This is a genomic window from Bacillus sp. AFS077874 (assembly GCF_002566505.1).
Classification (GTDB): domain Bacteria; phylum Bacillota; class Bacilli; order Bacillales; family Bacillaceae_G; genus Gottfriedia.
In genome coordinates, this window is record NZ_NUYF01000007.1 from 213,058 (window position 1) to 270,728 (window position 57,671).

A 57,671-nucleotide genomic window follows, 5' to 3' on the forward strand; every position below is an offset into this window, starting at 1 on the left:
TCATGTTTTTAATGGAAAATGGTAAGGAAGAAGAAGATGCTATAAACAAAGCAATTGTAGAATTTGGGGACATTGAGGAATTAAAGAGAGAACTTGGTGTTAAAAAAACAGATAGCAAGAAAGCAAACTTTGCAAAACTAAATTTATCTTATTCAATTTGGGGCAGTGGCTTACTAATCGCTTTCTTCTTATTTATTAATTTTTACTACACTCCACAGACTATATGGTTTGTGTATCCAACTTTTGGTCTATTATGGTGGCCTCTTTCAATGTATTTCTACTGGCAACGTAAAAAGTGAGGTGAAGATCAGTGAAAAATTATATCGGTTTTGCAACTGCAGGCTGTATTATGACGATGGTCTTTTTTATGCTCGTTAATTTTATTACATCTCCTAGCACGATTTGGTTTATTTACCCATGTTTTTTCATTTTATTTTGGCCAATAAGTTTATATTTCATTGGAAAAAGGTCGATGAAGCAATTCTCACTCTTTAGTAGTATCGTACTCCTAGCTTTCTTGTTAACGGAGAACTTAATTCACTCACCTGATTATCTTTGGTTTTTCTATGCAGCCTTTCCAATTATTAGTTGGCCAATTCTCATGCATTTAGGTAAGAATGCTAGAACATTACCGATTGCTCTTCTTGGCAGTATCATTACGATCGCATACTATGGTTTTTTGAATTTTATCGCTTCTCCAGATTATCCTTGGGTCATTTATCCGGCATTTGCAATTATTTGGTGGCCATTATCCATTTATCATGCGAATAGAAAATCGTTTGTAGCATTTTCGTTTACAGCTAGCATACTAATTAGTCTTTTCTTTATCATTGTAAATATCATTTCATCCCCAGATACAATTTGGGCTGTATATCCAATTTTTGCAGTTATATGGTGGCCTCTAAGTATGTATTTTTATGGTTATAAAAAGAAACAAATATAGGCAATAATTTGTGGACTTCAAACTATGGGGTCCATTTTATTTTTATAAATAAAGGCTCTGTTAAAGTAGATTGTTGATTTCTTATTCAACAAAATGGCAGTTTAGTTGAATAAGAATAACTGATAAAATAGTATTAAATTAGATTGGAGATGATAATTTGATAACGATTAAGCCAAATTCCAATAAATTTAATAAAAAGCGTACTGATCAGTTAGAAAGTGATTTATGTCTTTCATTTCCGAACGAATTTATAGAGTTTTTAGAAAAATATAACGGGGGAACTCCATCACTTAATAAAGTTATCTCCGAAGAAGCACCTGATTTTATTTTATCTTCTTTTTTCGGAACAGATTTAGAGTCTTATGAAGACATATTGATGTGCTATAAAACATTCAAAGGAAGAATTCCAGAAGGGTGCGTACCAATTGCTGGTGATATAGGTGGTAATATTATTTGCTTAAATTTAAACAAAGAAAAGTATGGTTACGTTTATTTCTGGGATCATGAAGAAGAATTAATGGTTGAAGAAGGTGAAATGCAATTAAATCACCTTTATTTAATTACAACATCTTTTAATAAATTTCTAAATATGATACAAGAAGATAATACAGATGCAGATGATTTAGATGAATATGAAGTAGAAGAAGTTTGGATAGATCCTGAATTTTTAAAGGAATTGAATAATGAAAAATAAAACTTATACAACTAACGCAGTGCGTTAGCCAACCATGAACCCTCAGATTCACCACAGTGAATGGAAGGTTATATCTTACTTCCATAGTAGACCTTCATGCCACAATAATGTAGCACCATCAAATGAATGAAAAAAGTAATTTTCAGGATAGTTGAATAAGATTAGCTGCTTAATTGCAGCATTTTTTTTATTGTGTTACTTGCAGGTTATTTGTATCAGAAGGATAGAAGAGACAAGTATAACCTATGCATAATTAAAAATGGTTAATAACACAGTTTGTCTATCAAGTGATTACTGTAACAGCCTTTCCTCTATTGAATAAGATGAAACGAGGCTATTTACTTCTCTTATAAATTTAAAATCTAGCTTATATCATTAAATAAGTTTTTAGATAAGTATGGTATTCGTAAATAAATTTTTAATAAAGGATAGTGGAGATATGAATGAAGAAATTTTCGAAATAGGTGCCAATTGTCTTCTTAGAATCGGAAACCGCTTTTTTGCAGTCGTAGAAGTTGAATCAGAGGTCCCTGGAGTAGATTTAGAAGTATTCGTTATTATTCGTATTAACATGGAAACAGCAAAAAGACTTAAAAATGCTGGACTAGATTTTTGTGAGATAAGAGACAATTTTCCTAAAAATGGTAATGGTGTAACAGCAGAATTCAAGTGTATTTTTATTACAAACCGTCAAGCTTTTGCACTATTTGATGTGGAAAATGATTTTGATAGAGCTGTTTTTGTACGAATTACGTTAGAGGAAGCAGAACGAGCTATAAGAAATGGCGCAATGCGTTGTACTGTTATTGACGCAAGACATTAGAATAAAAGTTAAGTTTCTGGTTCAACAACAAAAAACCTTCTGTTCTTAAACTTTTTATAATCCAATTTTTTTGATAAGTGTCATTTGAGAATTAAGTAATATATTCATAGTCAGTAAATAATAATCATTTTTTATTAAAATAACGGGTTGCTTCGGCGGCTCGTTTTTTATTGAACTTTTAGCTAGAGTTAGATTCTTCTCTTGCCGGTTTAAGAATTTTTTGAATAAATTCTAAAAGCTTATACAACTAATGCATGCATTAGTTTGATAAGAGTTAAAGGTTGTCTAATTTGACAGCCTCTTTTTTTATTTCAAAAATCAACATTTTAATTTAACAGAGCCTAAATAAAAAAAGCGATTCTCATAAAGAATCGCTTTTTTGTATAGACACAAATTCCCGAAAACTTGATTTTCAGTCTGAAACTTATTCTGCTTCAGAAACCAATGTAAATCGTTCATTAATATGCTGTGGATTTTCAATCTCGTCTAATAATGCAATTGCATAGTCAGCATAACTTACGTAGCTATTACCTTTTTTATTAACAATAAAATTGTCTTTTCCTTTTTGATAAGCCCCAGTACGTTTACCATTTGGATCAAAAAATGCCGCTGGGCTAATAAATGTCCACTTAATATCAGTCGTTTTTTGTAAGTCGTGAAGACCTTTTGTCATATGGGATGCAGTAGCATAGTATTCTTTTGGAAATTCAGGTGTATCAACTAATTGAATCGTTTTTTCTTCATCAACATACAAGCTTCCAGCTCCACCAACTACGATTAATCTAGTATCGTTAACACCTTTTAAAGCATTTATTAAAACATTCCCAGCTTCAATATAAAGATGCTCATGGCCTTCAGCTGCTTTAAATGCATTTACAACAACAGCAAATTGCTTTAAGTCAGTTGAATTTAAATCTAATAAGTCCTTTTCCAATACTGATACTTCTTTATTTGTTAATTTAGAAGCATTTCTTACGATTGCTGTTACCTCATGTCCTCTTTCTACTGCTTCTTTTAAAATAAGGTTTCCTGCTTTTCCTGTTGCTCCAATAATACCAATTTTCATCTTTTTTCTTCCTCCTTAAATTTTATAAAGTTGTTTTGAATTCATAGTCGTAACTAAAATAGTTACATCTAGTTTAAAAAAATATAAAAATATACAGATGTAACAACAATAGTTACATCATTTCCAAAAAAAATTGAATGATATTATCCAATTTTTTTACTTAATACTGTAACTAATTCTTCCATAGTAACTTCATCCAGTATTTTTTCCATTGCTTCTTGTGCTCGATTTAAGATCAGTTCTAGCACTACTTGAATATTTGCACCGACTGGACAATTCGGATTCGGTTTCTCATGAAATTGAAAAAGTTCTCCTTCTTCTACAACTTCAACTGCTCTATAAACATCTAAAAGAGTAATTTCATTTAAAGACTTATGAAGTGTAGCTCCACCGGTTCCTCGACGGACTTGAATTAAGCCAGCATTCTTAAGTTTTCCCATTACTCTTCTAATTACAACCGGATTTGTATTTACACTTCCTGCAATCCATTCGGAAGTACAAAGCGCACTATTCTCAATCGTGACCAAAGATAAAATATGAACAGCAACGGTAAAACGACTACTGATTTTCATAGGATTCAACCTCCGATGTAACCATTATAGTTACAACCATTATTAATTGTCAATACTATTTATTTTACACAAACTTAAAGGAAAGAAGCTACTAATACATAGCTTCCTTTACTTAATAAATGACATAATTCCTAAAACAACGATCATTAAACCAGCCATTTTATTTACTAAACCTAAGTGATTTGTAATTTTATTTCGAAACAAACTTACTACACTACTTAAAATAAGCCACCAAGAAACCGCACCTAAAAAAACACCTATAATTAGTGAAAGTGTCGATCCTATAGATGTAGAACTATGGTCAAAACCTAGTCCTGCAAACATTGCTACAAAGTTTAAAATAGTTACAGGATTTGTGATCATAAATAAAAATGTAGAGAGAAACATGCTAACCATGCCTTCACCCTCCAAATTTGAAGCAGATTTAGCAGGTCTTTTTAGAAAGGTTTTAATTCCTAAATAAAATAAAAATATTGCACCTACGATTCGAAGAACAAATTCCTGCTCAATTAAAAATGATGAAACAATAGAAAAACCAAATGCGGCAATACTAGCGTAAAATAAGTTAGCCGAAGATGCGCCTAATCCTGTCATAAAACCAGCTGCTTTTCCCCTAGATATAATTCTTTGTATGCACAATAAACCAATCGGGCCTACGGGTGCAGAAACTGATAAACCTAAAATAAAACTTTTTATTAATAACATCTAAATACCCTCTTACGCTTGCTTTACATTAATCCATATAAAGCTATACCACCAAAAATAATAATAATAATACCTGATAAACGGTTAATTAATGTTAAAGACCGATCATTTATTCGAGATCTAAATAGTCCCACACCACTGCTTAATATTACCCACCACAAACTTGAACCACAAAAAACACCTAATACTAAAATGACGGAAGAAACAATATTGCTATTTGAATTCGAGATTCCTAATCCTGCAAAAATGGCGATAAATGATAGAATCGTCATTGGGTTTGTTAGCGTTAAAAATAAAACGGATAAAAACGCATTAATTATATTTTTCTTTTGCGTATCAGATTGAGTATAACTGGCTTTTGAAATAAGTGTTTTTACACCTAAATAGCAGAGGAAGAAACCACCGATTAACTGAATCCAAAAATGCTGACCAATTAAAAAATTCATAATAACAGTTAATCCAAAGCCTGCAACTAAACCATAAATACCATCAGCAGTAGCAGCCCCAAGACCAGAAACTAAACCAAACATTCTTCCATATGCTAGAGTTCTACGGATACACAGTACTCCAATTGGACCAACAGGTGCAGCAATTGATAAGCCAATTATTAATCCTTTAAAATAAAATTCAAGATTCATGTTACCCTCCCTACTCTATAGAAAATTTATGTTTTTGTAGTGGCAGTCGAAATGTTTCTTTCGTTGTATCCATTACAATTGTTGTTTTTGTTCTTATTACTCCCTTTAACCCTTTTATTTCATGGCTAATTACTCGATCTAAGTCTTTTGTATTTCTACTTCTAATTTTTAGTAAATAATCATCTTCACCCGCAATATGGTGACATTCCTGCACTTCCTCTAATTGATTAACAAGCTCTAAAAAAGGAGCTCGATTTTCTGGGCGCTCAAGCGAGACAGCTACAAACGCAGTTAATTCACTTCCAACTTTTTCTGAATCAACTAGCACACCAAACCCTTTAATCACACCTTGTTCAACTAATCGGTTAACACGTTCAGCAGTAGCCGGAGCTGACAATCCAACCTCACTAGCTAAATCCGCCCACTTTATTCTAGAATTATCCATTAAACGATTAATAATTTTCAAATCGAAAGTATCCATCCGTTCTAACCTTCTTTTTATAAGTATTTATTTCATTTTACTTACTTTATGAAAGTATTTCAATATTTCTAAATTAAAAAATATCTAAATATTAACGTTTTATATACATATTTATTTACCTTTCCTAATAAGATGAAAAAAGAAGACAATCTTTATTGAAGGGGGCGTCATTTTGTGAAAAGAGACCCGTTTGAATATCGAAAAAGACTAAGGGAAAGAGAAAGAGAAAGAGAGTCTAATGAAGAAGTAGAAAAAGTATCAAACGAAGAGGCAGAAGAAAACCAGAAAGAAGAAAAACCTCAAACACATGTACATGAATTTGTAGCTAGTACTAAATTAGCAGAAGAAGATGACGATCGACATAATCATCGATTTGCTGGAGTAACAAGTGAAGTCATTCCCAAAGGAAGACACAGTCATATACACCGAATTGTAGTAAATACAGATTTTCTAGATCACCATCACGAAGTTATTATTGAAACTGGCCCCCCAATACCTGTAGGAAATGGTAAGCATGTTCACTTTGTCAAAGGGATGACAACGATCAATGATGGTCATGAACACGATCTTGAATTCGCAACATTAATTGATAGACCATTAGTATAGAGCGAATTTAATTTTCTTTTTATGTATATTTTATTAGATATAATATACATAAATTTCATTTCTCAATAAATTAGGGTCCTTAAATATAGGGTCCTTTTATCAACAAATTTTAACGATATATCAACTAAAACCTCTACTTTATAAGCAAAAAATACCACCATATCAACCAAGATCACAATTTTAGTGTTCGCATTTTTAATATTGAACACGTTATATAATCAACACGTTGAGAGGACCTTGCATAGAAGGTCCTCTCAACGTGTCCTTTTTATTTACAGCTAGAATGAAATCCTAAGTATCCCGCAATCCTTCAGTATTCATTAACACAATTCTCCATCCATCCGGGTCTTCAAATGTAATACTTTTTCCGAGCCAATAAGGATTCTCAGGTTCAACTTCAATATAACCCATATGATTTAATCGATTTTTGACAAGATCTATTTCCGCTTGATGAGGTATAAAAAATACTAAAAGATTATCCTTTGTTGGGGCAGGACATGGGCTTCCATCAATATGTTGAGTAAATTCTAAATGGTATTCAACATTAGGTAATCCAAACATGATTCCATCGTAACCATCGTGATTTTGAAAACCACCCACACGTTTTAAGCCTAGCCCTTCTCCATAGAACTTACTTATTTCAGCTAATTGGTTTGTAGGTCTTGCAATTCTAAACTGAACCCAGTTTTTCATTGTCATCACCTTATCCTTAATAGTTTGTTGTTGCCCATTCTTCATTTAGCTTTTTTGATATTTGAGCATAGAGCTTCAATTCTTGAAATAAGCTATCTACTGAATAAGATGAATTTTCTTCTAACGCAGTACCTTCTGATATAAAGTCTGATGGATCAATCACAACTTGTTTCGATAAAATATTTGCATATAATGCTCTTAAAACAATTCTCATATTGTTAAGTGCATTGATGCCACCCTTTCCTCCACCGGCTACAGCCAATATTGCAACAGGCTTATCTTTAAAATGCTTACTACCTAAAAAGTCAAAAGCGTTTTTTAATGCTCCGCTCATTCCACCATGATATTCCGGTGTTGCAATGATCATAGCATCAGCATTTTCTAGCTGTGATCTTAGTTTTTGGATATTAGCATTTTCATTTTGCTCCTCTTGACCATTATAAATTGGTAATACTAGTTCACTTAAATCAATTGTTTTTACATTGTATTTTTTCGAGATGATTTTAGTTAATTTACCTGTACGACCTTCTTTTCTTGGACTACCATTAATCATTATAATATTCAAATTTTCCACTCCTTTAATTCGTACCTTTAGTATAGTCAATTAATAAAGTCCGAACTTCAGTCGTTTGATAGAACTTTTCTACACGTTTAGGAGTATATAAAAATGAAAAAAATCTACAACTAAAGTTGTAGATTTCAAACTGATAAATGTTCGGTTTCTTTATTACGACGATCTTGATTCATTTTTTGATAAACTTTAATGTTTTGATAAACTAATTCAAGTAATTTAGCAGTTATATCCTTTTTCTTTGCAAGTTCTAGTAAATACCCTTGCAAATGATCCCCCTCTACTAATGACCATTTTTCCATATCCCTCTGCAAAGAGGACTTCATATCATATCCAAGAGCATCGATAGATTTCATATGCTCATCTACAATATTTTCAGAAATCGGTGCATCATGGGATCTCATAATATTAGCGCACTCTACAAATAATTCACGGATAGTAGCTCTTCCACCATCACTTTCTCTAATTGGACCAATTGGCGCACGCATAAGAGACGTAACACCAGACATTACAGTAATAAATAAATATTTATGCCACATATCTCGTTCAATCTGCTTACTAAGGACAAAGTCAGCTTTTGATCCGCTAAATGCATGAGCAATTTTTTTAATACGGTCAGTTTCTTTGCTTAAGAATTCACCAAATACAAGTCTAGCAGCTTTACTTGTTTGAGCAACTTCCCCAGCTTCATTCAAAGTAGTTTCGATAAAACATAAACCGCCTATAACCTTTTCGTCACCAAATGCCTGCTTTAAAGGATTTAGATGAGCAATACCATTCAAAAGAGGTAAAATAACAGTTTGATCACCTACGAACGGTTTTACATCCAAAATAGCGTCGCTTAAATGATATGACTTAGTCGAGAAAAGCACAATGTCAAAAATCTCGGCAGGACTCTTTGCAGTAATTAGATTCGGTTGAAATGAAAAATCACCATTCACACTACGAATAACTAAACCATTTTCCTCTAGCTGTTTTTTCCGATTAGCTCGTACTAAAAATGTAACATCTTCTCCTTTTTCTACTAAGCGTCCTCCAAAATAGCCGCCAATTCCTCCAGCTCCTAATACAAGAATTCGCATAACACTCTTCCTTTCTATTAATATCTAATTCATAATCCCATTTCGTACTGCATATAGTGCCAATTGAGTTCGATCTTGAAGCTGAGTCTTGGCTAATATATTCGAAACATGGGTTTTTACAGTTTTTTCTGTAATAAATAATGATGCTGCAATTTCTTTATTACTCTTTCCCCTCGTAATTTCCTTCAATACATCCATTTCTCGCTTAGTTAATTTGTCTTGAAATGACTCATCGTTCTTCGTTTCGATCTTCCCAGTTAATGCAGAAACTAATTGCGTCGTAACCTTCGAATGAAATTGTTTTTCCCCATCGTGTATCTTTCGGATCGCAGAAACGAGCTCATCTGGGTCACTATCCTTTAAATAATATCCCGCTGCACCTGCTTCAATTGCAGGTAAAATATGATCTTGATCATAAAAACTAGTTAAAATCATTACTTTAACTGTTAAGCCCTCTATTTTTATTCTTTTGGTTGCTTCAATTCCATCTAGAACTGGCATCGCTAAATCCATGATGACAATATCAGGTTTTAACTCTTTAACTAATCTTAATGCCTCTTCTCCGTTCGATGCTTCCCCAATAACTTCGATATCATCTTGCGTATTTAAGAAGAAAATAAGTCCTCTCCTAACTACATGATGATCATCAGCAATTAATATTTTAATAGACATAAAACGCTCCTTTTTAAAAAGGGATATTCGTCGTAATTTTTGTTCCTTTATTCAAATCACTTTCAACTAAAAACGACCCTTTTATCGATTCGACTCTTTCCTTCATACTTTTCAAACCTAATGTTGGAATTTGTACATCCTTTGGGCATATAAAACCGACACCTTGATCTCGAATCGTCATTTTTACTTTCTTTGTACTGATTGATAATTGTAAATATACCGTATTTTGTCCCGAATGTTTTCTACAATTATTAAATGCTTCCTGACCTACACGCCATAACGTTTCTTCTATTTTAGAAGGTAATATCGTTGTTCCTTTTACATTACTTATTACTTTTAAGCCTAGCATTTCACCATAATTAATTAATGCACTAACTATTCCTTTTTCAATACCCTGTGGTCTAAGCTGCCATATTAAGGCTTTCATTTCTGCTTGTGCTTCTTGGGCAATTTGTTGAATATGATTAAATGTATCTTTTGATTTCAGATTGTCGGATACATTTGCACCTGCTTTGGCAGTTACATTAATCGAAAACAATAATTGACTAACTGAGTCGTGTAAGTCCTTTGCAAGACGATTTCTTTCTTGAATCACCTCAAACTCTTTTACCTGTTCTGTTAATTGAATTCGTTTAATTGCTGTTCCAATTTGCAACGCAACTGCACCTAGTAAATTCAATTCTTCCTGATCAAATTTTAATTTATTAGAAGCAGCAACATTTAATAAACCAAAAGATTCTTCACCTGCTTGCAGTGGTACAGTAGCATGATGAGTGATACCATTTGTTTCTCCCCAATTATGAATAATTGAGTCTTCTAATCTTTTACATTCCATAATGTTTGATGCCTTATTAAGTCTTCCGGTATTATATTTATCTACACACCAACAATCTCCATTGCACATTGGCTTAGCCTCTTCGTTCATAAGAGCTGGAGGTAATTCATGTGAAGCGACTAATTCGAAGCCCCCATTTATATCAATTAAAAAAATCCATCCTGTATCTAGACCCGTAACTTGAATTAATTTGGCTAAGGCACAATTGAGGGTACTGTGTAAATTAGTACCCTCGTTTAATATTTCAGCAATTTCTTTTAATACTTGTAGCTCTAAAAGAAATGATTCTTTTTTCATACTTATACTAATTCCTTCATTCGACGATCAAGTTGTTCAAGCACCATCGGCCATGCTTGCTCGTGTTGGTCTCTTGATAATTCATCTGGGAATCCTGCATGTGACAATCTAATAACTGCAGCTCCACTTTCATTTGTTGAAAACTCCACAGTGACTACAGTCTCCGTTTTGGATCCAGAGGTGAACCAAGTAATCTCAACAAGTTGATTGTGCTCAAGCTTTAAAAAGCGACCATAATGTGGATGACGTTTATCCTCAAAATGCGTCTCAAAGAAAAATACAGAATTAACCTCTGCCTTCATAATCACTGAACCAGGCGCAGCAAACCAATCACCAAATCTTTTTGTCCAAGCTTCATACAACACATCTATAGAATTTTCCATTACTCGTTCCACAGTGAGACTATGTGGTCTACTTGATAAATCTGGATAACTAATAATATTCATATTAATCCCTCCAAAAGTTTTATAGTTATTCATTTTCATTAATGATAGCTAGCATTTGGTGATCTTCCCATTTCCCATTTATACGTACATTTTTCTTGGCAATTCCCTCTTTATGGAAACCCGCCTTTTCTAATACTCTTATTGAACCAATGTTATGCGGCATTACACCCGCTTCAATGCGATGTAATTTTAATTCATTAAAGGCATATTCTACAACTAACTTTGCAGCTTCAGTTGTATAGCCTTTACCATTTTGTTGTTCATCTAAAGAATAACCAACAAAACAACTTTGTAAATCTCCTCTTAAAACCTCTGCTAGCATCGTAAAACCTATAAAAGCGTCTGTTTCCTTTAAAAATATACCAAATCCATAATAAAGATCATTGTCACTTTTCTCTTTATATGACTTAATACGATCCTGCTGAGCTTCCAAAGTATAGAAACTCTCGTCTTTTATATATGTAAAAGGTTTAAAAAACTCTCTATTTCGAACTTCGTATGATAAAAAATCCTCTGCATCTGCAACTTCTAAATGTCTTAAATATATATTATTACCAACTAATTTCATCTGTTTCCTACACTCCCTAATTTTCCTGCTTTTCCTGACCCTTTAAACGCCTGTTGCCCAAATTATTCTTGGATCAATCTTACGGACTAGTCGATATGCTATCGGTTTAAACCCATTTTTTGGCCAGAATCTCGAGGATTCTAAATTCGTAATTCTCCAATCTGTTTCGCAAAGTTTATAGCCATCTTTGTCAGCAATAGTAAGTCCATGCTGTAATAAGGCCGTACTAACACCGATTCCCCGAGAAGATTCGACGGTTGCTCCTACTACTAAACTAATGCAAGATTCAGGTGTTAATAAATTCTCATCAGATGCTGCTGCTAATTCAAATACTTGGAAACCTACAATCTCATTTTGATAGATCGCTAACCATAACGTTGCCACTTCATCATTAATAATTTCTACATAACCTTCCTTGTAATCATCTCTTTCTTCAATAAACCCTGGTGCAAATACCGGTGACTTCGCTTGATGTTCCATGATTACAGTTGCTAATTCACGTATTCTTTTTTCATCTTCACTAGTCGCCAATCGAATCTGTATATCTTCAAATACTTTATCAGACGAAACTGACAAATCACGTATCCCATGAACCTGCTCATAAGCAAATCCTAAATGAAGCCAAGCATCTAAAGTAGATTTATTTCCACTTGGTACCATTACGTAATGATTAAACGAACCAAGTTCTACCATTTTCTTGGCAAACTCTGCATATAATTCACGATATAACTCTTCATTTTCACTTTCTGCTATAGCCATCCCTGCATACTTAATCCATGTATGACGTTCTCGATTTTTATCTGTTTGAATTGACCCAATCATATAGCCAACTAACTCGGAATCATTCACCGCTGCAATACCAAAACTGTCCTTTTCATTAAAAAGCGCCTCAATAGCTTTCTTAGCATACGAAGCCTCTTCAAATTTAGATGGTAATTCAGGATTTATACTTCGGTCATACATATGACGGATAGCCAAAAGACTAGCCGCATCATCTAAGTGTATATTTTCGAACGCGATAAATTTCATAACAAACCTCCTTGCAACTTTTACAAGTTAAACTACTTAATAATTCTGATAATTTCAATTATCTCTTCATTCACTCATTACTAGTTCCATAAAAAGAGCATTACTTCCTGCTTGTAGCCGGATAATGCTCTCTTTCATCTTGTAAAATTTAACAACAATCCCATGTGTATAGAACATTAGTAAAATCCTTTTTTAACAGATCCTCTTTTTTAATAAAGAAGTTCGCTACACCAACGTCACCAAACATACATTCAATTGTATCATCACTATCAATTTGTAATAACAAGATAGAGTGATTTTCAGTTTTTTTAACATAATCTCTTGGATCTGACTGAGTAAAGTATGGATACCCTCCAATTCGATGACCATCTCCACTAAAATATTCAAAATAAAGCTCACCAAGCTCTTCATAATCGTCATTGTCAATTTCTGCGTCAAACGGTACGTCTAAGTTGATTTTTTCAAAGTCCATTGCTTCATGGGATATTGGTTGGGCTGTTAATTCAAATTGCATTGCGCTTCTTTCCCAATTGGAAATTCATCTTCTACAGTTATAAAAGAGAAGTCTTCAATTAAGTTTGTTTCATTTACATTTTCATGATAGATAACCCTAAAGCTTTTTTGACTAGTTGGATGTTCAAAATCTTGCCCATAAAGAACATCATTCGCAATATAAAATTGAAGTAATCCCGATGTTGGAAAATTTTCTAATTTTGGTAACTCAGAAAAATTAATCTGAGCAAGTAATTTCATAGGCTCCTCATTTTCATCCTTTGGATACTCCATACTAACTGGATAATATGGGTGTCCTGCAAACTTACTTTCTATTAAAGAAGTCTTTCTTACGATTGGCTCAATTTCAACTGAATCTCTAACAGTAGACTCAATTGTTTCCTTATAAATTTGTAACTCTTTCGGTAACTTTAATTTTTTAAACACGAAGCACCTTCTTTTGTATTTGATAATTAAATCTTATCAATTTTAACAATTTAATTCTCGATAAATCTCTAAATTAAAAGTAAAAAACCACTGTTTATATACAGTGGTTAATCAATTATTTGCTTAATGAAATTCTAAAAACTCGACCCTATTCCCAAAAGGATCATTAACAAAAAAACGAGTACGACCTTCTATTGGTGGTTCCCCTTTGATTTCAAAATTGAGTTGAAGAAGTTGATCTCTTAATGCCTCTATGTTTGTAACAATTAAACCAGGATGAGCTTTTTTAGGTGCAATAAAATCTTCTTGAATACTAATATGAATTTCTTGATTACCACAAATAAACCAGCATCCACCTCTGCCTTTTAAATTTTCCGGCTTTGGCAATTCCTTCATACCTAAAATTTCATTATAAAATTTTCTAGCCTCGTCCTCTCCACCCTTTGGACAAACTAATTGAATATGATCAATTCCTTTTATTTCAAATCCCATTGTTAACACCTCTCTCATTATGAAAAATTTATATCTATAGATTACCAGAACTAATTAATAAGAAAAGCATTACTTCTATAGAAGTAATGCTTTTCCCAATATTCTTACATATTATACTAGCTTTAAGCCATTTGTAATAAGATTCTTTAAAGTATCCTCTTTTCTTAATGCTTCCAATTCAGCTTTTAGCGGCTCAACAATTTGCTCTAATTTAGCATTAACTGTTGCAATTTCAAGTAATTCTAAACGTAATAACCAATCACTTTGGTGTTCACGATTAAGCTCATTATGCACAGCAATTAGTTTAGAAATACAGTCATCACAGAATGAATTCTTTTCTCTAATTACTCTAACTTCTTTATATAATTTTTCTAATTCAGTTAATGGAGCCGGTGTTTCCATTACGAACTCTACTTCTTTAATTGAATCACTAAAGTAAGATGTTGGGTCAGCTGCACCAGGGTATGCTGATTCAACTCGAGAACCAACTGCCATATCAAAAGTTCCCCACTCTTTTTTGAATAATTCTTTTCCTTCGTAAGTAACAGTGCAGTCTTCAAATGAGATTAGTGCAACTTTGTCTTCATTCTTAATAATATTCACAATTCTACCGGAAGCGCTTACATTGCTTAAGAATTCTAAATCAACAAAGTTCCCTACGACAATACCTAAATTTTCAAGTGCAGCATCGTCACATTCTTCTAATTCAATATTTCCTTTTAGAAGTCCAATTGGTGTACCAAACCCTTTAGCATGGTAGTCTTTTCCGTGACCTTCTAATTGCTTATTATTTATTGAAAGTGCTGTTTCGCCAGTAGTATTAACGTAAATTGCTTCACCGTTATCATCTTTTAAGATTGCATGAACAATACCAGTTACACTTAATCCAGAATTTAATTCAAATGTTGCAACGCTTTTTGATTTAAGAGCTTTATCTAAGCTTTCTGTACCACCTACACGGAATGCCATAGTGCTTGCTAATTCTTCAGCACCTTGCATTAACTCATCGAAATCTTTGCATATGAATAATTGTGCTTGCATTTCAGTTATATTTTTCGGTTGTAATGTAGAAGCTTCAATAGAGAAAGGTAGTCTTTCAACTGCATCTGTAAAGCAATGTGTGCTTTCGCCTACTGATGATAATAAACCAGCGCCATAAATTTTGGGATTATCTAATTCACCAATTAGACCATATTCAACTGTTCTCCAGAATACGCGTGAAATTTTTTCAGCTTCTGAAATTCCAACAATTGCTTTTTGTCTTTCTTCAACTAATTTTTGTGCAGCAGCTTTTTCTTCTGAAGTCGATTTTGGATCTTCCATTACAATCGTTAAATTTCTAACTGCTTCAAATAATTCTTGTTTTTCTTTTGTAGCAAATGCCTTTGCACCAATTGAACCAATTTTTTGTACGTATTCTCTAAATACAGGGTGAAATAATATTGGCGCGTGTCCTGCAGCCTCATGAATAATATCTGGAGCAGGTGTATATTCTATATTCGTAATTTGTCTAATTTCAGTTGCGATTGGTAAAATACCATTTGCTAACAGTTCAAAAAATGCAGCGCCTGGAATTAATCCATTAACGATTCCTGCGCCCCAACCGATTTTTGAAAGGCACTCGTTCATTTCAGCTACATTTGGAATTTTTTCCGTTTCAATTCCTGACATCTTTAGTCCATCGACAAATGCAGAATGTGCTTTATCTTTTAATGCATGATGATTTTGTCTCATTACATAGCGCCATACAGCATGATCAATTGGCGTGTAAAGATCATAATTTTGCTCCGATAAGTACTGTTTCAAATGAGGTGGTATTATTTTTGTTTCAAAAGCTGCTTCTTTCATGTCATCAATTCCCCTTTTTAAAAATTATTTCACTTAAAAATCTATTACTCTACTTTCTTAAAAATACCCGTTCTATCTATATCTTGCTAAAAGCTTTTTTTGAGCATTTTTAAGCAAGTTTCCATCATTTAACCATTTCTACTTTTTCCAAATTACTCCTTCTTTCTACAAAATCTTTTTTTATTCGGTATTTATAGTCGTAATCAACCAAACACATCACTCCTTTCAAACACGAAATGTGGAAGGCGTTTGCTAAAGCCCCGACAAGCATAAGACAAAGGCCGATAAAGGTTGGTTTTTACCTTTATTGGACTTTGGCTTATGACCTCGAGGGGCTAACACCTGGAACTAGACAACTCAAAAAAAAAGACAAGCTTATGTTTCACCTTAGTTCTTCTCACATTTGTAGCTTATTCCGTCACATCTATACATGCACACAGGATTTTTTTCCATAAAAAAATCCCTACTGTTTGCACAGTAGGGACGAACTTTAAATTCGCGGTACCACCCTAGTTATTAGCTGTTTTACTAAAACTTACTAATATCTTCATTTCATAACGGCTCTTCACCGTCTTCCCCTCACAATTCGTTTCGAAGAAGATGCTCGTGGATTGTAATTCATGTCGTTTTATGTACTGATTTGCACCGACCATCAGCTCTCTGTTACAGGGAAAACTTCACTACTTTAATTCCATTCATTGCTTATTATTTAATTAAATTATTTTCTTAAAATAAAAAAGTCCCTACTGTTTACACAGTAGGGACGAAATAGTCTATTCGCGGTACCACCCTAAATTATTAGTATTAAAAACAATACTAATATCTTCATTTCATAACGGCTCTTCACCGTCTTCCCCTCACAATTCGTTTCGAGGAAGATGCTCTAGGATCGTAATTCATGTGTTTTATGTACTGGTTTGCAGCAACCACCAGCTCTCTGTTACAGGGAAAACTCCACTACTAAAATTCCTATCATTGCTTTTCGCGATTCAATTAATACATACTTTATTCCTATTTTTCATAAATGTCAACACTTATTAATATTATTTTTTTGAAGTTTTTATTATTTTAATATAACGAAAACCCTTACCTATAGAAATATATAATTAGATATATATACTTTAGACTCACAAACTAAATGTTAATTACGTATCCCGATTTTATAGTAGTAACACACTTTTTCTCTCTAGCCTAAACAAGGATTTGGCAATCAATTAAACTAAAAAGACTATTATCTAGGTTATTTACTAGTAACATAATCTTATTCATGCCAATGTTATTTTCACTCTTTAATATTTACTTAATTTCCCTTTAAAAATACACACTTATTTTAATTAGCTTTATGTTTTTGAAAGAAAAGCAAACAATTATATCAATATAATTAAACCTCGACACATTACTAACTTCTCTAATAATTGTCTAGATATGTTTCCTGGTATCGGTGTTTGAGCAAACATACTGTATTTTAAATTTACATGCTCAAAATGGGTCGATTAGTTTACATAGTTTTTTCAGATTTGAAAATTAATAAATTTCTTTTGAACATTGAATCTTTTGGAAATATTTAGTATCGTATGCTAAACGTGTTGATATCAATCAGGTACACCAAGTTAGGGACTAGCAGTTTGGTGTTGGAATCTGTAATACAGGAACGCTGTATTAGAGTGAATGTTGCCTGTGATGAAAAAGGTAATATATCAAAATCATCTATTCTTGAATAGGGGAGTACATAGAATGTTAGGAATGATTGTAGTTTTACCAATTGCAATTTTAATGATTGCTGGAATTATTTATGGTGTAATCAAATTAATTAAAAGAACTAGCTCTTAATTAAATTATGCAGGAAAAAAATTATAGTTTTGAAAGAAGAGTAATCGTATTCGAATTACTCTTTTTTATTAAATTGGGGACTAGACATTTTCCTAGATCAATTACTTTTAATATACTTAGATGAGCTCTCCTTAAGTCTTTTCCCTTCATTTAAAACTTCTCAAAATTAATGATTTTAATACTCTTTAAATTGAATCATATTGACAATCTTTTTATATAAAATATAATTAATTTACAATATGTTAACTAACAAATAAAATAAGTTAACATAAAGAGAGGGAGATTTTGTAATGCAACAAGAAAGATTAAAAATGCTTATTAATTCAGCTTTATTTGCAGCAATTATCGGTATTCTATCTCAAGTATCTATTCCTTTGCCCTTTTCTCCTGTTCCAATCACAGGACAAACATTAGCAATCGGCTTAGCAGCTACGATTTTAGGTAAAAAATACGGAACAATCTCGTTACTTCTTTATTTAGCTCTTGGTGCAATCGGAATCCCGGTTTTCGCAGGTGGTGCTGCGGGGTTTGGCGTACTAGTCGGTTCAACAGGTGGTTATTTAATTGGATTTATTCCAACTATTTTCATTATCGCTTACTATATTGAAAAAACTAAGTTCACAGTCTTAAATGCAATGATTGCAAACACTATCGGAATGTTTGTTACGTTAGTTTTTGGTACTGTGTGGTTAAAAATTGCAGCTTCTCTAAGCTGGCACGATGCAATGGCTTTCGGTTTTTATCCTTTCATTATTCTTGGATTAGTTAAAGCCTATGTAGCATCTGCATTAGGTGTTATTATTGGAAAACGTTTAGCAAAAGCTAATTTATTAAAACGCGATGAAATTTCAGCGTAATACAAAAAGAGCTCATTCTTATGATGTGAGCTCTTTTTATATTCTTAAAAAAAAGTTGTCAATTCATTCTAGAAGTATTAACCCTTTGTTTATTCTTCAAGTCAAAAACCAATCTAATTATTTTCAAAACTAAATAACCTAATCCACCGCCAAGTGTATTTAATATTAAATCATCAACATCAAAGCTACCTAGCTGAAATAATAATAACTGAAGTAATTCATAAGTTAAACTTAAAATGAAAGTCGCTTTTAAAATTGATTTCAAATTATCATACTTCTTAACTATTAACGGCAACAAGAAGCCAAATGGCATAAACCCGATAATATTGCCAGCCAAATTACTAATTCTAATATCAAAATTAATATCAGCCAATAACAAATAAAAAATAATCGTTTTGAATGGAATAAAGTTATTTGATCTCCTCCAATCATCTCTAGCGAAATTAATTTCGAAATGGCTAATAAATTGTTGTACAGGTAAATATTTAAATAGAATTCTTTCAGTAAGGATCATTAAATAGAAACAGAATAATAGTAATAATATTATTTTTATAAACTTATTCATCTTTTAAAATCTCCATCATTTTATATATTAAATAACACCATATATTTCCATATTATAAAGCTAACTTTCCGTATTAAATATGTCTAAAAATCAAACCCTTTTCTTGTCCTAAACTAGTAAACTCTTCCAAGATACTATAAAAAATAACCACTCAATTGAGTGGCTATTTCACTGAACATCAACAGCTTTAACGACTGATCGATCTCCTTTTTGCTGGATTGTAACAATATACTTTGATCCGCCTCGATTGTATTTGTCCATTTGGCTTTCTGGAATGTAAAAACGACTTAGATTATGGTTGATGGCAATTTCTTCGTCTTCTTCTAAAAATACGTATTGAATAGTTGCTTTAATGTATTTTGAATGTTTTGGACGATGATCCGTTACATAATCTAATTGATAAATATCGTTTTGTCCCTTTTGAAAGACAATATAAACTTTTTCCCCTTCTTTCGGCTTACCTTTACCATTCCAATCCTTCATTGTTATTGTATCAAAATCATACGATAGGGCTGCATAATGTCCTAATAAAGGTTCCACTGGATCCAAACTTTCTGATCTTATTTTAAACGTATCGGCTGATTGCTTAAAGTACATAATGTTTCCAAGTAAAGCTAGTAATAAGATAAATTGAATGATTGAAAGCAAAAGTAACTTCTTTTTATTTTGCATGTTCATCACCTCTTGCTTTTCTCGATTGGGTATAGACAAAATATAGAACTACTGCAAGGATAATAAACACAATTGATTTACTGATAAATGAAATTGAAAATCCTGTATAAATTCCAATAACGAGTGAGGCAAATGTTATAAAACCAATAATAATACTTCCTTTTTCCTGGCCAGATACACCTTTAAATAAACGTATACACGAATAAGCAAATAGTATTAATACTCCAACGATCATATTGGCTAATTGATCTTGTACCCCTAATATTGGCAATAAAAATATAAATAAGAAGATCCAAAGATAATTATTAAACGATACATTGTCCTTCCATTTCTTGTACATAGTATAGATTGCTAGTATTAGGATTAATAGAATGATCGCATCAAACAGTGGCACTGCAATCGGCTTTAAAAATCCATGTGAAAATTCCTTTTGTATCTCGTGGATTACATCATATGATCCTCCAAATAATGAAGTAAAAAATGTAAATAACCATATAAATATAGTAAATACAGGTAAAATAACATAAGTAATAATCCCACGTTCATTTAAATACCAAAGAATAAACACGACTAGAATGATCGGCGTCATATATTGGCGATCTGAAAATGTCTGGAAAAACATAATGACAATATAGCCTAGAAATGTGTAATTAAAGCTAGCATTCCATCGATTCTTCATTATTTTCAAGAAATAAACTGAGCAAAGTAACAATGGAATTTGAAGAAGATAAACATGTGCCGTTCCTATTCCAGCACTATAACTCAAACTAAAAAATCCAATTCCTAAGAAAAGATAATAGAACATATTATGCTTTAACACATAATAGTAAAGGAATGCGAGCATTGTCCAAGTGATCAAAAATACTGGGCTGTCACTAGTAAATTGATACATTTGTACAATTAATACAAATGCACATGCGTACCCAATTACATTAATAAAGTTTAAACAATTCCCAAACAATTCTTTACCCTTTTGATAGCTTATAAATGCAACTGCATGGAAAACTAATAGTGTTACAAAAATAATGATTAATCTCATGGTTTGACTAAAATCGTTCCAGTTACTGCCCACAAGCGCTAAAATTGAGAATGCTACAAGTAATGCAATTAAAAATGGTATAATATCTCCTAAAAATGATTGCTTTTCAGCTTTAGCCCGATGCCTTTCATACTCGACTATTCGATTTAATGATTCTTCATCTAGTAAGTTATGCTTGTGCCATTCTTTTAGCTTCTGATCTAATTTACTCAAGTAACCCCCCCTTTAGTAGCAGTTTATAAAACTACTTCCATTACTATTATAATTTCTTAATAAAGCATAAATTACCTCTAAATCTAAAATTTTAGGAGAATATATATAATCAAACGTTTGTTTAATTATTAAGATATCCCACGTATTGGTTCATATTGTCCACTCTCCCCTAATATAATAGTCTTTTCATACATTCGAACAATTTAATTGCATCTAGGTTTACATATAGATCCTAATAGTAGATACCGCTTTTATATAAGGAGGTTTTTTATTGTTTAAAATCATGATTGTAGAAGATGATGAAAAAATTCGTAAAATCGTCTCGGAAACATTGCGGAAATGGCAATATTTCCATAAACTAATGAATATTAACCCCACATACGAAACGAATAAAAAAACAGCCCTAATTCTAGGGCTGTTTTCATTATCCTTTAAACAGGATAAACACCATGCTTTTTCGTAGCAGGAGTTTCATATGATTCTGAGTAATAAGCAAAACGTTTAATTAGCTCCGTACGTAGCTCTTCTGGTTGAATGACAACATCTACTACTAGCTCAGATGCTAAGCGGTAAATATCGATATCTTCGGCATACTCTTTACGTTTTTCTTGGATAAAGGCAGCTTGTTCTTCTTTTGGTAAGCTTGCAATTTTCTTTGCATACACTGCGTTTACTGCTGCTTCAGGTCCCATTACAGCGATTTGAGCAGATGGGAATGCAATGACGCAGTCTGTTTCAAATGCAGGGCCTGCCATTGCGTAAAGTCCAGCACCATATGCTTTACGAACGATAACTGAGATTTTTGGAACAGATGCATTACTCATGCTATAAAGCATTTTTGCACCATGGCGGATAATTCCTGCACGCTCTACTTTTGTACCAATCATGAAACCAGGTACATCCATTAAGAATAATAAAGGAATATGGTAAGCATCACATAAATTAATAAATTTAGCTGCTTTATCCGCTGAATCATGGAATAATACGCCACCTTTAACTCTCGGTTGATTAGCGATAATTCCTACGCTACGTCCATCTAATCTAGCAAAACCAGTCACTAGTTCAGGTGCAAATAGCTTTTTAATTTCAAAGAATGAATCTTCATCAACTACTCGGTCGATAAATTCATAAATAGAAAATGGTACGTTTTGATTGCTTGGTATAATTTCTGCTAAAGACTTCTCCTTTTGAACAGGATTTTTAGCTTCAACAACAGGAGCCCCTTGCTTGAAATTAGTTGGTAAGTAAGATAAATAATCTTTTAACTTAGCAATTGCTTCTTCTTCTGACTCACATAATACATCTCCGCAGCCTGAAACTGAACAGTGCATTCTAGCTCCACCCATTTCTTCGAGTGTAACTTTTTCACCAATTACCATTTCAGCCATACGAGGTGATCCTAAGTACATTGAAGAATTACCTTCAACCATAAATACAGAATCACAGAATGCAGGAATATAAGCTCCACCTGCAGCAGAAGGTCCAAATAATAAGCAGATTTGAGGTACTTGACCTGATAGCTTAATTTGGTTGTGGAATATACGTCCAGCACCACGTCTACCTGGGAACATAAATACTTGATCCGTAATACGTGCTCCTGCAGAGTCCACTAAATAAATTAAAGGTACAAGCATTTTTAAACATGTTTCTTGAATGCGGATGATTTTTTCTACTGTTTTTTCGCCCCATGAACCTGCTTTTACAGTTGAATCATTCGCCATTACACATACAGTACGGCCATTAATTTTACCGATTCCTGTTACGATGCCATCTGCTGGAAATTCGTCATTCATACAGTTTGCAAAGAAACCATCTTCCACAAAACTGTCTTTATCTAAAAGTTGATTAATTCTTTCTCTTGCAAAGAGCTTACCAATTTTGGCATTGCTCTCATGATATTTTTCTTTCCCACCAGAAAGTATTTGTTCTTTTCGAGCTTGATATGTTGCTTCGTTTGACATGCAATTACTCTCCTTTATATTGCGGCTTACGCTTTTCTTGAAATGCTACTAAACCTTCCATACGATCGTTTGTATGCAGTAAAGTTTCATATTCATAAGTTTCTAATCTTAGCCCTAAATCTAAAGGAAGATCGAAACCGCGTTGAATCGCCTTTTTTGCTGCACGGATTGCAAGAGGACCTTTACTTGCGATCGTTTCGCATATTTCAAGCGCCTTATTTTGTAATTCATCTATTTCAACAACATGTTCTAGAATGCCATAGCCTTCAGCCTCATGTGCATTTAAACGTTTGCCAGTAAAGATTAGTTCCTTCGCTCTTCCAAGTCCAATTAAACGTGGAAGTCTTTGTGTACCACCAGCACCTGGAATAATCGCTAAAGATGTTTCTGGTAAACCAACGATTGCTTCTTTATGAGCAATTCTTAAATCACATGCCAAAGCAAGTTCAAGTCCTCCACCTAGAGCAACTCCATTGATTGCTGCGATTGTTGGCATAGGTAATCTTTCAACTTTTTCAAAAAGTGTCCCGATTTTTTCAACAGTTTCTCGAGCCTCACTCTCAGTCATGCCTCTTCTTTCTTTTAAATCAGCACCACTACAGAAATAAGATGATCCACTACCAGTAAATATGACAGCACGTACAGATGATTTCTTTAACTCATCCATTTGGCTATGAAGAGCATCTAGTAACTCACGTGATAATGAATTAGCTGCATTTGTACGATTTAATGTAAGAATTCTAATATGACCGATATCACTTACTAATAAACTTGATTCCATTTAAATACTCTCCTTTGAACCATTCCATACGGAAAATAGCTTACTAACTGGTGTTAAGTTCATTTGTTCAGAGATATATGAAGTAGCTTGATGAAGTTTCTTTTCATCCACATTAGTTGTCATACCTAAATTATGAAGTAATGAAACAACGTCTTCAGTAGCTACATTTCCACTAGCTCCTGGTGCATATGGACAACCACCTAGTCCACCATTTGATGAATCAAATTTTTCAATTCCAAATAGTAAAGAAGTATATAGATTTGCAACAGCACGACCATATGTATCATGGAAATGCATAGCAATTCGATTAACTGGTACTTCTTTAACTAGATTTTCTAAAAATTGATTTACCTGAAGCGGATTCGCAATTCCAATTGTATCGCCTAAGGAAATCTCATCTACACCACATTCAAGTAATTGGTTTGCAAGTTGGATCACCTTCATTTGGTCTACAGCACCCTCATACGGGCAACCAAATACAGTTGAAATATATGCTCTAGTAGTCTTTTTATTATTTTTACATTCTGTAATCATTGAGCGAATATCGCTCATTGAATGCTCGATACTCGCGTTTTTATTTTTTAAATTATGTGTTTCGCTAGCAGAAACAAAGAAATTAATTTCATCTGCATCTACTTCAAATGCACTCATTAGTCCTCTTTTATTAGGAACAAGAGCTGCATAAGTAACCCCATCTTTTTTCTTAAGCCTCGTAAATAGATCTACCGAGTCACTTAATTGAGGAATCCAGTCTGGCCTTACAAACGAAGAAACTTCAATATAAGACAAACCACTCTCTACTAATAAATTGATCCACTCAAGCTTCTTTTCAGTGGAAACAAACTGTTTTTCATTTTGCAAACCATCACGTGGACCTACTTCTCTTATAAAAGCCGATTGAGGTAGCTTCATCACTAATAACTCCTAACCTAGTTTTTCAACTTGAATTAAAGAGTCGCCCTCGTTTACAAAATCGCCTTCGTTAACGAACACATTTACGACTTTACATTTATAAGGAGCAGCATGAGGAATTTCCATTTTCATAGACTCTAAGATTACATAATCTTGATCACTACTAATTTCGTCCCCTACAGATACAAGACATTTCCATACGCTTCCAGCCATCATTGCAGTTAAGTTTTCCATATCTAATTACCTCATTTCACTTTTTGATATTCACTAATAAAGCTCGTTGTATAATCGCCTTCTTGGAATGCATTCGTTGATAGAATATCAATCAAAAACGGCACATTTGTTTTAATACCTTCAATTTCTACCTTTTTAAGATAATTGTGCAGTTGAATTACTGCTTCTTTTCTTGTATTAGCCGTAACAATTACTTTCGCTAATAGTGGATCATAAAACGGTGATACAACCCATCCATCATAAAGATGCGTATCAATACGTACACCAATCTCCTCTGGGAAGTTACAGTGTTGAACTGTTCCTGGTGATGGGAAGAAAGTTTTAGGATCCTCAGCATATACCCTTACTTCAATAGAATGACCATTCATTTCTACATGAGTAGGACGAATTGGAAGTGTTTCACCAAATGTGATACGGAACTGCCATTCAACTAGATCAATTCCTGTAATTCCTTCTGTTACACCGTGCTCAACTTGTAATCTAGTATTCATTTCTAAGAAATAAATATTTTCTTTTTCATCAACTAAAAATTCAATTGTTCCAACGTTTACATATTTAATTTGATTAGCAATCGTAAGGGCATATTCTTCAAGTTTCTTTCTACCTTGTGGAGAAAGGAACGGTGATGGTGCTTCCTCAACAACTTTTTGGTTTCTTCTTTGAATTGAACAATCTCTTTCAAATAAGAAAACAGCATTGCCATGAGTATCAGCAGCGATTTGTGCTTCAATATGTCTCGGTTTAATAATTGCTTTTTCAATGAAAACATCATCATTCGCAAAAAATTGAAGAGCTCTCGTTTGTGTTGTTAAAAATTCTTTTTCTAGCTGTGCTTCGTTTTCGATTAACTTCATACCGATTCCGCCGCCACCACTAGACGCTTTTAACATAACAGGATAGCCAATTTCGGCTGCTATTTCTCTCGCTTCTTCAACCGATTGAATTGGGTGAGAATTTCCTTTAATTAATGGAATGTTTAATTGCTCCATTATTTGTCTAGCTCTAATTTTTTCGCCCATCATCTCTAAATGCTCTGGCTTAGGACCAACAAATAAAATGCCTGCTTCATTACATTTTCTAGCAAAATCACTATTTTCTGATAAGAAGCCATATCCAGGATGAATTGCTGTTACATTATTTTCTTTTGCAATTTTTATAATTAAATCAGCGTTTAAATACGTATCTTTTGTATGATTCCCTTTTAAAGAAAAAGCTTCATCACTTAACTTAACATGCAAACTTTCCTTATCAGCATCTGAATAAACTGCCACAGTTTGATAACGAAGCTTTTTACATGTTTCGATAATTCTACATGCGATTTCCCCGCGGTTTGCAATAAGTATTTTGATCATATTCTCTCTCCTTATCGGCATCCTAATTGACGTGCAATTACCATACGTTGAATTTCTGATGTACCTTCACCAATTTCAAGTAACTTAGCATCACGTACTAAACGCTCGATGCCATACTCTTTCATATAGCCATATCCACCATGAATTTGTAATGATTCATTCGCAATTTTGGAAGCGATTTCAGATGCGTATAACTTAGCGAATGCCGCTTCTTTCGTAAACGGTTTTCCATTGTCTTTTAACCACGCAGCTTTGTGCACCATATTTCTTGCTAACTCAATTCCCATTGCCATATCAGCTAATTTAAATTGAATAGCTTGGAAACTAGATAAAGGTTGTTTAAATTGTTTACGTTCTTTTGCATATACTAATGCTTTATCAAAAGCCTTTTGTGCAATACCTACAGCAAGTGCTGCAATTGAAATTCTACCACCATCTAATGTATATAAGAATTGGCCAAAACCTTTATCAGGATTGCCAAGAATATTTTCTTTTGGAACACGTACTCCATCTAAAACAATTTGAGTTGTATTAGAAGCACGAACACCCATCTTGTCATAAGGATCTGTAATTGTTAATCCTTCTGAGTCAGTTGGAACGATAAATGCACATATATTTTTCTTTCCTTTTTCATCAATAGAAGTATAAGCAGTTACGATAATTGTGTTAGAATACTGAGCGTTTGTAATCCAGCATTTTTCACCTGTAATCACATACTCATCACCTTCTAAAACTGCTTTTGTTTGTGTTCCACCAGCATCAGAACCCGCATTTGGCTCAGTTAAACCGAAAGCTCCTAGCGTTTTTCCTTGCGCCATTGGAACTAAGTATTTTTGCTTTTGTTCCTCTGTACCAAAATAGTAAATTGGAGAAGCACCTAATGAACATGTTGCAGCAAAGCTTAAACCTGTTCCTCCACATGCACGCCCTATTTCCTCTACAGCTAACGCATAACTAATTGTATCGCCACCGCTACCGCCATACTCTTCAGGGAACGGAATTCCTAATAAACCTAATTCACCCATTTTTTTGAACGTTTCAATTGGGAATTTGCTATCACGATCAAGTTCCTCTGCAAAAGGCTCAATTTCCTTTGCCGCGAAATCTCGTACCATTTCTTGAATCATTTGCTGTTCTTTAGATAATAAAAAATCCATGTGTTAGTCACTCTCCTTTTAATATTTAGGTACGTTTAAAAAAACGTAAGAATGTCTCCAACTGCAGCAAATAGCAGTGGAGTCTCATATTTCGTGTATAAGAAATAAATATTTTAGTCTTACAATTGATAATATTCGCTATTTTCTACCATTTCCCTTTAATCTATGTTCGACAAAATGAGACAAATAAGGAAAGGTTAGGAAAAGTTGAGGAGTGGTGGGGAGATAGTTTGAAGTGCTACTAGTCCATGACAATCAAGTTTTCCTCTTAAAAAAACAAAAATCACTTCATTTTTTAATGAAGTGACTTAATTCTAGTTAGTAATTATTCCTTTAATGGAACAACAACAGAACCCATTAAATACTTTTGTCCACTACTATTCTTCTGAACTACTAAAACTTCATAGGAACCAGCCTCTTTGGTTGAACTAGTTGCAGAGTATTTCAAGAATAAAGTATTACTCTTTTCTTTAAATGTGGGAATTTCTACCACACTAAATCCTTTTAACTTTTTATATGCCGAATTTAACTCATACTTTGTTTTTTGAGAATTTTTCCTGCTAAAATTAGCATCCATTTCAAATTTAAAATTACCTTCACCTGTGGTATAACTTTCTAAGTACCACCGGTAATCATTTTCTATATTATCTGCCAGATCGACCAATTCAAAATGATAATCGCCTGTTTTTAATTTTAAAAGTCTACCATTATGATTACTTAATTCGATACTATTAAAGAAAGGTATATACTCACGCAATTCAAATGTAAATATACCATTATCATGAATTGATGTATCGATTACTTTCGTTTTTTTACTAACTAATACATTATCACGAAATAATCTAACATTTGTAATCGGTGCTTTATTGTAATTATCGTAGAAATATAAAGTTATTCTTTTCGTATACTCATTTTTATTAAAGAATAAATAATTTTTTTCTTTTTTAATTTCTCCTTCTAATTTAGCAACAGCAGAAAGCATGGGATGTGTAGGGTGATTATTTTTTTGGGAGTTGCATGCTGTAAATATAGCAATGAGTGTAGCGGTTAGTATAAATAAACAAAGCTGTTTTTTCAATAATATTCCTCACTTCTTTTTTTTCCTAATTTAAATTTCAAAATTAAAAGAATAAACTATTTGCGAGGATATCTGAAAAACCATTTATACGTTCCGTCACGATCATTCGCCCTGCTGTACAAAGTCTTTTTTGAGCCAAGTAAAGGTTTGTATGTGTATTTGTACTTTTCTACCTTAATTTTATTAGCACTCCATAATTCATAGATATAACCTTTTTGTGCAGTAAATTCTACAGTTGATGTTTTTCCCCAACTCTTACCAAATGTTCCTCCCAGATTTGCTTCGGCAATTTTTTTGATTCCAAATTCAGTAGAACCGGAAAGGGTATAAGTAGAATTTGAAGTAGAAGATAATGTAACTGTCGCTTGTGCATTTACAGTTTCAAATGCATCTTTATCCCATCCATTATATTTATATGAGTATGCGTAATAATTCCACTTTTTATCTTTCCAGGGACCTAAAAGTTCAGAACTGCCAAATTCATTAGTCGATCCATAAGTAACACTAGGACGACTATTTGAAGGAACAACTGCTGCCAGTGCAGATAGTGGGTCGAATGTAGAAAAAATAATTCCATATGATAAAATTAATCCAAGTCTTTTTTTCTTAAATTGTTTCACTAAAATTCTACCTCCTACTATATTTATTTCGGTATGTTTCAATAGTAATTAACAAATATTTTTGTATAATTTGTTACAGATGATATTCAATAAACAACATTGAAACGCTAATTTACATTAGTTAAGGACGGTTTAGAATCTAGTAATTGTTACTATGTTTGAATGAGTATGTATAAAATACAAAAAGGGCACCTATCCATCAAATAACGATGTAATAGACACCCTAAACATTTTTATTATTTATTAACCAGGGTACTCAAATGTTCAGCAGCCGATTTAATATCTTCTTCCCCTAATATCGCAGAAACAATTGCAACACCGTCAATTTTTGTTTCCATTAATTCAGCAACGTTTTTTTCATTAATTCCACCGATGCCTACGATTGGAATTTTTACTGCCTCACGTATTCTTCGTAACTCATCTAGTGCTAAATATTTTGCATCTAGTTTTGTACTCGTCGGATACACTGAACCAATACCAACATAATCCGCACCTTGTTCCTGTGCAATCATTGCTTCTTCTAATGTTGATGCAGATACACCAATAATCATATCTTCCCCAACAATCTGTCTAGCCACAGTTAAAGGTAAATCTTCTTGACCGATATGCAAGCCATCAGCCTGTATCGCCAATGCGATGTCTAAACGGTCATTAATAATCAATGGAACATTATATTTTGAAGTGACTTCTTTTACTTGCATAGCAATTTTGTAAAAGTCTAGACTACTACAATTCTTTTCTCTTATTTGTACGATTGTTGTTCCACCTTTAATTGCTTCCTCAACAGATTGAACTATATCTCTTGATCCTAATACATCTCGATCTGTTACTAAATAAAGCTTATAATCTATTTTACTTTTAGTTATAGCCATTCGATTTTTCCCCCTGTTAGAAGTGTATCAACAGAAGCTTTAGATACTTCATCAAATAAGTTTACTTTAAATGTGCCAATTCCTTGTCCTTCAGTTAGGCGAGCCTTAGCAAGCTCTCCACATAGACCCATTGTCGTAATACCGGAAACAGCTGCAAGGAAATAATCAGTCGTTGCTCCAGCATAAGTTCCAATTAATGATGTACTCATACATCCAGTTCCAGTTACATCTGCTAGCATTTTAACTCCATTTGAAATGGTACATACTCGGTCTTGTTCTGCAACAATATCTACCGCACCTGTAATTGCAACTACTGAGCCTAATTTCGCTGAAAGAGATTTCGCAATTTCAACACCGTCTTCTTCGCCGGCTACAGAATCAACACCTTTAATTTGAACATTTAAGCCAGCAATCATTTTAATCTCTGACATATTTCCACGAACTACTGCAAAACGTACTTCTTTCAATAATTTAGCTGCCGTTTCTGTACGTAGAGTTGTTGCTCCTACACCAACAGGATCTAATATGACTGGTACCCCTAATTGATTAGCCTTTTTACCAGCTTTAATCATTGATTGAATTGTTCTTTCATTTAGTGTTCCAATATTAATAACAAGTGCTGAAGCAAAAGATACCATTTCTTCTACTTCGGCTAAATCATCGGCCATAACTGGTGATCCACCTAGAGCTAGCACCATATTTGCACAGTCATTTACAGTTACATAATTTGTAATGTGATGAACTAAAGGCTTTTTCTCTTTCACGCTTTCAAGAATTTGACTCATTTCATTCATAGTTAACATTTTTTTCTCCCCCGATTCGCTTTGGAACAAGCTTATTAATAACAAACTGGACAACTATATAAATGACACAAATTAAAATCATACTTGGAACAGTAGCCCCAAAGAAGAAATCTAATTGGACAAACTTGCGATAAATGAAAACCCCTAAAATCCATGTAATAAATGCAAGCCAATCAAATTTCAACGATTTTCTTATATTTGTTCTTTTTAGAATAAAGTAATCTGTTAATAAAACTGCGTACAACGGTGCAAAAAAAGAACCTATTGTATATAAGAATCCTTCATATTTTTCGATTGGGAAAATAACAGCCAATATTGTTCCAATAGCGGTAACGATAAGAGCTATATGTTTTCCATTTAGCTTTGGAAAAATAGTTGTAACTGATATTCCAGCAGAATAAGCATCCATAAAAGTCGTTGTAACAGTCGCTAAGACGACGATACCAACTGCAAATAATCCTAGATTTGCACTCATTAAAACAGCAACCGGGTCTACTTCATTAAATGCTAATGCTGCGCCTAATCCAATAATATACATCCAAGAGCTACCAAACATATAACCTATAAAACTACCAATTGCACCATCCTTTGTTGTCTTCGCAAATCGAGTATAATCACTAATTAAGGGAATCCAAGATAATGGCATAATCACCGACAATTCAACTGCTCCTCCAAAAGATAACCCAGAAGTGCTTGGCTGAGTTAAGATTTTATCACTTTTAAAAATGACAAAACATAGCACAATTGTTAAAACAAATAATAAACCAACCGCTAAACTATTTAGTTTTTTCGAAGCATTTTGTCCAAAGTACAACCAGATTGCGATTAATACTCCAATTACTAAACACCAAACCCATAAGTGGTCAAACCGATAATCTTTTATTGTAACTAAATTGATTGAGCGAGCTCCAGTTAAAATCATAATTGCTGTCCAGCCTAGTAACTGTAGAACATTCAAAATTGAAAACAAATAGCTACCATAGTTACCAAATGAAATTTTTGTAGATTCCATGGCTGACAATCTTTGCTGAGAACCAATGACTCCACCTAAAATAAGCAATAATGTTCCAAGTAAATGCCCTACTAAAATGGCCGCCAAACCTTTCTTAAAACCTAATGGCGCTACTAGGGCACCAGTCATAATTTCTGCTACAGAAACTGCCGCACCAAACCAAAGTGTTGTAAAGTTCCACTTCGTCATTTTTGCATTTTGATTAGACATATTGAACTCCTGCCTTTTCATACAATGAGTAGAAATGATGTACAGGACCTACCCCTTTTCCGATTGAAAAGGAATGTTGTATTGCTAATGTTATATAGTTTTTCGCTTCTCTAATTGCCTCATTTATTTCAAGTTCATTTGCTAAATTAGATGTAATGGCTGAAGATAAAGTACAACCTGTACCATGGGTATTAATTGTATTGATTCTCACGCTATTAAAGCTTGTGAACTCCTCACCATTAAAACAAATATCAGTAGCTTCCCCTTCTAGATGACCACCCTTTACAAGGACGTTCTTAGCACCTAATGAGTGAATTTGAATAGCAGCTTCTTTCATCTCTTCAATCGTTGTAATTTTTCTACCAGTAATAACTTCTGCTTCAGGAAGATTTGGCGTAATAACAGTTGCTAACGGTATCAACTCTTGAATTAAAACTTCCTTTGCATCCTGACTTAATAAGTCAAATCCGCTTTTTGAAACCATAACTGGATCAACTACGATTTGCTTTGGTTTATATTGCTTTAGTTTCTCAGCAATGACTTTAATCGTCTCTATTTGAGATACCATTCCAATTTTTACAGCATCGACTTCAATATCAGTAAAAATTGCATCTAACTGACTAGCAATCATCTCCGGTGTCATATCTTGTACTGCAAACACTCCTTGCGTATTTTGGGCTGTTACTGCTGTAATAACACTCATTCCAAAAACACGATGAGCTGAAAACGTCTTTAAATCCGCTTGAATACCTGCACCACCACTTGAATCAGAGCCTGCTATTGTTAATACTTTCTTCAATTTTCTTCCCCCTATTTCATGAATAGAACTCTTTGATCTTACAGATAGAAGATGAAACTTGATTTTAAATACAAAAAAGCACAAATCCCATAAGGACTTGTGCTCGAACAAATCAATGTTAAGAATACAAAATATGCATTCTACCGTTCACTTTCCTACGCTGGCATTATCCAGATCAGGTTAAAGGGTCAAAGACTATTGTGTCTTAATCTCAGCCGACCATTTACGGCACCCCTAGTACTATTCAATTATTTAAGTTAATTACTTTATCATCTTAATTAATCCTCTAAATTTATTCAAGTATTTAGACTGGTTCCTTTAAATTTTGTCTTTAAAGAAAACCATATTACTATTTTGAATAATTTACTGTATCACAATTTGAACTACAAGTTTTTGCGATTGAGCAAGAGCCACATTTACCTTTTTTTGTTTTCTTTATATATCGTAAAAGTGTCCATCCTGCATATCCAAAAATAAGAGCTCCTATTATAATATTGACAATCATAAGTAGATACTCCTTTCTTTAGTAGCCTAAGAGACTTCCAACTTGATAGATAATTAGCGCTAATATATACGCAATAACTAGTGCATATCCAACTGAGAAATACGTCCATTTAGCTGAACCTGTCTCTTTACGAATTGTCGCAACAGTTGCAAGACATGGTACATACAATAAGACAAATACCATAAAGCTAAATGCAGAAAGTGCAGAAAACTGTGTTGACAATATTCCTTGTAAAGAATTCGCATTCGGCACGTGATAAATGATATTCATGGCAGATACGACAACCTCTTTAGCCAAAAATCCTGTTAGTAAAGAAGCACCTGCTTGCCACGTCCCGAATCCTAAAGGTGCAAGTATTGGTGTAAGAATGCCCCCAATCATTGCTAAAAAGCTATCATCCATTGGAACATCGAAACCACTTGGCCCCATATAAGATAATAACCAGATTACTACAGAACCACCAAAGATAAACGTACCTGCTTTTCGAATAAACCCTTTACCTTTATCCCATGTGCTTCTAAACAAAGCTTTACCTTGTGGCATACGGTACGGTGGGAGTTCTACGACAAATAATGAAAACTCACCCTTTAATATAGTAGATGAAAAAACCTTAGCTAATACTAATGCAACTACTATTCCGAGTATATATAGTGAAAAAACAACTATTGCTTGATTTTTCGCAAAAAACGCACCAACGAATAGTGCATATACCGGTAAACGCGCCGAACAAGACATTAATGGTGTTAACAAAATCGTGAGTAGTCTCTCTCTAGGCTGTTCAATCGTTCTAGCAGCCATAACTCCAGGTACATTACAACCAAATCCAATAATCATTGGAATAAATGCCTTCCCGGTTAAACCAACCATTTCCATCGAACGATCCATTACTAAAGCCGCCCGAGACATATATCCAAAATCTTCAAGGAATGATATTAGTAAAAACAAAATAAAAATTTGCGGAACAAAGACTAAAACTCCACCAACACCGGCAACAATTCCATCAAGAATAACTGCTTTTATAAAATCAGATGCATGAATTACATTTAAGCCGTTCGTAAGCCAGTCTGTTACAGGTCCTGATAAAAAACCATCTAACGCGTCGGATAAGGGTAACCCTAACCAATCGAAAGTAAGCTTAAACATTAAAAACATTGTTACTAAGAAAATAGGAATACCCAAAATTGGATGAGTAACAAATCGATCAATGCGATCAGTTAGTGTAACTGCTTCATTAGATTCTTTCTCTACAGATCTACCTATTAAATTTGAAATCATTTCTTTTCTTACAGAATAAATCCATTTTGAAGGTGATACACCTTGTTCACTGTTTAATTGTTCCACTGTTATTTTAATTACTTGGTCAATTTTACTAAAATCGTAGGATGAAGCGATAAATTCGATTACCTCTTTATTACCCTCTAGGATTTGTATAGCAGTCCATCTTCTAGGAATAGATAAAGTTGAAGGTAATAGCGTCATAATATTTTTAATACCGTCTTCAACAATTTTTCCATAATCAATTTCAAACTCAACCTCTGATTGTGGAATTGTCGCTAGTACTTCATTTACTTCGTCTGTTCCCTTACCCGATCTAGCATCAATTGGAATAACTGGTACTTGTAATATTTTTGAGATACTAGAAGGATCAACTGAAATTCCTCTCCTTTTAGCAACATCAACCATATTTAGACCAATAATCATTGATTTATTAAACTCTAGAAGTTGTAGAGTGAGCATTAAATTTCTCTCTAATTGAGCAGCATCAACAATATTAATCATCCCATCAAATGTTTCATTTACAAAAAAATGTGAAACAACGGCCTCATCTTTTGAAAGAGGGCTTAGAGAATAAATACCTGGTAAATCAATTAGATTTCCAAGTTTATTTTTAATAGTCCCTACCTTTTTTTCAACGGTAACCCCACTCCAATTTCCTACGTATTGGTATGTACCTGTTAAATTATTAAATAGAGAAGTTTTTCCTGTATTTGGATTTCCAATAAGCGCTATATTTAACATATTTTTTCTACCTTTATCCCTGATGCATCTAAAAATCGAATGCCAAGTGATTGTCCGCAATTTTCAATCATACAAGGTCCTTTGAACGGCATTGTACATTGTAGGCAGACCATAGACCCTTCACTTATCCCTAGATCTAAAAGACGTCTCTTCACTGCCTCACCTAGTGATGACAAGTCTGTTATTTTTGCTTTTTCGCCCTTTTTTAATTCTGAAAGTAACATAAGTGATTCCCCCGGATCAAAACTTATTATATATAAACAATCAATAATGATAATCCTTATCAATATCTTTATCTTAAGTTAAGACAAGTTAATTGTCTACCTGCTTTTATGAAAAGGTTAACTTAAGAAAAAATACCCAAAATTGCGTGAATAAAATCAAGAAAAAACCTACAAAGATATGTCTATGTAGGCTTTTTTAGAAAAAGATGATTATTCTTTATTATTTTAAATCTTTAACTTCTTTTAATACACTTTCTAATTCGTCACCAGCTTGGTTAAGTGTATCTGCATTCAATGGGGATACTTTTACTCCTGCTTCAATAATATGAAGTGGCGTTTCAACTTTTTCATAAAGTTCTTTGTCTTTACCTTTTACCGAGTCTTCAAATTTTTCCCATGATTTTTCAAGCGCTTCTCCGCTATCTTTTGCCTTTGCTTCATCATTATTTGAAATTTGTGTTTTCAATTCTGAAATCGTTTTGATCATATCATCAGAACCAGTTTTAATTGCATCGTCTGTTTTCGTTCCACATGCAGATAAAGTTAAAGATAGTCCTAAAGCCATTGCTGCGACTAGTTTTTTATTAGATAACATTTTTCGTTCCCCCTGAATTTTTACTACTTTTATTATTATTTTTATTTGAGAATCTATTATAAATAACAGTAATACAAGCTATTAGCAACAAAATCATCTGGGGTACAAAGCTCTCCCAAGTTGAATAAATCGCAAAGAAATCAATTGTAGGAATAGGAGCCTGAGTCGCTGGAAGTAATCCAGATAGTTGCAAACCATGAATTCCCATGCCGGCAAATTTAAAGCATAAATAGAACATTAATATACTTGAAATAAGGAAAAACGGTCTCATTGGAATTTTCAGACCAACCTTTAAGATTAAGAAGCTTATTATTGCTAAAATTGCAAATCCTAACCCAATTCCTATTAATAATGACGATAGTTTAATTGATGACGCCATTCCAATAAAGAATAGTACAGTTTCAGTTCCCTCACGGAAAACTGCTAAAAACGCAAGAATTGATAAAGATAATAAACTACCTGTATTTAATGCTTTATCACTCTTATTTTTAATATATTGTTGCCATTGTTTCGTATTAGATTTGCTATGTAACCAGTAACTCATATATAAGAGCATAACAGCAGCAAATACTCCAGTCCAGCCTGCGATTAAGAAGTTATTACTTCCAAAAGCACCTGCTGAGAATAAAATGTTTACGATAACACCTAGTATGATACTGACACCTAATCCAGCTCCAACACCAAACCAAATCCATTTACTTTTCTTTTCTTGTCCAGACTTTTTAATAAAACCTAGTAATGCTACAACTACTAGTAATGCTTCTAAGCCTTCTCTAAGTAAAATTGTTATAGCATCTAACATTGTATAACTAGTTTTAGACGCTAATGGTAATAGATAATCACGCATATCTGTAATTGTTTTTGTAGCCGCTTTCACATCAGGCGTTTTAGCAGTTAGCATTGCATATGAAGTAACCATATCTCTTTCAGTGTCAGTGTAAACTGTTTGAGATTGTGTTAATACAACACCTTCAATATTGATCCAAGATTTTCTAAATTGATCAATCTCCGAAGTTGCTCCTAATACATTATTATCTTTTAAATCTGCTAAAGCTTTGTTTAAAATTTCGATTAAATCTTCTACACTACCTGTACTTTTTGAATCTAATTTTGAACTAGCGAACTGATGAGAAATAAACTTTTCATTCACCTCTTCTAATTCTTTAAGTGCAGTAACAAGTGCATTTTGATTCACTGTTTTTTGTGCTAGGTTATACTGAACCATTCCCATAGCTTCCTCGATTTTGCCATACGCATCAATCGATTTATTTTTTATTCCATCCTCTTTATCAAGCCACTCGTCGTTGAATTTTTTATATTCCTGCTCAGCAGATTTAAAATCTCCTTTTTGTGCAGATTGGATTGCACTTTCTACAAAAGAATTTGCATGTGTTAAATCCTCTTCAGGGCTTGCAGCAAAGGTTTTAAATGGTAAAACTAGTAATAGTAAAGCTGTTAAAGTTACTTTAATAAGAGTCTGCTTCATCGTTGATTTTCCCCTTAAATATAAATGATAATCATTATCACCTCTTGATAATAAAGCTATTTCAGATTTTAGTCAATTATATTTTTATTAACTATTTTTAATGTTTGTATCAATTTTCAACTAAATTAAAAAAACTGAGGAAGAAGTTCCTCAGCTTTATCATACCTAGCCTAACTTTGTACTTCGAATGACATTCCTTCATTTACAAAATCATACTGTCTAATGAAAGAATCACGGTCTACATAAATTCGTTCAGGATGTGGATGACTTAGAAAATTATGATGTGAGATTGCCCAGCCATACGCTCCCGCATAGCTAAACAGCAAAATGTCGCCTACCCGTAATTTAGAAATGATGACTTCTCTAGCTAATACATCATTTGGTGTACAAAGTTCTCCGGCTACTGTAATCTTTTCATCGATTACTTCAGGTCTTTCAAAAGAATATGGCCACTTTCCTACTGGGATGACAGTAAATGGATGGCTTTGCTTCCAAGCTGCAGGAAGTCTTAAATGATGACTTCCACCTCGTAGAATACAAAAATACTCACCGTGATTTTGTTTAATATCTAGGACTTCCGCTGCATAATAGCCACACGAAGAAGTAAGATATCGACCGCACTCAAATAAAGTATTCCAACTTTTGTCATTATGTTTTTCGAGTACTTTTTCCAATTGTTCCGTAAAATCTTCCCAATCAAATTGCTTATCTACCTGTAAGTAATTTATTCCAATTCCCCCACCGACATTTACGTATGTGATGTCTAAGTTCCACTTATTACTCCACTCTTTTGTTAATCCATAGCAATGATCTACAAAAGATGCATGTGATTTTGAATCCGTATTATTCGACATAGCATGGTAATGAAAACCTTCTAATTTCAAGTTTGGTAATCCCTCTATTAAGGAAATCGCCTTATCTATTTCTGTCTCATCAATACCAAATTGTGTTGGCACTCCAGCCATTTTTAGTTTAGCTGACGGTACAGAATGACGTAAATTAACTCGTAATAATATTGAAACAGAGACATGTTTTTGCATTGCTATATAATTAACAAGTTTTATTTCATGTAAGCTTTCAACATGAAGTAAGGTTACTCCATACTCTATTGCCATTTCGATTTCATGACGTGTTTTTCCAGGGCCACCGAATAGAATTGGTATATTACAATCAATATTCCTTACCTTTTCAATTTCTCCTAACGAGGCTACTTCAAAACCATTCACAATTGGTGCCAATGCTTTAAGAATCATTTCATCTGAATTTGCTTTTATTGCATAAAATAATCGACAGCTTGAAGGAAGAGTTGTCATTAATGAATTTACATGATTTCGTAATTTTGTTAGGTCATAAAGATATGCACAAAATGGACGATCTTGCTCTCGACTTTGTGTTTGCACAATATTTGCAATCATTTTCTTACACTCCTATGAATAATAAAGTTATACTTTTAAGATTTCTCTTCTTTTCAACACAATCATTAAAGTAGTTAAGATGCAACCAAGCCCCATTACACTTCCCGCCCAGAGAATTCCCAAACTTGATGCTATTGCTCCAATTAATAATGCACCTAATGGAATAAATCCACGATCCATTAAAGCAATACTCATAATTCTTCCCCTGAGATGATCTGGAACCTGCTTTTGCAGTGTAATTCGACTCAACGTTCTGTATGTTTGACTCGTTAAACCAACAAGGAACATTGCCAAACCTGCAACTAGATAATTATTTGTTCCAATAAATAATAGCAATGATAGACCAAATCCAATATTTGAATAAATTAGCCATTTACCCGTTTCGATAATCTCTTTCCCAATAGATAACCAGCTTGTCCCAATTATTGCACCAATGGAAGAAATCGATAATAAAACACCAAATCCTTCAGGACCGAGATGCAATAACTCTTTAGCAAACAGTGGCATCATTGTCGTATATGGAAAACCAAATACCATTGGAACAATTGCTAATATAAGCAATGATTGGACTGATGGCTTCTTCCTTACGAAATCGACAGCTTCTTTTATTGTTATTTTTTCATCTTTATCTTTATATTTAATCAATTGGTAGTCTGCCCGAATAATTGCTAAAGAGATTAAGACAGCAAATGTACCCCAAGCATTGATATAAAATAAATTTGCTATATTTATAATACCTAAAAAGATACCAGCAATTGCAGGTCCAATAATTCGCGATAGATTAATAATCATTGTATTAACTGCAAGTGCGCTCGCCATTGAACTTTCCGGTACAAGGTTTGGTATTAGCGCATTTCGAATTGGTGGATCCATAGCTGCAAGCATCGAGCGTATCGCCACAATTAGTGCAAACAGCCAAAATGACGGACCTTTTGCGACAAGAAATCCGATCACAAATGTTAACAGCATCATTCCTACTTGAAGCCATATTAACAATTTTCGACGATCAAACCTGTCAGCCATTATTCCCGCTGGAACACTCAATAAAAATGTTGGAACTAATCTACAAGCGTTCATAATGCCTAAATGAATTGGAGAATTTGTAAATTGCAAGACAGCCCAATTTAATGCAACTAAATCCATCCAATCTCCAACTCTTGAAATTAAGCTTCCTGTCATAAAAATATTGAAGGATTTTGATTGAAAAGCAAAACGTGAATTTTTTTTATTCTGTACTTCAATTTGTGCCATTGTCATTTCGTTCCTTTTTACTTAAATTCATGAAGAGGATTTGGAACAATTGCGTAAGAATATCCTTTCTTCGCAGGATCTAGTCGCATTTTTGTAAGTGCCTTATGCTCAACTTTCATTTGATAAAGAGCTTCACGGTCACATGCCACATTTTCTGTTAACGTCGGGTCTGCCTTTAATTTGTCAAAAACTTTATTACAGATTCGATGGATTTCTTGCCATAGTTCTCTTTCATTAATACCGAACTCATTACAAACTTGTAAAATTAACTCTCCTAAATGGTTTTGAAATACCGTATAAAATAATTTATTATGCACTTCTTTCAAGTCATCTGTCGCCGTTATCGAACCGGCGTAAAGCTCTACATGTAAATTGTTTTTCTTAAGCCTTTCTTTATAAATTCGTAGACCACCCCAATCACGGAAAAGCATCCGGACAGGTTGACCGTTCTTAAATACCATCACACTATTTTGCAAATGTCCCTCTAAACCGATGCCATATTTAACTAATAGTGTTAAAAATCCAGGTAACGCAATATTTACATATTCTGAAACAAATTGATAAGCAGCCTGTCTAATTGATTCATTTGTCGTTTTAGCATACTGTTCAATTAATTCCGAGACGATGGTCTTTTCTGAAATTGGTGATTCTGAAAATAGAGAACTTCCGACAATTGCAACTTCATCATTGAAAGTAAATGACTCAATATTTTCGCGTAATACTGCAGATAAATTCCTATTTTTTTGCTTGTCATTTTCTTTTTTGAAATTGTAACCAGCAATCTCATAAACTGGTACAAACTGTTTACTTAATACTTGCTCAATTTCCATAATGGACTTTATTAATCTAGTAACAATCGTAGAATTATTCGTTGTATTTGCAGAAATTGTACGAACAGTTGAGGTCATTTGACTGTTAACTGCAACTTTAATTGCATAGTTCATGCTCCCTTGGTTTCCGAGTGGTACAACAGTTCGGAAAGAAGATGTTGATCCACAAGGAACGTGAAATGATTGGATTGGAACAATAGTCTGATCATTCAATTCTTGCTTATAAACTACAGAAATAGCGTTTTCTAGTTGCCATGGATGCACTGGAACGATTACATATTCTTCTAAACGATGGCCTTGTAGCTGAAATTGTTGCTCAACTACATTTCTTAATTCAGGGTAAACCTTAAATAGTAATTTATTTGCATCTTCTTCTAATTCATCTTTCACACACCATTCAACACGTTCTTTTAAAATACCGACAAATTGAATTGCAGCTACTCCATCAAACTCAGGTGCATATTGAAAAACATCCTCAGCTTTCATATCGATTTTCGTCTTTGTACCTGGATGAAGATTATGCCCTTCAACCGAAAGTTGTTCAAAAAATAAGCTACTGTCGAATGCTGAATTTAATTTTTTCTCAAACAGAACCCAGTCTAAAACATTCGTAATCTTAAATTCTGAAGCTCTCTTTTGAAGCTCTTTTTTCTTTTGATCCCAATACGCGTAGGATAATGCAAGATTCGCACTTCCATTAATTAGTTCCTTTGCAAGCTGCTCCCAAGCAAATTTTTCACTTTCGTATTGGAACTCTTTTTTGTGACGAACAATTTCCAACAGTTCAACCGAGTGATTTATTGGTGTTACTTCTTTCTCAGTAACAAATAATATTTCACCGTCGACCTCAATTCGATTAAACGCATAAGTACGACTTACCGGAATAACCAAACATTCATCCTCATTAAGAGAATATAGTTTATAAGTTTTGCCTGATTGTAGGTTATAAGATTGAACCTGTTGAATAACCATTCTCCAAAAACTTGTAATAGCTGGTACATTTAGTGCATAGATCGAGTCAATAACGTATAAATCATGTGAGTTTGTAGAAAAATTAAGTATGTTTTCTCTTAACATTGAACCGACGAGACGGTTTAAAATACCACGTCTTCCTTTTTCCAGGTTTACCATATAATTTGGAATTAGATTTGGCATATTGCCTACTAAAAAAGTAAGATTCGCAGCTTCATCTCCCAATAGTTCTCCGTTACGTAGTTTTTCAAATGATTCATATAAAAAATCTTTTTCTAATAATACTTGGCTTAAACTTGCGCTCATTCTCCGATTTCTCCTTTCCAGTACTTCATTGGATTTGGAACTTTCATAAATGAATAAGCAGTACTATCTCCTTGTAATCGCATCGTTGCTAAAGCTTTTAGGTTAATCATTGGTTGGAAAAATGCTTTTTCATCCAATGATGCTTGTACTTTAATCAAGGGATCCTTTTTTAATTCCTTGAATATCTCTCTACTAATGTTAACAATTTCTTCCCATAGCTCTCCTTCATCGAACTCTAATGTACGTACTATACAAGTTATTAGCTCAGCAAAATGATTCTGCATAACTGAATACGAAATTATATTATGTAACTGGCTTTCCTCATCTGTAACAATAGATGAACCAGGATAAAATTCTGCTTCAAAACCTTGTTTCCACATTCTTGACGGAAGTATTCGAATTCCACCAAAATCTCTCACTAAAATGCGTACTAGCTCACCTTCTCTAAAGACCGTGACACTATTTTGCATATGACCTTCCAGACTAATTCCATAACGTACCATCATTGTTAAAAAGCCAGGTAATGACGTTCTTGCATATTTACGAATAAATAGTTTAGCAGCCTCGTTCATATCATCTAAACGATTTACACTAGCTAATTCTTCAATTAACTCGATTACAATTGGCTTTTTACTTATTGGGGATTTTGAAATTAATGACGCTGCCGCCATTGGAATTTCATCCTCAAGTAGGACATAGTTTTCGGGATTTTCTCTTAAAATAGAAGCTAAATTTGCTTGAAGTTTCCATTGCTCTTCCTCAGAAACATTTAAACTTTCGTGCTTAAAATGAATTCCCGCTCGTTCTTCTAGCACAATAAATCTCCCATCAAATCCATATTCCTTTTCTTGAATTGCTTTAAATATTTTTGAAAGTATCGGACCATTTACGACAGCATTAGGTGATACCGTACGAATAGCACTTGTTGTTTGCACGTTAACTGCCGTTTTTAAATGATGTTTTTTCTCTCCTAAATTTTGAATCGGAGCTAAAGATCGAAATGACACTAATGATTGAGTTGGAATAACAAAATCACTGATTGGAATTATTTTTCCTTGCGCTATCTCTTTTTCATAAAATGCATCTAGTGTATTTTCAAATTGCCATGGATGAACTGGTATCAATTCAAAATCACTAAGCTGTAAGCCTTTATTATGTAAAACCGCTTCAACAGCAGGCTGTAGACTTTCATACTCTTTAAATAACCAATTTGTAATAGTAGTTTGATCAATAGATGTCGTTCGACAAAGGTCTTTTGATACTGCAATAACGACTACTTCTGGTTTGCCACCCCATTCTGGTGAGTATTGAATTACCTCTTCTACACTAAGGCCAAACTTTGTTTTTGCACCAGGGTGTAAAGGATGCCCTTCAACTACACATTGTTCAAAAAATGCAAGTGGACTAAATTTTTTGTCCTGTTTCTTTCGATGTAGAGCCCATTCTATTGAAGAATGAACCGAAACTTGTTTAGCCTTTTCCTCTAATTCATGATGATTTAACGTAGCACCAGTTAAAGCCAACGTTAGATTAGCAACACCGTTTTGAATTTCGTGTTTAAATCGTTCATACTGCTCTGTAGTTGCATCCTCCAACATACCTTCATTCTTTAATAACTCAATCAGTTCAACAGGATGCATTAGTTCGTTAGATAATGTATTGTCAATTAGAATTACATCATCAGTTAGATCGAATCTTCCAAGTGAGTGTAATTTGCAAACAGAAACTTGCAGAAGTCTTCCACTAGGTAGATTTACGTTAATTTTTGACACTTCGCCATTTATCCAAGTAATTCTTTCATCTGGTATTAATTTTTCTCTTATAAACGCTTGGAAAAGACGTTGAAAAATTCCTCTTCTTCCTGCTTTCACATTAGAAAGATAGCCTACCAATAATTCAGGTTTTTCGCTTTTAAGATAATCCAAAGTTTTTAACTCTTCCTGATCTAAGTGATCATAATTTGTTAATCCATCTTTGTTCTGAATATTAATCATTTCTACACATCCTCTAATGATTTTCATTTAAGTCCAAACAGATGATAATGATAATTATTATCAACACAAACACATTTATTATATTAAGTGATAATGATTATCAGTGTCAATAATTTTTATTCCAATATTTTCTAATTTATGCAAAATAAAAAAGCAAAAAGTATATAACTTTTTGCTTTAAGTGTGTAAACTAAATTCAAAAATCAACGATCAGATTGAGTGAAAAACTTTGCTTTTTAAGGGGGTCTTAGTTAGATGAAGTAACCAAAACCTTCTGTTCAATATTTAAAATCTTATAAAGTTCATCTAGTTTTTGTATTTCATAGGTTGGAACTACATCTGAGTCATTTGAAAGCATTTTTGGATTGACCCAGCAAGTATCAATTCCTGACCCTGCCCCACCAATTATATCCGCGCTAAATGAATCTCCAATAATCAATGTCTTATCTAACTCAATATTTGGAATTCGATCAAATACATATTGAAAGTATTCTTTCATCGGTTTTTGATAACCAGTATCCTCAGAAACGAAAATATCTTTAAAGAAAGGATAAATACCCGCCGCATTCAAACGTTTATATTGTGTTTTTGAAACTCCGTTTGTAACAATATATAATTCGAACTCATGCTGAAGACTTGTAAGTAATTCATACGCACCTTCAACTAATTGATTTCCCTCTCCTAAATAACTTTGGTAAGACTGTTCCAGCAGAAAACCATCAACTTCAATACCAAACTCATTAAATAAAGTTGAAAAACGTGTGTTCACCACATCATCACGACTTATTTTACCTTCTTCAAATGACTTCCAAAGACCATGGTTTATTTCTTTGTACCTTGACTTAACTTCATCCGTTAATGGTAATTTTTGATCTTTAAATAGAGATTGTAATGCTACTTTTTCTGCTGCACCAAAATCTAATAATGTATCATCTACATCTAATAATAATGTTTTGTATGTTTTCATAACATTTCCCCATCTCTATTTATTTAATTCATATTTTACTAGATTGATTTTTAACTAGCTTAATACGTTTCAAACTTATTCCGCTTAATTTAAAAACTAATATACCACTGATAATAAGCAAAACGCCAATTAGATGCTTAGGAGAAAACGGAACTTTCTCAAGACCTAGCCATCCCATAGAATCAAATAACATTGCAAACAATAATTGAGATGTGAGAACAATTGATATCGCATAAGTTGGTCCAAGAATTTTAGTACTATTCGTTAAGCAGAAAACAACACCTACACCGACTATTCCGCTAATCCAATACCAATTTTTCATATTATGCAAAACAAATAATTCCTTACCTTCAAATAAAAGCCCCATTCCGAAAGAAGCTAAAAAGCCCATTCCTAATACAAATGTAGTTGTTACCCATATTCCCGCCCGTTCATTAACTTTACTATTGAATATATTTTGTAAACCAATTAGTGATCCTGCTATTAAAGATAATATTAATCCATAAATCATAAATTGCACCTCCAAATAATTTCAGTATAAGTCCTAAAATTATCATTCATATATATTATTACTTGCAAGAATACTCAAACTGGCTCGATCTTTAATAAGGATACTCCCATTTTTCCGCTCTACTAGGTCATCCTTACAGAACTGTTGAATAACTCGATTAACATGTCGATAACTCGTTCCGATTAGATTTGCTGCGTCTTTAAGATTGATCGGATTTAAATTTTCGTTTTGTAAAGAATTCGCTTCATGGTATGAAACCGATAATAGATAACTCGCTAGCCGAACTTCGACAGGATACATTAAATTAAAACTCATCGCATTCGACTTAATAAGAAACTTTTCCGTTATGATGTCTAATAAAAACTGAAGAAATGGTGCATAGTCTTTAGCAAATTTTTTTAGCCACCTATAATCTATAGCAATCATTTCAACTGGAGAAACAGCCTCAACCGTATTTATATAATTTGAACCTCTTACATATTCAATGTCGCCAATTAATTCAAGCGGCTTTTTAAATGAAAGAATTAATGTTTTACCCTCTTCTGTAGTTGTATAAACTTTGACTTTCCCTTTTACTAAAACAAACAAAGTTTGTGGTAAGTCTCCTTGGGAACAAATAAGCTCTCCTTGCATGAATCGATGAAGAGTCATATGAGCTTTTAAATCCTCATTAAAGACTTCTTTAATATGAAGTTCAGCTAAAAATTGATTAATTTGTTCAATATCACTAGTGAATTTCAAGTTAACTTCACCTCCAACTTACTTTTAAGATCCTAACACAATCACACCGATCATCATCATACCAATTCCAATAAATTGTGAAGGACTAATAGTAAGCTTTTTGACTCCGAACCAGCCTCTACTATCAATGATAAATGTTAAACTTAGCTGTGCGATTAAAAGAACAGAAATTGAAAATGTCACACCAATAATATGAATTGATGTCACATTACAAAATATAACAAATGCTCCAAGTGCACCACTTAATAAATAAATTGGATTCACTTTTTTAACTTCAGCTAATTTTTTATCTTTTATTAATAGTAGTATGAATAAAGCTACAATAAAACCTGTAAATTGTGTAATTGTAGCTGCTTGCCAAGTACCTATATCACTACTTATTTGAGAATTTGCAACTCCCTGTAGTGTAATGAATGCTCCGCCGATAATTGCTAATAAAATTCCTTTCATATTTTTCACTCCTGACATATTGATTTCTTCATTATTAAACGATATTGGAAGGTTGTTTGGGAAGGACATATGTCCCAAAGGAAAATTGAACGATCTCTGCAATTGTGGAAAACTTTTTAGATTATATAAATTTCTGTGGATAGTTTGTAGTTATATTTTTTTGGAGTGAGTTTTTTGTGGATACTTTGCTATTATGTGGAAAACTTCCCATAAAAATGTGGAGAACTGTAAAATTAGTGGATAGTTTGTAGTTGAGGTTTTTAAGGAACAGTCTATTTTTTGTGGATACTTATGGATCATTCTACAATTATTTTAGGAACTGCAAATAAAATTCGATAATCGCTATTAAAATTGTCAGATCTGCAATTAAATTCTCGGAAACGCAAATAAAAATAGGAAATCTGCAATTAAAAATATGAAAACCGCAATTAAACGTTTATTATACCCATACCGCTAACCGTATTTCTAATGGTTTCTCGGTAAAATTAAATGGAATGATTTTCAAATCAATTCTTTTCATCCAAAAAACTCAAAACCGGTCAGTTATAGCCAAGGTTCAACTATATTTCAGACTTAATTATGGTTAAGATTAATACAATACCCCAAAAGTAAATAACATAAAAAAATCAGGCCACTTAAATAGCCTGATTCACTTAACATTAAATTACTTCCTCGCTTACTAAACTTGATTCCATTAAAAGTTTAATTTCATTGATCTTATTTTGATTAAATAAATCAACAATTTTACTTCCAACAATGACTCCATCACAATCTTGGCTTAATTCCTTTACTTGTTCTGGGGTAGATACACCGAATCCAGCTATTACAGGTTTATTACTAATTTCTTTAACACTTTTTAAAAAGGATGATAGGCTGTCGTCTAGTTCATTTCGAACACCAGTAATCCCTTTTACTGTTACTGTGTATAAGAAACCTCTTCCTTTTTTAGCAATTTTAATGATTCGATCTTTTGGTGTAGCCATTGTGACTAAACGAATTAGTTCTACTCCAAATTCTTCAAGTTGATGGATGATAATTTCTTCTTCTTCGATTGGTAAGTCAGGAATAATACAGCCGTCTACTCCTGCTTGCTGAAGGTCAGATACGAATCTGTCAATTCCATAAGCTAAAATGGGATTCATATATGTCATAACGATTAAAGGTACAGAAATTAATTTACGAACTTCTTTTATTTTTTCAATTACAGCTTTTAATGTTGTACCAGCTTCTAATGCTCGAATTCCCGCTTGTTGAATTACTGATCCATCTGCTACTGGGTCTGAGAATGGAATACCTATTTCGATTGCTGATGCGCCAAATTTTTCAAGTAAAGCAAGTCTTCCTCCTAGTACTTCAAGACCACCATCTCCTGCCATTACATATGGAATAAATAGCTTTTCACCTTTTTTTAGTCGTTCTGAAAATTGGAATTCAATTCGATTCAACATCATTTATTTGCCCTCCTTTAATCGCTCACGAACGGTATGAACATCTTTATCGCCTCTACCAGATAAACAGATGACTAAGTTTTCATCTTTCTTCATCGTTGCTGCTAGTTTTATTGCATAGGCAACTGCATGTGCACTTTCTAATGCTGGGATAATTCCTTCTAATCTTGCTAGTAATTGGAATGCTTCAAGTGCTTCTTCATCTGTGATCGATTCATATTTTACTCTCTCAATATCTTTCAAATAGCAATGCTCAGGACCTACTCCTGGGTAGTCTAGCCCCGCAGAAATTGAATGAGCTTCTTGGATTTGACCATCTTCATCTTGAAGTAAATACATCAATGCACCGTGTAATACGCCTGGCACGCCTTTTGTTAAAGATGCTGCTTGCTTATCTGTATTGATTCCATGCCCAGCCGCTTCTACTCCAAATAACTTTACACTTCCATCCGTAATAAACGGATGGAACATACCAATTGCATTACTTCCTCCGCCAATACATGCTACTACTGCATCAGGAAGTTTACCTTCCTTCGCTAAAAATTGTTGTCTTGTTTCTTTTCCAATTACACTTTGGAAATCTCTTACCATCATAGGAAAAGGATGTGGCCCCATTACTGATCCTAATAAATAATGAGTGTCATCTACATTTGCAACCCAGTAACGAAGGGCTTCATTTACTGCATCCTTTAATGTCGCACTTCCTGATTCAACACTAATCACTTTTGCGCCTAGTAATTCCATTCGGAAAACATTCAGTTCTTGTCTTCGAACATCCTCAGCACCCATAAAAATAACACATTCTAAATTTAATAGAGCGCAAACTGTTGCAGTTGCGACGCCATGTTGTCCTGCTCCTGTTTCGGCAACGATTTTTCGTTTACCCATTCGAATCGCAAGTAATGCCTGACCTATCGCGTTGTTAATTTTGTGAGCACCAGTATGATTTAAATCCTCACGTTTTAAATAAATATTAGCTCCGTTAGCATGCTTAGTTAAATTTTCTGCAAAGTAAAGAGGTGTTTGGCGACCTACATAATCCTTTAACAAACTTTCAATTTCCTCATTAAATGCTGGATCATCTTTAATAGTTGAATAAGCTTCTTCTAATTCAGTTATAGCTTGAACAAGCGTTTCAGGTATATATTTCCCTCCATACATACCGAAATGACCTTTTACATCTGGAAGTGTGTACGTAGACATTTAAATTCCTCCTAATTTAACTTTTTTTATAAAATTTTTTATTTTTTCTTCATCTTTTTTCCCGTTCGTTTCGACTCCACTACTTACATCGACCATTATTGGTTTTACGACGCTACTTGCTGGTATTACATTCTCAATCGTCAATCCACCAGCTAAAATCAAATTATCTATTTTCTTTGATTTAACAAGATCCCAGTTAAATGTTGTTCCATTTCCGCCACGATATTTTCCACTCGGGCTATCTACTAAAATATAATCACAATCATATTCTGCGATTTTTTCAACGTCCTTTTCCGACTCCACTCGTAATGCTTTGATTACTGGAAAGGATAATGAACGACAAAATTCTGGCGTTTCATCTCCATGTAGCTGAAGATGCGTTAAACCAACTTCCTCGTAAATGGATTCCAATGTCTCCTTTGTTTCATTTACAAAAACGCCAATCTTTAACACCGAATCTGGCAGTGATTCGATGATCTTTTTTGCTTCAGAAATTTCAATTTGACGTTTACTTTCTGCAAATACAAATCCAATGGCATCAGCTCCAGCATTTATTGCACATTTAGCTGTTTTTAAATCGGTAATGCCACAAATTTTCACTTTCACTGCTTAGCCTCCTTTAGTATAGGAACCATCAACTCGCTCATGTTTGATGATAATTCATTACTCCTCATTAATGCCTCTCCGACTAAAATTCCGTTTGCCCCAGCATCTCTTACACGTTTTGCATCATACTGATTGAAAATTCCACTTTCACTAATAATGAACCCTCCATCTGCTTGAATAAGTGGTGCTAGTCTTTCAGTTACACCTAGATCCACTTCAAATGTTTTTAGGTTTCGGTTATTAATGCCGTATAGACCAGGCTTAATTTTTAGTGCTTTTTCTAAATCTTCCTCGTCATGTACTTCCATCAATACTTCAAGATTTTGCTGCTTAGCATATTGATACAAATGATTTAGTTCTGTAAAAGGTAATGCAGCAGCAATTAGTAAAATAATGTTTGCTCCATGCTCTTTGGCGATATCTATTTGAACTGGATCGATAATAAAATCCTTACATAATATCGGAATATTAACGGAATCACGCACAATTTTCAGATCTTTAAAGGAACCTTTAAAGAAAGTTGTATCAGTTAAAACAGAGATTGCAGCTGCTCCATTTTCTTCATATTTCTTTGCCTGTTCAGCGGGATTAAGCTTTGTATTAATATCACCTTTTGATGGTGATGCTCGTTTAAACTCAGCAATGATCGATAAACGGTCTGCAGCTTTTAATTTTTCGATTAATGATAAATTCTTTGTTTCACTCGTTAATTTTCGACTAATCGCTCTTAAACTTTTAATTTCGATTTGTTTTTGAGAAATGATTCGATCTAAAATGGTTTCCATTTAAATAACCTCTCTTTTTAGTTTGCTAGTTTTTTCGACTAGTTTTTGTAATTTCTCATAAGCTGCACCAGAATCGATGCTCTCTTCAGCCTTCCTAATACCATCCGTAATTTGATTGACAATCCCTGAAGTATAAATTGCTAAACCAGCATTTAATAAAACCGTATCTCTAAAAGCTCCTTTTTCTCCTTTTAATACTCGAAGAAGAATATCTGCATTCCTCTTTGCATCTCCACCTTTGATTTCTGTATTTGGGTAAGAGGTTAATCCAACTGCCTCCGGATGAAGTGTCATCTTTTTCAGCTCATTATTTTCTAGTAGGACGATATGATTTTCACCAGCTAATGATGCTTCATCTAAATGCCCTGCACCATTTAATACAATCGCTCGTTTACGTCCTAATTTATTTAACACTTCTGCAAAAACTTCTAAATAATCTCTTCTGTAAATTCCTAATAGTTGGGTCTCTAATTCAACTGGATTTGTTAAAGGTCCAATTAAATTAAAAATGGTCGGAATTTGCAACTCACGTCTAACCTTCATAACTTTTTTCAATCTTGGATGAACATATGGAGCAAATAAAAATGTAATGCCTATTTCATCTAAAAGCTCTTCGGAAGCTTGTGTTGGAATCGATAGCTCCACACCTAATTGTTCTAATACATCTGCGCTACCTGTTTTGCTAGACATACTACGATTTCCATGTTTTGCAATTGGAATTCCACTTCCCGCAATAACAAAAGCTGATGTTGTACTCACATTAAAGCTCGATGAATTATCTCCACCAGTACCACAATTATCAATGACATTATGAAACTTTCTAGTAAATCCTACTGTATGATTTCGAATCGCGTTTACTAGTCCTGCTATTTCGTTTACTGTTTCACCTTTTGTTTTTAAAGCAACAAGAAATGCTGCGATTTCACTATCTGATATTTGATCATCCTGTAGAATCCTACCGACAGCTACTTGCATCTCTTCTACTGTAAACGACTCTCGATTAGCTAAGCGTTGAAGGTACTCTTTCATCTTTTAATTCCTCCTTTATTTCATTTAAAAAGTTTAATAAAAGTTGTTTTCCGTATTCTGTTCCAATGGATTCCGGATGAAATTGCATACCGTAGATTGGATATTTTCGGTGTTTAATGGCCATGATTTCTTGATCGTCCATAGCGAATGCTAAAGTTTCAAATAATGGCGGTATCGTTTCCTTTTCAATTACGAGTGAATGGTATCGCATAACTTCTAGCGGCTGGGACATGTAGGCAAATAAATTACTGCCATCATGCCTAATTTTCGATGTTTTTCCATGTTTGATTTGTCTAGCTTTAATAATTTTTGCGCCAAATGCATAACCGATTGCTTGATGCCCTAAGCAAATTCCTAATATTGGGACTGTCTTATAAAAAGTTTGAATGAGTTCATTCGTTTCCTGTTTCTCTTCGGGTTTGCCGGGTCCCGGAGAAAGAATAATTGCTTTTGGATTCATTTCTTTTATTTCATCAATCGAAATTTTGTCATATCTAGCGATTTTCATTTCTTCGCCAAGATCTCCTAAAAATTGATAAAGATTGTAAGTAAAAGAATCATAGTGATCAATTATTAAAATCATTGATTTTCCTCCAAAAAAGCTTTTAATTTATTAATGGTTTCTTCATATTCGTGTTCGGGTTTACTGTCATAAACAATACCTGCACCTGCTTGAATATAGGCCATTTGATTTTTTAAAATCATCGTTCGAATAGCTAATGCAAAATCAAGGTTTCCATTAACTGATACATAACCGACTGCACCGGAATATACCCCTCGCTTTGAACTCTCTAATTCATTAATGATTTCCATTGCTCTAATCTTAGGTGCACCAGATACGGTTCCAGCTGGTAAGCAAGCAATAAGTGCATCAAGTGAAGTATTTGGTTTTTTTAATTGCCCGCTTACTTCGGAAACGATATGCATTACATATTTGTATCTTTCAACGGTCATATATTTTTCTAATTTGATTGTTCCAAACTCGCAAACTTTGCCTAGATCATTTCTTCCTAAATCAACAAGCATTTTATGTTCGGCAAGTTCCTTTTCATCCTGTAATAAATCTCTTTCGATCATTAAGTCTTGTTCATCCGTTTTCCCTCTTCGCTTCGTACCGGCAATTGGATTCGTTATGACCTGATTATCTTTAACTTTTATTAAACTTTCAGGGGAAGTACCAGCAACAACGCTATCACCAAAATCGATATAATACATATAGGGTGACGGATTTTGGATTCGTAATTTTCGATAGTAATCAAATGGATTGCCTTCAAATTTTGCTCCCATTCGATGTGATAGAACGACTTGAAAAATATCTCCTTTTTGAATAAATGACTTTGCCTCTTCTACTTTGGAAATGTAGTCAGATTTACTAACTTCAGACTCAAAAGTAGAAAATACAACTGGTTTTACTTCCTCCTCTTGGTTTGAATTAGATAGAATTACTTGCTTATACTTCTGAATTTCGCTCTTCAAATCTTCTAATGTTGTTTCATCGGAAAGCTTTGTTCCAACCAAATGAATTTTCTGTTCCAAATGATCAAATACAATAATGACTTCAAAAAACATTAAATGAAGATCTGGCATTCCGATAACATCTTCTAGCTCATCACCGATCTCTTCAAACTGGCGAATCATATCATATCCTACATACCCAATTCCCCCACCAATGAAAGGGATATCCAATACCTCTAAATAATCCTGCTTTGGTATTAACTCTTTCAGTTTTAAAAGAGGATTTCCAACAAACTCTTCTTTTTGGCCATTTTTATAGATGATTTGACCACTTTGATTTGTCCCAATCAATTCAAAAGCAGGTTTTGAACCAACAAATGAATAACGGCCAGAATCTTTATGCTTAAATGAGCTTTCAAATAAAAACTTTTTGCTAGCGTTCAATTTCTTAAATAATGAAATCGGTGTAAACAAATCCCCCATTATCGTTTCAATGACTATTTCTGCTTTGTTTTGTACTGACAATTTGTTCGACCTCCAAAAATTTAATGATGAATATAAAAAAAGTCCCCTATACGCACAAAGATTGTGCATATAGAGGACGATTAGTTGCTACCGCGGTACCACCTCAGATTGGATCAGATTGATCTGAATCCCACTTTTCGGATACGGGAATAAGTTACTAAAATAATTCCGATACCCTATCCTTTTAACGGTGGAAATCCGTGCATCCCTACTTTACTGTTCAAGATGCCTCTCGTAAGTCCATTCGATAAAGGTTCCTGTATTAGACTCCCACCATTGTCTAACTCTCTGTGACATTCACCAATATTTACTCTTCTTACTCAGCGATTTATGTTTATTAAATTTTAAAGAAATACAAAAAGGGCCCCCCGTCTTAAAAAAGGACGAGAGACCCGTGGTGCCACCTTCATTAGCTGATTAACAGCTCGCTTTGTCGGTATCCAATCAACTTTCTAATGAATACCCGTCTTTTGTAACGAGAAGACTACTCGCCAAAGCCTACTACTTATTTAAGGTTCGGTTTGAATGCTCGGAAGTCCATTCGCGATTACTTTCACACTGATTCGCACCAACCATCAGCTCTCTTTAGTTTCCGTAATCGTTACTACTCTTCGTCAACGCAAAGTAATTATGGATGTTTATTTAAATTAATTGTCCTTATATTATTATGCAAAAAATAAAAAGTCAACAAGTTTATTTCTACAAGATTCGATTTTTCTACCTTTTAGAAAACGAATATTATACGTTTTTGTAAATCTAAAAAACGGAATCTTAAATGATTTTTCATTTAAGTCTTCATTGCATACACAACCTAATTTTGGAAAGAATAAACCCAATTAGACCTTCCATCAAAGAGGTATCAATATGAGAACCAATACAACAACAATTACGTCAAATAAAGAAGAAATTTTATCAAACAATCTTAAAAATAATATTGAAATAATTCAAGAATATTTAAGTCATACAGAAGATTTAGTCGTTAAGATTATTCATAAAAATACTCAGATTTTTGCCGTTTTGTTTCTTGAATCGATGATAAAAATTGAGGCACTTCAATCATTTATTATTGAACCTATTTTAAGAGAAACAAAAGATGAGACAGATAATATCGTCAAATCATATGAGATTAAAAATTCAACAAATATCTCTGAACTAGGAGATAGTTTATTAGACGGATTTTGTCTAATTTTAGAAGAAAATTGTTCAAATGGAATTCTAGCGGCAGCTTCAGATGATAAGGAACGTACAATTTCTGAACCGGCTAATGAACAAAACATTAATGGTCCTCGTGATGGTTTTGTTGAAAGTATAAATACAAATATACAATTACTAAGAAAACGAATTCGTAACCCTGAGCTAAAGGTTAAATATTTTACGATTGGTAGGATTACGAATACAAAGGTTGCTATGATTTATATCGATTCAATTGCAAATCGAAAACTTGTTGAAGTTATAGAAAATAGAATATCAGTTGTCGAGGTAGACAGCCTGAAATCTACAGGACATCTAGAAGAGTTAATTGAGGATAATACTTTTTCACCTTTTCCACAAGTATTAAATACAGAAAGACCAGATAGGGCTGTATCTTATCTTTTGGACGGAAAAATAAATTTGCTTGTAGATGGGAATCCTACTGTGTCAGTCGTACCAATTACCTTTTTTGCTTTTTATCAATCTCCTGACGATTATAACCACAGATGGTTAATAGGCTCTTTTTTTCGGATTATTAGAGTTTTTAGCTTTATTATTGCAATCTGTCTACCTGCAATCTATATCGCAATTGTATCTTTCCATTCTGAAGTACTACCAATCGGAATTCTTTATTCAATTAGAGTCTCTTTAGAGTTTGTACCTTTTCTTCCTCTTGCAGAGGCATTTATGATGCAAATCATATTAGAGCTGTTAAAAGAAGCAGCTATTAGACTCCCATCTCCTATCGCTCAAACAATTGGTATAGTAGGTGGATTAGTTATTGGTACGGCTATTGTTGAAGCGCATTTAGTATCAAACACGATGATTGTTGTGATTGGTTTTACAGCGATTGCATCATTTGTAGCCCCGGTCAGTGAAATGGGAACTAGTATGAGATTATTAGGATTTCCAACTATGATTATGGCGTCGATACTAGGATTTTTTGGGATTACTTTATCATTAATGTTAATCTTTATGCACATGTGTAAATTAAAATCCTTTGGTATGCCGTACTTTTCACCAATGGCACCTTTTAGAAAGGAAGATATTAAGGATACATTTATGAGGCTTCCTATATGGAAACAAAATACAAGACCAACCGATGCACTTCCCCAAAAACTTGACCGGCAAAGAATATCTAAGGTGTGGAAGAAAAAATGATAACGAATAGTAATTCGATTTCTAAATTACAGCTTTATTTTCTTATTGTCCAAAGTCAAATAGGTATTGGATTACTCTCCTTGCCAAATGCGGTTGAAAGCACTGCTAAAGGTGATGGTTGGATTTCCACATTAGTTGCTGGAATAGCAGTTCAAATTACAATAATTATCTATTGGCTATTACTAAGAAAATATCCAAATGCAATCTATACAGAAATCACAAAAAAAATTTTAGGTAGATACGTGGGTAAGTTATGTAATTTTTTTATCTATATTTATTTTATTATGATTGGAAGCTTGGCTTGTATACTTTTTATAAGAACCATAAATCTTTGGTTATTGCCGCTTACTCCTATGTGGGTATTATCACTAATTATCATTTTATCTAGCATTTATTTAACAATTAGTGACTTAAGAATCATTTCAAGATTTTTTGTTATATCATCCGTCTTAATCATCTTACTTTTTTTTCTGTCCTTCTTTACCTTTTATTTACCAAAGGAATTTCGCTTTATTCTACCAATTGGACATACCGGTGTGAAAAATATACTACTGGGAAGTCATAAATCTTTACTTTCAATGTTAGGATTTGAAAGTCTTTTACTAATCTTTCCTTTTATTCTTGATTCAGAAAAAGGAATTTTAAAAACTGCGAGTTTTGCCAATATTACGGTGACACTATTCTATACATATTTCACCATACTTTGTCTAGTAAGCTTTAGTCCAACACAAATTTTGCAAATTCGGGAACCAGTTTTATATCTTTTTAAGGTACTTTCTTTTGAAATGATCGACCGTTTAGATTTGATTTTTTTATCAGTTTGGATCGTACCAATGACAACGTCGGTAATTATTTACATGTTTTTAGCAGCGAAAAGTATTAGTAAAGAAAATTCATTTAAAAAAAATGTTGTTTTAAGTGGAATCCTTATTTTTATTATTACACTTATGCCAATTGATGAAGAACAGTTAGTTACCTTTAACAAATATGTAACTTATTTAAGTTATGTGGTTGTATTTGGGCTTCCGTTCATTC

At 33.5% G+C, this 57,671-nt stretch carries 61 protein-coding genes, 1 riboswitch and 4 other annotated features (2 of these 66 only partly in view); of the genes, 9 read left to right on the forward strand and 52 right to left on the reverse strand.

Features of this window, described 5'->3' with window-relative positions; all coding sequences use genetic code 11:
* The 4 genes from COJ46_RS07125 to COJ46_RS07140 all read left to right on the forward strand — a co-directional run.
* On the forward strand, window positions 1-299 hold the 3' portion of the coding sequence (locus COJ46_RS07125) for a permease prefix domain 1-containing protein (protein WP_097973585.1). It extends 106 nt beyond the left edge of the window; only the last 299 of its 405 coding nucleotides appear in the window; the start codon falls outside the window, past its left edge; the stop codon is at window positions 297-299.
* Between the two features lie 11 nt (window positions 300-310).
* Complete coding sequence (locus tag COJ46_RS07130; protein WP_097973587.1) at window positions 311-943, forward strand: hypothetical protein; 633 nt, start codon at window positions 311-313, stop codon at window positions 941-943.
* Between the two features lie 157 nt (window positions 944-1,100).
* Window positions 1,101-1,637, forward strand: coding sequence for an SMI1/KNR4 family protein (locus COJ46_RS07135; RefSeq protein WP_097975174.1), 537 nt, complete (start codon window positions 1,101-1,103; stop codon window positions 1,635-1,637).
* Window positions 1,638-2,076: 439 nt separating this feature from the next.
* Window positions 2,077-2,460, forward strand: a complete 384-nt coding sequence (locus COJ46_RS07140) for a hypothetical protein (RefSeq protein ID WP_097975173.1) — start codon at window positions 2,077-2,079, stop codon at window positions 2,458-2,460.
* A 424-nt stretch (window positions 2,461-2,884) separates the two neighbouring features.
* Here COJ46_RS07140 and COJ46_RS07145 read toward each other — a convergent pair whose 3' ends face one another.
* The 5 genes from COJ46_RS07145 to COJ46_RS07165 form a co-directional block, all read right to left on the reverse strand.
* Window positions 2,885-3,526: an NAD(P)-dependent oxidoreductase gene (locus COJ46_RS07145; protein ID WP_097975171.1), complete on the reverse strand. Its 642-nt coding sequence runs from the start codon at window positions 3,524-3,526 to the stop codon at window positions 2,885-2,887.
* Window positions 3,527-3,669: 143 nt separating this feature from the next.
* Complete coding sequence (locus tag COJ46_RS07150; protein WP_097975169.1) at window positions 3,670-4,098, reverse strand: Rrf2 family transcriptional regulator; 429 nt, start codon at window positions 4,096-4,098, stop codon at window positions 3,670-3,672.
* Window positions 4,099-4,206: 108 nt separating this feature from the next.
* Window positions 4,207-4,803, reverse strand: a complete 597-nt coding sequence (locus tag COJ46_RS07155) for a LysE family translocator (RefSeq protein ID WP_097975167.1) — start codon at window positions 4,801-4,803, stop codon at window positions 4,207-4,209.
* Between the two features lie 23 nt (window positions 4,804-4,826).
* Complete coding sequence (locus COJ46_RS07160; RefSeq protein ID WP_097975165.1) at window positions 4,827-5,441, reverse strand: LysE family translocator; 615 nt, start codon at window positions 5,439-5,441, stop codon at window positions 4,827-4,829.
* 10 nt (window positions 5,442-5,451) lie between these two features.
* A complete protein-coding gene (locus COJ46_RS07165) occupies window positions 5,452-5,922 on the reverse strand; it encodes an Lrp/AsnC family transcriptional regulator (protein WP_097975163.1) in 471 nt (156 codons plus the stop codon).
* A gap of 174 nt (window positions 5,923-6,096) precedes the next feature.
* Between COJ46_RS07165 and COJ46_RS07170 the strand changes: the two genes are divergently transcribed.
* Window positions 6,097-6,528 (forward strand): YmaF family protein, encoded by a 432-nt coding sequence (locus tag COJ46_RS07170; protein ID WP_097975161.1) that lies wholly within the window; start codon window positions 6,097-6,099, stop codon window positions 6,526-6,528.
* Between the two features lie 291 nt (window positions 6,529-6,819).
* Here COJ46_RS07170 and COJ46_RS07175 read toward each other — a convergent pair whose 3' ends face one another.
* The 12 genes from COJ46_RS07175 to COJ46_RS07225 form a co-directional block, all read right to left on the reverse strand.
* A complete protein-coding gene (locus tag COJ46_RS07175; protein ID WP_097975160.1) occupies window positions 6,820-7,221 on the reverse strand; it encodes a VOC family protein in 402 nt (133 codons plus the stop codon).
* Window positions 7,222-7,237: 16 nt separating this feature from the next.
* Window positions 7,238-7,786, reverse strand: a complete 549-nt coding sequence (locus tag COJ46_RS07180) for an NADPH-dependent FMN reductase (RefSeq protein WP_097975158.1) — start codon at window positions 7,784-7,786, stop codon at window positions 7,238-7,240.
* A 134-nt stretch (window positions 7,787-7,920) separates the two neighbouring features.
* A complete protein-coding gene (locus COJ46_RS07185) occupies window positions 7,921-8,874 on the reverse strand; it encodes a ketopantoate reductase family protein (protein WP_097975156.1) in 954 nt (317 codons plus the stop codon).
* Between the two features lie 24 nt (window positions 8,875-8,898).
* Window positions 8,899-9,546, reverse strand: coding sequence for a response regulator (locus tag COJ46_RS07190; protein ID WP_098565807.1), 648 nt, complete (start codon window positions 9,544-9,546; stop codon window positions 8,899-8,901).
* A gap of 13 nt (window positions 9,547-9,559) precedes the next feature.
* A complete protein-coding gene (locus COJ46_RS07195) occupies window positions 9,560-10,678 on the reverse strand; it encodes a GAF domain-containing sensor histidine kinase (RefSeq protein ID WP_097975153.1) in 1,119 nt (372 codons plus the stop codon).
* Window positions 10,679-10,680: 2 nt separating this feature from the next.
* Complete coding sequence (locus COJ46_RS07200; RefSeq protein WP_176522497.1) at window positions 10,681-11,124, reverse strand: SRPBCC family protein; 444 nt, start codon at window positions 11,122-11,124, stop codon at window positions 10,681-10,683.
* Between the two features lie 25 nt (window positions 11,125-11,149).
* Window positions 11,150-11,692 carry a GNAT family N-acetyltransferase gene (locus COJ46_RS07205; protein ID WP_097975151.1) on the reverse strand — a complete coding sequence of 181 codons (543 nt, stop codon included), beginning with the start codon at window positions 11,690-11,692 and terminating at the stop codon, window positions 11,150-11,152.
* 42 nt (window positions 11,693-11,734) lie between these two features.
* Window positions 11,735-12,721, reverse strand: coding sequence for a GNAT family N-acetyltransferase (locus COJ46_RS07210; RefSeq protein WP_097975149.1), 987 nt, complete (start codon window positions 12,719-12,721; stop codon window positions 11,735-11,737).
* Between the two features lie 148 nt (window positions 12,722-12,869).
* Window positions 12,870-13,235, reverse strand: coding sequence for a YwqG family protein (locus tag COJ46_RS24940; protein WP_286145494.1), 366 nt, complete (start codon window positions 13,233-13,235; stop codon window positions 12,870-12,872).
* Entirely contained in the window at window positions 13,220-13,660 is a 441-nt protein-coding gene (locus COJ46_RS24945; RefSeq protein WP_286145495.1) for a YwqG family protein, read from the reverse strand. Before COJ46_RS24945 ends, COJ46_RS24940 begins: the two co-directional genes overlap by 16 nt.
* Before the next feature lie 123 nt (window positions 13,661-13,783).
* Window positions 13,784-14,152, reverse strand: a complete 369-nt coding sequence (locus COJ46_RS07220) for a VOC family protein (protein WP_098565808.1) — start codon at window positions 14,150-14,152, stop codon at window positions 13,784-13,786.
* Window positions 14,153-14,263: 111 nt separating this feature from the next.
* The gene (locus COJ46_RS07225; protein WP_098565809.1) at window positions 14,264-16,000 is read right to left on the reverse strand and encodes an aromatic amino acid hydroxylase; all 1,737 of its coding nucleotides are present in this window, start codon (window positions 15,998-16,000) and stop codon (window positions 14,264-14,266) included.
* Window positions 16,001-16,476: 476 nt separating this feature from the next.
* Window positions 16,477-16,708, reverse strand: a binding site (T-box leader).
* Window positions 16,709-16,756: 48 nt separating this feature from the next.
* Window positions 16,757-16,985 (reverse strand) — a binding site (T-box leader).
* A 1,135-nt stretch (window positions 16,986-18,120) separates the two neighbouring features.
* Here COJ46_RS07225 and COJ46_RS07230 point away from each other — a divergent pair.
* The gene (locus COJ46_RS07230) at window positions 18,121-18,687 is read left to right on the forward strand and encodes a biotin transporter BioY (RefSeq protein ID WP_097975141.1); all 567 of its coding nucleotides are present in this window, start codon (window positions 18,121-18,123) and stop codon (window positions 18,685-18,687) included.
* A gap of 58 nt (window positions 18,688-18,745) precedes the next feature.
* On the opposite strand, the gene COJ46_RS07235 is transcribed toward COJ46_RS07230, so the two are convergent.
* From COJ46_RS07235 to COJ46_RS07245, 3 genes are all read right to left on the reverse strand, one after another.
* Window positions 18,746-19,252, reverse strand: a complete 507-nt coding sequence (locus COJ46_RS07235) for a VanZ family protein (RefSeq protein WP_098565810.1) — start codon at window positions 19,250-19,252, stop codon at window positions 18,746-18,748.
* Window positions 19,253-19,420: 168 nt separating this feature from the next.
* Window positions 19,421-19,924: a GDYXXLXY domain-containing protein gene (locus tag COJ46_RS07240; protein ID WP_176522496.1), complete on the reverse strand. Its 504-nt coding sequence runs from the start codon at window positions 19,922-19,924 to the stop codon at window positions 19,421-19,423.
* Window positions 19,914-21,176 carry a DUF2157 domain-containing protein gene (locus tag COJ46_RS07245; RefSeq protein ID WP_097975135.1) on the reverse strand — a complete coding sequence of 421 codons (1,263 nt, stop codon included), beginning with the start codon at window positions 21,174-21,176 and terminating at the stop codon, window positions 19,914-19,916. The genes COJ46_RS07240 and COJ46_RS07245 overlap by 11 nt, the downstream gene beginning before the upstream one ends.
* A 271-nt stretch (window positions 21,177-21,447) precedes the next feature.
* Here COJ46_RS07245 and COJ46_RS24425 point away from each other — a divergent pair, with 271 nt between their 5' ends.
* On the forward strand, window positions 21,448-21,639 hold the full coding sequence (locus COJ46_RS24425; RefSeq protein WP_097975133.1) for a response regulator: 192 nt from the start codon (window positions 21,448-21,450) through the stop codon (window positions 21,637-21,639).
* Here the strand turns inward: COJ46_RS24425 and COJ46_RS07255 are convergent.
* The 32 genes from COJ46_RS07255 to trpE form a co-directional block, all read right to left on the reverse strand.
* Window positions 21,608-23,137, reverse strand: coding sequence for an acyl-CoA carboxylase subunit beta (locus COJ46_RS07255; RefSeq protein ID WP_097975131.1), 1,530 nt, complete (start codon window positions 23,135-23,137; stop codon window positions 21,608-21,610). The genes COJ46_RS24425 and COJ46_RS07255 overlap by 32 nt on opposite strands.
* A gap of 4 nt (window positions 23,138-23,141) precedes the next feature.
* A complete protein-coding gene (locus COJ46_RS07260; protein WP_097975130.1) occupies window positions 23,142-23,918 on the reverse strand; it encodes an enoyl-CoA hydratase-related protein in 777 nt (258 codons plus the stop codon).
* Window positions 23,919-24,830 (reverse strand): hydroxymethylglutaryl-CoA lyase, encoded by a 912-nt coding sequence (locus COJ46_RS07265; RefSeq protein WP_097975128.1) that lies wholly within the window; start codon window positions 24,828-24,830, stop codon window positions 23,919-23,921. It lies immediately after the preceding gene.
* Window positions 24,831-24,842: 12 nt separating this feature from the next.
* Window positions 24,843-25,064 carry an acetyl-CoA carboxylase biotin carboxyl carrier protein subunit gene (locus COJ46_RS07270; RefSeq protein WP_025568303.1) on the reverse strand — a complete coding sequence of 74 codons (222 nt, stop codon included), beginning with the start codon at window positions 25,062-25,064 and terminating at the stop codon, window positions 24,843-24,845.
* An 11-nt stretch (window positions 25,065-25,075) separates the two neighbouring features.
* A complete protein-coding gene (locus COJ46_RS07275) occupies window positions 25,076-26,416 on the reverse strand; it encodes an acetyl-CoA carboxylase biotin carboxylase subunit (protein WP_097975126.1) in 1,341 nt (446 codons plus the stop codon).
* Window positions 26,417-26,427: 11 nt separating this feature from the next.
* Window positions 26,428-27,573 carry an acyl-CoA dehydrogenase family protein gene (locus tag COJ46_RS07280; RefSeq protein ID WP_097975124.1) on the reverse strand — a complete coding sequence of 382 codons (1,146 nt, stop codon included), beginning with the start codon at window positions 27,571-27,573 and terminating at the stop codon, window positions 26,428-26,430.
* Between the two features lie 325 nt (window positions 27,574-27,898).
* Complete coding sequence (locus COJ46_RS07285) at window positions 27,899-28,651, reverse strand: hypothetical protein (protein WP_097975123.1); 753 nt, start codon at window positions 28,649-28,651, stop codon at window positions 27,899-27,901.
* Window positions 28,652-28,707: 56 nt separating this feature from the next.
* Window positions 28,708-29,271: a hypothetical protein gene (locus COJ46_RS07290; protein WP_097975121.1), complete on the reverse strand. Its 564-nt coding sequence runs from the start codon at window positions 29,269-29,271 to the stop codon at window positions 28,708-28,710.
* Between the two features lie 236 nt (window positions 29,272-29,507).
* A complete protein-coding gene (thiE, locus tag COJ46_RS07295; protein WP_097975119.1) occupies window positions 29,508-30,143 on the reverse strand; it encodes a thiamine phosphate synthase in 636 nt (211 codons plus the stop codon).
* Window positions 30,134-30,946, reverse strand: a complete 813-nt coding sequence (gene thiM / locus COJ46_RS07300) for a hydroxyethylthiazole kinase (protein WP_097975117.1) — start codon at window positions 30,944-30,946, stop codon at window positions 30,134-30,136. Before thiM ends, thiE begins: the two co-directional genes overlap by 10 nt.
* Window positions 30,930-32,168, reverse strand: a complete 1,239-nt coding sequence (gene cytX / locus COJ46_RS07305; RefSeq protein WP_097975115.1) for a putative hydroxymethylpyrimidine transporter CytX — start codon at window positions 32,166-32,168, stop codon at window positions 30,930-30,932. The genes thiM and cytX overlap by 17 nt, the downstream gene beginning before the upstream one ends.
* On the reverse strand, window positions 32,161-32,967 hold the full coding sequence (gene thiD / locus COJ46_RS07310) for a bifunctional hydroxymethylpyrimidine kinase/phosphomethylpyrimidine kinase (protein WP_097975113.1): 807 nt from the start codon (window positions 32,965-32,967) through the stop codon (window positions 32,161-32,163). The genes cytX and thiD overlap by 8 nt, the downstream gene beginning before the upstream one ends.
* Before the next feature lie 135 nt (window positions 32,968-33,102).
* Window positions 33,103-33,213: riboswitch (TPP riboswitch) on the reverse strand.
* A gap of 103 nt (window positions 33,214-33,316) precedes the next feature.
* Complete coding sequence (locus COJ46_RS07315; RefSeq protein ID WP_056469655.1) at window positions 33,317-33,472, reverse strand: FeoB-associated Cys-rich membrane protein; 156 nt, start codon at window positions 33,470-33,472, stop codon at window positions 33,317-33,319.
* A gap of 18 nt (window positions 33,473-33,490) precedes the next feature.
* Window positions 33,491-35,491 carry a ferrous iron transport protein B gene (gene feoB, locus COJ46_RS07320; RefSeq protein ID WP_097975111.1) on the reverse strand — a complete coding sequence of 667 codons (2,001 nt, stop codon included), beginning with the start codon at window positions 35,489-35,491 and terminating at the stop codon, window positions 33,491-33,493.
* Entirely contained in the window at window positions 35,485-35,715 is a 231-nt protein-coding gene (locus COJ46_RS07325; protein WP_097975109.1) for a FeoA family protein, read from the reverse strand. Before COJ46_RS07325 ends, feoB begins: the two co-directional genes overlap by 7 nt.
* A 220-nt stretch (window positions 35,716-35,935) precedes the next feature.
* Window positions 35,936-36,310 carry a hypothetical protein gene (locus COJ46_RS07330; RefSeq protein ID WP_097975107.1) on the reverse strand — a complete coding sequence of 125 codons (375 nt, stop codon included), beginning with the start codon at window positions 36,308-36,310 and terminating at the stop codon, window positions 35,936-35,938.
* A complete protein-coding gene (locus COJ46_RS07335; RefSeq protein ID WP_097975105.1) occupies window positions 36,300-37,796 on the reverse strand; it encodes an FTR1 family iron permease in 1,497 nt (498 codons plus the stop codon). The genes COJ46_RS07330 and COJ46_RS07335 overlap by 11 nt, the downstream gene beginning before the upstream one ends.
* Window positions 37,797-37,966: 170 nt before the next feature.
* Window positions 37,967-39,211, reverse strand: a complete 1,245-nt coding sequence (locus tag COJ46_RS07340) for a type III PLP-dependent enzyme (protein WP_097975103.1) — start codon at window positions 39,209-39,211, stop codon at window positions 37,967-37,969.
* Between the two features lie 27 nt (window positions 39,212-39,238).
* On the reverse strand, window positions 39,239-40,462 hold the full coding sequence (locus COJ46_RS07345) for an MFS transporter (protein ID WP_098565844.1): 1,224 nt from the start codon (window positions 40,460-40,462) through the stop codon (window positions 39,239-39,241).
* Window positions 40,463-40,479: 17 nt separating this feature from the next.
* Entirely contained in the window at window positions 40,480-42,570 is a 2,091-nt protein-coding gene (locus COJ46_RS07350) for an IucA/IucC family protein (RefSeq protein ID WP_097975100.1), read from the reverse strand.
* Window positions 42,567-44,564 carry an IucA/IucC family protein gene (locus COJ46_RS07355; protein WP_176522495.1) on the reverse strand — a complete coding sequence of 666 codons (1,998 nt, stop codon included), beginning with the start codon at window positions 44,562-44,564 and terminating at the stop codon, window positions 42,567-42,569. Before COJ46_RS07355 ends, COJ46_RS07350 begins: the two co-directional genes overlap by 4 nt.
* Before the next feature lie 247 nt (window positions 44,565-44,811).
* Entirely contained in the window at window positions 44,812-45,531 is a 720-nt protein-coding gene (locus tag COJ46_RS07360; RefSeq protein ID WP_097975096.1) for a YjjG family noncanonical pyrimidine nucleotidase, read from the reverse strand.
* Window positions 45,532-45,559: 28 nt separating this feature from the next.
* Window positions 45,560-46,042 carry a DMT family transporter gene (locus tag COJ46_RS07365; protein WP_097975094.1) on the reverse strand — a complete coding sequence of 161 codons (483 nt, stop codon included), beginning with the start codon at window positions 46,040-46,042 and terminating at the stop codon, window positions 45,560-45,562.
* 42 nt (window positions 46,043-46,084) lie between these two features.
* The gene (locus COJ46_RS07370; protein ID WP_097975093.1) at window positions 46,085-46,783 is read right to left on the reverse strand and encodes a Crp/Fnr family transcriptional regulator; all 699 of its coding nucleotides are present in this window, start codon (window positions 46,781-46,783) and stop codon (window positions 46,085-46,087) included.
* Window positions 46,784-46,807: 24 nt separating this feature from the next.
* Window positions 46,808-47,233 (reverse strand): DMT family transporter, encoded by a 426-nt coding sequence (locus COJ46_RS07375; protein WP_097975091.1) that lies wholly within the window; start codon window positions 47,231-47,233, stop codon window positions 46,808-46,810.
* A gap of 659 nt (window positions 47,234-47,892) precedes the next feature.
* Window positions 47,893-48,678, reverse strand: a complete 786-nt coding sequence (gene trpA, locus COJ46_RS07380; protein ID WP_483294969.1) for a tryptophan synthase subunit alpha — start codon at window positions 48,676-48,678, stop codon at window positions 47,893-47,895.
* 6 nt (window positions 48,679-48,684) lie between these two features.
* Window positions 48,685-49,884, reverse strand: a complete 1,200-nt coding sequence (gene trpB / locus COJ46_RS07385; protein ID WP_097975087.1) for a tryptophan synthase subunit beta — start codon at window positions 49,882-49,884, stop codon at window positions 48,685-48,687.
* A complete protein-coding gene (locus COJ46_RS07390) occupies window positions 49,885-50,490 on the reverse strand; it encodes a phosphoribosylanthranilate isomerase (protein ID WP_097975086.1) in 606 nt (201 codons plus the stop codon).
* Window positions 50,487-51,275, reverse strand: coding sequence for an indole-3-glycerol phosphate synthase TrpC (gene trpC, locus COJ46_RS07395; RefSeq protein ID WP_097975084.1), 789 nt, complete (start codon window positions 51,273-51,275; stop codon window positions 50,487-50,489). Before trpC ends, COJ46_RS07390 begins: the two co-directional genes overlap by 4 nt.
* On the reverse strand, window positions 51,276-52,304 hold the full coding sequence (gene trpD / locus COJ46_RS07400; protein ID WP_097975082.1) for an anthranilate phosphoribosyltransferase: 1,029 nt from the start codon (window positions 52,302-52,304) through the stop codon (window positions 51,276-51,278). It lies immediately after the preceding gene.
* The gene (locus tag COJ46_RS07405; protein WP_097975080.1) at window positions 52,276-52,887 is read right to left on the reverse strand and encodes an anthranilate synthase component II; all 612 of its coding nucleotides are present in this window, start codon (window positions 52,885-52,887) and stop codon (window positions 52,276-52,278) included. The genes trpD and COJ46_RS07405 overlap by 29 nt, the downstream gene beginning before the upstream one ends.
* Complete coding sequence (gene trpE, locus COJ46_RS07410; protein WP_286133500.1) at window positions 52,884-54,242, reverse strand: anthranilate synthase component I; 1,359 nt, start codon at window positions 54,240-54,242, stop codon at window positions 52,884-52,886. The genes COJ46_RS07405 and trpE overlap by 4 nt, the downstream gene beginning before the upstream one ends.
* A 111-nt stretch (window positions 54,243-54,353) precedes the next feature.
* Window positions 54,354-54,617, reverse strand: a binding site (T-box leader).
* Window positions 54,618-54,660: 43 nt separating this feature from the next.
* Window positions 54,661-54,911: a binding site (T-box leader), on the reverse strand.
* A gap of 237 nt (window positions 54,912-55,148) precedes the next feature.
* On the opposite strand from trpE, the gene COJ46_RS07415 reads away from it, so the two are divergent.
* Together COJ46_RS07415 and COJ46_RS07420 are read left to right on the forward strand one after the other, a co-directional pair.
* A complete protein-coding gene (locus COJ46_RS07415; RefSeq protein WP_097975077.1) occupies window positions 55,149-56,636 on the forward strand; it encodes a spore germination protein in 1,488 nt (495 codons plus the stop codon).
* Window positions 56,633-57,671, forward strand: the 5' portion of a protein-coding gene (locus COJ46_RS07420) for a GerAB/ArcD/ProY family transporter (RefSeq protein WP_097975075.1). Its footprint extends 47 nt past the window's final position; the window shows 1,039 of its 1,086 coding nt (coding positions 1-1,039); its start codon is at window positions 56,633-56,635; the stop codon falls past the right edge of the window. The genes COJ46_RS07415 and COJ46_RS07420 overlap by 4 nt, the downstream gene beginning before the upstream one ends.

What these genes read in the sequence shown, in the direction of transcription:
- COJ46_RS07140 (WP_097975173.1), top strand. Translation starts at nt 2,077, where the DNA reads ATGAATGAAGAAATTTTCGAAATAGGTGCCAATTGTCTTCTTAGAATC.
- COJ46_RS07145 (WP_097975171.1), bottom strand. Translation starts at nt 3,526, where the DNA reads ATGAAAATTGGTATTATTGGAGCAACAGGAAAAGCAGGAAACCTTATT.
- COJ46_RS07150 (WP_097975169.1), bottom strand. Translation starts at nt 4,098, where the DNA reads ATGAAAATCAGTAGTCGTTTTACCGTTGCTGTTCATATTTTATCTTTG.
- COJ46_RS07155 (WP_097975167.1), bottom strand. Translation starts at nt 4,803, where the DNA reads ATGTTATTAATAAAAAGTTTTATTTTAGGTTTATCAGTTTCTGCACCC.
- COJ46_RS07160 (WP_097975165.1), bottom strand. Translation starts at nt 5,441, where the DNA reads ATGAATCTTGAATTTTATTTTAAAGGATTAATAATTGGCTTATCAATT.
- COJ46_RS07165 (WP_097975163.1), bottom strand. Translation starts at nt 5,922, where the DNA reads ATGGATACTTTCGATTTGAAAATTATTAATCGTTTAATGGATAATTCT.
- COJ46_RS07175 (WP_097975160.1), bottom strand. Translation starts at nt 7,221, where the DNA reads ATGAAAAACTGGGTTCAGTTTAGAATTGCAAGACCTACAAACCAATTA.
- COJ46_RS07185 (WP_097975156.1), bottom strand. Translation starts at nt 8,874, where the DNA reads ATGCGAATTCTTGTATTAGGAGCTGGAGGAATTGGCGGCTATTTTGGA.
- COJ46_RS07190 (WP_098565807.1), bottom strand. Translation starts at nt 9,546, where the DNA reads ATGTCTATTAAAATATTAATTGCTGATGATCATCATGTAGTTAGGAGA.
- COJ46_RS07195 (WP_097975153.1), bottom strand. Translation starts at nt 10,678, where the DNA reads ATGAAAAAAGAATCATTTCTTTTAGAGCTACAAGTATTAAAAGAAATT.
- COJ46_RS07200 (WP_176522497.1), bottom strand. Translation starts at nt 11,124, where the DNA reads ATGAATATTATTAGTTATCCAGATTTATCAAGTAGACCACATAGTCTC.
- COJ46_RS07205 (WP_097975151.1), bottom strand. Translation starts at nt 11,692, where the DNA reads ATGAAATTAGTTGGTAATAATATATATTTAAGACATTTAGAAGTTGCA.
- COJ46_RS07210 (WP_097975149.1), bottom strand. Translation starts at nt 12,721, where the DNA reads ATGAAATTTATCGCGTTCGAAAATATACACTTAGATGATGCGGCTAGT.
- COJ46_RS24940 (WP_286145494.1), bottom strand. Translation starts at nt 13,235, where the DNA reads ATGCAATTTGAATTAACAGCCCAACCAATATCCCATGAAGCAATGGAC.
- COJ46_RS07220 (WP_098565808.1), bottom strand. Translation starts at nt 14,152, where the DNA reads ATGGGATTTGAAATAAAAGGAATTGATCATATTCAATTAGTTTGTCCA.
- COJ46_RS07225 (WP_098565809.1), bottom strand. Translation starts at nt 16,000, where the DNA reads ATGAAAGAAGCAGCTTTTGAAACAAAAATAATACCACCTCATTTGAAA.
- COJ46_RS07230 (WP_097975141.1), top strand. Translation starts at nt 18,121, where the DNA reads ATGCAACAAGAAAGATTAAAAATGCTTATTAATTCAGCTTTATTTGCA.
- COJ46_RS07235 (WP_098565810.1), bottom strand. Translation starts at nt 19,252, where the DNA reads ATGAATAAGTTTATAAAAATAATATTATTACTATTATTCTGTTTCTAT.
- COJ46_RS07240 (WP_176522496.1), bottom strand. Translation starts at nt 19,924, where the DNA reads ATGCAAAATAAAAAGAAGTTACTTTTGCTTTCAATCATTCAATTTATC.
- COJ46_RS07255 (WP_097975131.1), bottom strand. Translation starts at nt 23,137, where the DNA reads ATGTCAAACGAAGCAACATATCAAGCTCGAAAAGAACAAATACTTTCT.
- COJ46_RS07260 (WP_097975130.1), bottom strand. Translation starts at nt 23,918, where the DNA reads ATGGAATCAAGTTTATTAGTAAGTGATATCGGTCATATTAGAATTCTT.
- COJ46_RS07265 (WP_097975128.1), bottom strand. Translation starts at nt 24,830, where the DNA reads ATGAAGCTACCTCAATCGGCTTTTATAAGAGAAGTAGGTCCACGTGAT.
- COJ46_RS07270 (WP_025568303.1), bottom strand. Translation starts at nt 25,064, where the DNA reads ATGGAAAACTTAACTGCAATGATGGCTGGAAGCGTATGGAAATGTCTT.
- COJ46_RS07275 (WP_097975126.1), bottom strand. Translation starts at nt 26,416, where the DNA reads ATGATCAAAATACTTATTGCAAACCGCGGGGAAATCGCATGTAGAATT.
- COJ46_RS07280 (WP_097975124.1), bottom strand. Translation starts at nt 27,573, where the DNA reads ATGGATTTTTTATTATCTAAAGAACAGCAAATGATTCAAGAAATGGTA.
- thiE (WP_097975119.1), bottom strand. Translation starts at nt 30,143, where the DNA reads ATGGCTATAACTAAAAGTAAAATAGATTATAAGCTTTATTTAGTAACA.
- thiM (WP_097975117.1), bottom strand. Translation starts at nt 30,946, where the DNA reads ATGTTAACTATGAATGAAATGAGTCAAATTCTTGAAAGCGTGAAAGAG.
- cytX (WP_097975115.1), bottom strand. Translation starts at nt 32,168, where the DNA reads ATGTCTAATCAAAATGCAAAAATGACGAAGTGGAACTTTACAACACTT.
- COJ46_RS07315 (WP_056469655.1), bottom strand. Translation starts at nt 33,472, where the DNA reads ATGATTGTCAATATTATAATAGGAGCTCTTATTTTTGGATATGCAGGA.
- feoB (WP_097975111.1), bottom strand. Translation starts at nt 35,491, where the DNA reads ATGTTAAATATAGCGCTTATTGGAAATCCAAATACAGGAAAAACTTCT.
- COJ46_RS07325 (WP_097975109.1), bottom strand. Translation starts at nt 35,715, where the DNA reads ATGTTACTTTCAGAATTAAAAAAGGGCGAAAAAGCAAAAATAACAGAC.
- COJ46_RS07330 (WP_097975107.1), bottom strand. Translation starts at nt 36,310, where the DNA reads ATGTTATCTAATAAAAAACTAGTCGCAGCAATGGCTTTAGGACTATCT.
- COJ46_RS07335 (WP_097975105.1), bottom strand. Translation starts at nt 37,796, where the DNA reads ATGAAGCAGACTCTTATTAAAGTAACTTTAACAGCTTTACTATTACTA.
- COJ46_RS07340 (WP_097975103.1), bottom strand. Translation starts at nt 39,211, where the DNA reads ATGATTGCAAATATTGTGCAAACACAAAGTCGAGAGCAAGATCGTCCA.
- COJ46_RS07345 (WP_098565844.1), bottom strand. Translation starts at nt 40,462, where the DNA reads ATGGCACAAATTGAAGTACAGAATAAAAAAAATTCACGTTTTGCTTTT.
- COJ46_RS07350 (WP_097975100.1), bottom strand. Translation starts at nt 42,570, where the DNA reads ATGAGCGCAAGTTTAAGCCAAGTATTATTAGAAAAAGATTTTTTATAT.
- COJ46_RS07355 (WP_176522495.1), bottom strand. Translation starts at nt 44,564, where the DNA reads ATGATTAATATTCAGAACAAAGATGGATTAACAAATTATGATCACTTA.
- COJ46_RS07360 (WP_097975096.1), bottom strand. Translation starts at nt 45,531, where the DNA reads ATGAAAACATACAAAACATTATTATTAGATGTAGATGATACATTATTA.
- COJ46_RS07365 (WP_097975094.1), bottom strand. Translation starts at nt 46,042, where the DNA reads ATGATTTATGGATTAATATTATCTTTAATAGCAGGATCACTAATTGGT.
- COJ46_RS07375 (WP_097975091.1), bottom strand. Translation starts at nt 47,233, where the DNA reads ATGAAAGGAATTTTATTAGCAATTATCGGCGGAGCATTCATTACACTA.
- trpB (WP_097975087.1), bottom strand. Translation starts at nt 49,884, where the DNA reads ATGTCTACGTACACACTTCCAGATGTAAAAGGTCATTTCGGTATGTAT.
- trpC (WP_097975084.1), bottom strand. Translation starts at nt 51,275, where the DNA reads ATGGAAACCATTTTAGATCGAATCATTTCTCAAAAACAAATCGAAATT.
- trpD (WP_097975082.1), bottom strand. Translation starts at nt 52,304, where the DNA reads ATGAAAGAGTACCTTCAACGCTTAGCTAATCGAGAGTCGTTTACAGTA.
- COJ46_RS07405 (WP_097975080.1), bottom strand. Translation starts at nt 52,887, where the DNA reads ATGATTTTAATAATTGATCACTATGATTCTTTTACTTACAATCTTTAT.
- trpE (WP_286133500.1), bottom strand. Translation starts at nt 54,242, where the DNA reads ATGGGGGATTTGTTTACACCGATTTCATTATTTAAGAAATTGAACGCT.
- COJ46_RS07415 (WP_097975077.1), top strand. Translation starts at nt 55,149, where the DNA reads ATGAGAACCAATACAACAACAATTACGTCAAATAAAGAAGAAATTTTA.